A 46266-nucleotide genomic window follows, 5' to 3' on the forward strand; every position below is an offset into this window, starting at 1 on the left:
GCCGCATCCCGCAGGAGTCTTCGTGCCTTACACTCCAATCAACTATGTACAATTATTTAGTTCAATTTATATAATCCGTAAGTATAAAAAGCACTTTATTAATTATAGCCTATTTTCTGAATCTTACGAATGGATATTTTCCACTTGGCGCCTGTTTCGATATGATAGGCATTGGCAAATGAACCTTGGTTAATGGCCACACCGATTTTATCGAGTGAATTGATAAAGAGAAGTGGTTCTCCTAGATGGCTGTCAGCGAAAGAGCGTCCATATGTCATGATATTTTTATACACTTGACGGATATCATTTTGGATGATTACTTCAAAAGAATCGCCGTGTCTAACATCCAATTGGTTGAAAAACCTTCGGTCAATATTAGTCCAAAGGTTACCGAAGCGAACATCAAGAATATCAATATTTCCGGTAAGGGTTCCGTCTTCAAGAGATGGTTCCAATTTAACAAGCTGAGTAATGGAATCTACAGAAATCTCTGGGCCTATTTCTTCAAAACCAATTACTCCTGAAGCAAGTCTGGCTGCCGTATAAGCGTACACATCACGGCCATGGAATGTATACGATTCACCCGAGTTTGGCAAACGATTAACCGTTTCATCAATAATTCTTGCTTCTAAAAGACCGATTTCCGCTTTAATATGGGTAAGTGTTCCATTATCAGGCGTAACAACATATTGGTTATCGGCTGTTTTGACAACAATGCTGCGGCGGTCCGTTCCTACCCCTGGATCGACCACGGAAACAAATACGGTTTCTTCAGGCCAATATGATATGGTCTGGTATAACCGGTAGGACGCCTCCCAAATATTGTATTGTGGAATATCATGGGTGAGGTCAAAAATTCTTAGTGTCGGGTTCACTGAAATCGCCACCCCATACATTGCACTTACCGCCCCATCGCTAATACCAAAATCCGTCTGCAAAACTACATTTGCTGTTATCATTTTAAATCGCTCCCTCATTTAAAATTGGCATTTTGGACATAAAAAAACCACGCCCTTATCGAATACATACGATAAGGACGTGGTTGAATTCACGTGGTACCACCTTATTTCGCCGCTTGCTCACGCAACCCGGCCTCTGCAAGTACGAGAGATCCAAAAACTTCTCTTTATACTGTGGTTTTGATAACGAGTACCAATTCTCGTCGTGTCCTACTTATTATAATAATAACGTTCAGCACGAGACTCCGAGGCCATTGTTCAGATTATTATTTTTGCTTCTTTTCAGCTACCGAAGCTCTCTGTGTAAAATAAGTAATCCTACTTTTTCTCATCATTGTCGTTAAAGGATATTCGGTTTTTAATATTATCTGAATTATACAGCAACTATTAATAAATGCAACATTTTTCACTTTGAAATAGTAAAAATTAAGATGAAGCAATATATATTCCATCCATGGGAAGGCTCGCCTTCAAAAACCTTATTTACTTATGATACGGTTCACAACGATTGATCCGAAAAGCCCGATACACTTGTTCAACGAGAATTAATCGCATCAACTGGTGGGGAAAGGTCATTTTTGAAAAAGAAAGCTTTTCATTCGCCCGGCTTAGCACTTCCTTGCTCAAGCCAAGCGATCCCCCTATAACAAAAGCTATTTTGCTTTTGCCATGAAGGGCCAGCTTGTCAAGGTCGGCAGCAAGTTCCTCCGAAGATTGCATTTTTCCCTCAATGGCCAGTGCGATGACATGTGCATCAGTGTGAATCTTCGCCAGGATTCGCTCTCCTTCTTTCTTCTTGACCTGCTCCATTTCCGCTTGGCTCATTTCTTCTGGAGCTTTTTCGTCTGCAACCTCAATGATTTCAATTTTGGCATAGGCCGAGAGTCTCTTCGTATATTCCTCAATTCCCTGTTTCAAGTATTTTTCTTTCAATTTGCCAACCGTTACGATAGAGATATTCACAATCCACAACCCTTTACAATTTGGTTACAAACAGTTTACAAACAAGTTATCCACAGAACTTATCCACATGTCCACATTATCTATCCACATCTTGTATGCGATCATTCGTTCGCCACAACATATACTGCGCTATTTTGACAAAATTCACAGCCTGTTGATAAGTTGTCCACATCAACTTTTTCCAAAATCGGAAAGGTTTCATGCTCGTCTACCACCATGTCTAGAGCGAGATCTACGTGTTCTTCGCAGCAATAAATCAAGATTTTCACCTCTTCTTAATCGTAAAAATTGTCTTTTAAGACTCATTTTTTGTTTTTATTTATCTTTCCACAACCGATATCCAGTTATCCACACTATACTATACCGCACTTGCATGCGAATGAACAATCCACAATAAAAACGGGGAAGCCATCCTTGGCTCCCCCGCTCATTTCTTAAATATCCCCTTCACCAAGCACCAGGGTCGTCTTCATTTGCTTACCTTCCCTGTAATACGTAATCTTCATTTCCTCGCCAATTTTCTTTTTATTATAAAGGTGCTTCCGTAAATCAATCGCATCCTCAATTTTTTCGCCATCCATTGAAACAATGACATCCAGTTCCTTCAGGCCGGCCTTTTCGGCTGGCGAATTCGGAACAATATGCCTTAAGGCGACTCCGTAATTCACGCTTTTTGGGAGCTGCAGTTCACTTTGCTGGAAGGATGCCGGCAGTTCGGCAACAGAGCGCAGGTCTACCCCCATATATGGCCTTCTTACCTCACCATACTTCTCTAAATCGTCAATGACCGGCTCGGCATAATTAATCGGGATGGATAATCCGATTCCTTCAACCGCATTCTGGGCAATCTTCATTGAATTGATTCCGATGACTTGCCCAGCGATATTGATTAGTGCGCCGCCACTGTTTCCTGGGTTGATGGCAGCATCTGTCTGGATGACTTCTGCCTGCCAATCTGCGATGCCGTCCTGATTGATATCAACCGGAATGGACCGTTCAAGCCCCGAAATAATTCCTTTTGTCACCGAGCCCGAAAAAGTCAGTCCAAGCGGATTGCCAATGGCTATAACCGGTTCGCCAGGCTTAAGATTATCCGAATCACCGAACTCCGCAACGGTCTTAATCACTTTTGAGTCCACTTCGACCACCGCCAAATCGGTCCATACATCGCTGCCTTTCAGCTTTCCAGGGATCTTGCTCCCGTTAGAGAGCGTAACCTCCAGTTCGGTCGCTCCGTCAACGACGTGAGCGTTTGTTGCTATATACGCTTTGTTCCCTTTAACTTTATAAATGACTCCGGATCCGGTGCCTGCCGCTCTTTCCTGTTCTTCACTGAACCAGAAACCTTTCGAAGCTTGGATATTGCTTATCCCGACAACGGCATCCGCAGCTTTGTCTACGGCTTTTGTTACATCGGTTTCTACATCAACCGCTATCTTCTTTTGCCCGTCTGATGTGATTTTGCCACCGACGGCAGTTGTTTCTTCTGCCTTGTTCGTAGGCTCGACTTTATAAGGTAATAAACCTGCATTTGAAAGGTATGGAATTGTGAATATGACGAGGAAGGCACCAATGATTGCACCAAGAAGGCTTGCAAAAAAGGTTCCCTTTTTGCTCTTTTTAGGCTCAGGTTCTCTATATCTCGTTTGAACATCCTGATCATAATATCCCATGAATCGTTCCTCCTCCATTACAGCCCATTCAACCGCACTGCTACATTCATTATACTCCCTGCACTCTATAAATCTAAGAAAAAGGCATGCTCGGGAAGTCCTTTTTTTACATGAGTCACCAATTTGACCTATATGAAGAAAAGAGCAAACATCCTCCCATAAAGGAAGGACATTCGCTCTCTTTTTTTAAAGGCTGTAATAAATGGCTGTTGATTTCCGCTACGGGCACACGCTTTCCGCGGGGCGTCAGTGGGGCCTCCTCGGCGCCATGGCGCCTGTGGGGTCTCTACCTTGCCGCTGCATCCCGCCGGAGTCGGTGCCCTTCGCTCCAATCCACGGAGTTAAAAATCAACATACTTCTTTAACATAGCCTTTTTAAAACTATTACACCGCGGTCAATACCGTCGGAACACGCGGGTCGGTATCATACAAATCAAATTGCTCACCAATCCGGATGCCCCTTGTCTCTAGTGTCTGGGCAACAGACATCCTCGCCAGATCCTTCATATTATTATCAAGACTCAAGTGAGCCAGATAAATTCGTTTCGTCCTTTCACCAGCAACTTCGCTCATCGCGATGGCCGCATCTTCATTCGATACATGGCCGACATCGCTCAAAATCCGGCGCTTTACATTCCACGGATATCTTCCCATCCTGAGCATCTGGACATCATGGTTACTTTCGAATACATATGCATCCGCATTGGAAATCGTGCCTTTCATTCGGTCACTCACATAACCCGTATCAGTAATCACGACAAGTTTCTTCCCGCCTGAATGAAAGACATAGAACATCGGCTCAGCGGCATCATGAGAAACACCAAACGATTCAATATCAAGTGAGCCGAAGCTTTTGACCGTTTCCATTCCGAAGACAAATTTTTGTTCGGTCGGGACTTCCCCGATGCTATGCTCCATCGCCTGCCATGTTTTTTCATTCGCATAGATTGGAAGCTTGTACTTCCTTGCGGCGACCCCCAGGCCTTTTATATGGTCGCTGTGCTCATGCGTAACGAGAATTCCGGACAAATTGCGCATTTCCCGGCCGATTTTTTGAAATAGGCCTTCCATTTGCTTTCCGCTTAGGCCAGCATCGACAAGGAAGGAATACTCCCCTGATTCCACATAAATCGCATTACCGGTACTCCCGCTCGCCAGCACACTAAACTGCAACGTCATTCCGTTCACTCCGTTACTTCATTTTCTTCGCTAGTAAAATCAATCACTTGTCCCTCGAATGCATTCACAAACAAGCTTCGCTTATCATTGACAACAAACCGCCACGTAGGTGCAAAAACTTGCGAGGAGGCAAGCGGGACGATCGTAGAATAACCAAGCTCCACTTTCGTGATTGTGCTCTTTGTCTCGAGCAGCCCTTTTTGGCGAAGGACCCCCAACGCTTTTAATGGCTGTATGACTTCCTCTTTTGCACTGAGCTTTTCAATTTCTTCAAGGTAAGTCTGTTCATAACCAACAATTTGGTTGTTTTTGTTCAAGTGAAAAACAAGCATGCCATTTTTGTTTTTATAAAAAAACTTGTTCTGGAATTGCTGAAAATACGTTATCGTCTTCTCTTTATCGTCTTTGTCCCAATAAAGGTAGTCGCTGCCATTGAGGACATATTCAGAAATGAACCCAGAAAGCGATACTGGTTCGAAATTTGAGTCAAGCTGGTAAGGTTTCTCAAGCGTTGATGACAAAATCGTCTTTTGAACAATCGTAACCGTTTGGCCTTTGAGTTTTTCTGTTTCCTCTTCCGTAAATTCTTTAATTCTCGCACTTAAATACTGGTCCTTGATCGTAGTCTTCGGCATCTCATTATACGTTATTTCATCCGTCTTTAATTGTTCTTCGACAGTTGCATCCTTTTTAACCTCAAACTGGTTCGCATCATGCTTTACCATGAACTGATAAAGAAGGTAAACGTCCAGGATCAGGAAGGTAATAATGAAAATCGTTTTAATTCTACTCCAATCCACGTTTCAGCCCTCCCAATTCTTCCGAGGATATTTCCATCCAACGTTTATTGTAGAGGTAGAACCACGCGGGCTTCAACGTGATGAGCCTATTGGATTGCTGGTCTCTTTCCAGCCTGTAGCCAAGGACAAGATTTTCGAGCAGTTCAGGCCTGAAGTTCCCATTACTTTGCAAAAATTCAAGAGCTTCTCTCCCTGATGGCCGGGTTACCATTTTATATTCATATGCAAGTTCCATTGCAAAAGTAGGCCTAGTAAATCGGGTAATTTCATTCCTTCCCCAAATCTCTGTAATTTCCGACAGGCCCCATTCATTAAAAACCGGATAGCCATCCATGCTATACAGCCTGAACGTAACCCTCTGCTTGGATTCATCAAGAAACGCGTACCGATATGGATCAGTCCAACCGCCGTGTTCATTAATGAAATCAATACTCCGTTTCAGCAAATTCGTGGAGCCTGATAAGTAATCCGTTTCCTCTGATGGATTTACAAACACAAGCCGATTTTCATCCGTATAAATATTTAATTTGCTCGTGTCATTCGCATATTCTACCCCATTGCCGACAATGCTTTTTTGCACGAAGCTTGGGTTCTTGAACAAGGCTTCCTTAAATAGCTCTGAGTCAATGTCCATAGGCAGATACGTGTACTCTAACATTTCCGTCTCTTCTGCAGGCAAGAAAATCGTCCGCTTACCTGTCGCATCAAAGGCGAAATAAGGAGGATGCTGGTTCGCTTTTGCAAAAAAAGAACGATTGAATTGAGACAAGAACGATTGGGAGATGTAACTGACATAAATCTCCTGATTTCTTACATTTGCAAAATAAACGGCTCCCCTGTCCTTTTGCAGAGTTTTCATGTCAATGACCAATCTATCAAAACGGAAGGAAGGTATTTTCTTTTGTTCGAATTGAATGATATTCCGGAAAACTTCAATCGGGACTTCATGAGGAAACACAATTTCCACCTTGCCATCCCCATGGACTGACTGCTTGAAGGTACCTGCCTGCTCGGTATAATTTTTTACATCAAGAAACTCCCAGCTGGCCATTTCCTTCATCAGCTTATCAATATCGCCCACCTTGGAGGAACCATAATGATTATCATCTATATGATAAATAATGCGATCAGGCTTAATGATCCTGGCCTCTTCTTTTTTCTCACCAATTTTCACTTCTTCAATGAGGGGTCCACTTTGAAGCGGGTCATAATTCGGCTGGTATGTCCACAGAGCCCAGGTCAGCCACATACTGAGGGTGACCAATATCGTCAGCACCACGGATTTGATTGTTTCATATTTCATGACCATTCACCCTCTTCAGACGGCTCATAAGGGAGGGTGAGAATGATCTGTGTTCCTTTTCCTTCCTCACTTGTTGCCCAGATATTGCCTCCATGCGCATTGACCATTTCTTTTGCGATGGCAAGACCAAGCCCCGTCCCCCCGAGCTTTCGGGTTCTGGCTTTATCAACCCGGTAAAAGCGGTCAAATATTTTTTCAAGATTTTCTTTCGGTATGCCAATTCCTTCATCTTTTATGCTGACAGTTATTTTCCCATTTTCCTCGAAAAGTGTAAAAATAACTTCCCCGCCTTCAGGCGAGTATTTCAGAGCGTTGGAAATGATGTTATCAATTACCTGTGTCATCTTGTCCCCATCAATTTCGACAAACAAAGATTTCCGTGGGAGAATTCGGGTAAAGCGGACATTTTCACGCTTTGTCATTTCAAAACGGTCAATAATCCTACTTAAAAAATCAGTAAAATCGACCCATTCCTTCGAGAGGCGATAATCTCTGCTGTCCATTTTCGATAGCTGAAGCAGGGCGTTGACGAGACGGATCATTCGCTCTGTTTCCGTTTGGGCAACATTTAAAAACTGGGGCCCAACCACTGGATCATGCATTACTCCATCCGCCAATGCCTCGAGGTAGCTCCGCATCGTTGTTAGAGGCGTTCTCAACTCATGTGATACATTGGCAACAAACTCCCGTCGCTCCGCATCAATTTTTTCCTGCTCGGTAATGTCGTGGAGGACAACAATCAGGCCGTTCACAAAGCCGGTTTCTTTTTGGATAACGGACAAATTCGCCCGCAAAATATAAGGATCGTGTTTTGTACTATAGTCAAGGATGATGGAATCCTTAACTTCGAGCAATTCATCGAACGTATACGTATCGTCAAAATCCAGGAGGGAGACAATTGGCTGCGATAAGACTGTTTCACGTGAAACGCCCAGCATGTTGGCGGCTGGTTCATTAATGACAATGACGCGGCCTCTGCGATCAGTGGCAATTACACCGTCAGTCATATAAGCAAGAACCGAGGAAAGCTTCCTGCGTTCGCCTTCAGTCGTAGCCTGTGCTTCCTGGAGTTTTTTTGTTAGGTTATTAAAAGTCATCGCTAACGTACCAATTTCATCGTAGCCATAAACCTTTACTTTACGCGAAAAATTTCCTTTTGCCATGGCAATCGCCTGTTTTTTCATATCGGTGATCGGCCTTGTAATTGTCTGGGCCAAAAGAATGCCGAGCAGAGCCGTTATGGAGAGTGCAATCGCAGTACCAGTCGCGAGAATCTTGTTGATCGTCTTCATCTGCTCAAACACGCTCTCGATATTTGCGACGATGTAAATGGCTCCAATCGTTTTTCTTTCTGACTTAATTGGCGTTGCTAGAGCCCAGATCCGATGGCCGTTTTTCTCGTCAATCAGAATATCGCTTTGCTCCTCTTCCAGCACAAGCGCCCGTTTAATCCTCAGCTCAGGCGTCCTCTGTCCGACGACTCCCTGATCATTCTCCTCTGATGTTCCGATGATTTTTAACGAAGGCGCTTCAATCAGCCTTACCTCAGTGATATCTGCGATGGCAAAATCACGGAGGATTTTTCGGATATCTTCCTCGCGAGTGTCTTCCGGACCCTTCTCTTTGGTCATTTGTTCGACAAGGTTATAGCTTAGCATCGTAACTTGTCGCTTTAAGGACGTCTGGAAATTTGTTATAAGTGTCTCTTCCAGCTGCCTGACAAAATAAACCCCGATAATTTGCATGGCAACGAGGATTAATAGTACATAAACAAGGACAAATTTTAAATGGATTGATTTAAAAAAGCCGACTCTTCTCATGAAGATACTTACTCCTGATCAGGATTTCGCAAATAATAGCCGACTCCTCTTCTTGTCACAATCCAGGCTGGATGGCTTGGGTTATCTTCAATCTTCTCGCGGAGCCGTCTTACCGTTACATCCACAGTGCGGACGTCACCAAAATAATCATAACCCCAGACGGTTTGTAGAAGATGTTCCCTTGTCATAACCTGCCCAATGTGTTTAGCAAGATAGTGGAGAAGCTCAAACTCACGGTGTGTTAATTCAATTGTTTCGCCCCGTTTGGATACAACATAGGCATCCGGATGGATGGTCAAGGACCCTACTTCAATTTCATTGGATGAATCCTCTGCGCCTTGTCCTACCGGAAGCTGATGGCGGCGGAGGTTAGCCTTAACCCTGGCAATTAGTTCCCTTGTGCTGAATGGCTTCGTTACATAGTCATCTGCCCCCAGCTCAAGGCCGAGAACCTTATCGATTTCCGAATCCTTCGCAGTGAGCATGATAATTGGCATTTCGTATTTTTTCCTAACTTCACGGCACACTTCCATTCCATCGCGGAGTGGCAGCATAATATCAAGAAGGATCAGGTCAGGCTGTACTTCTTCAACCATGGAGATAGCCTCGTTCCCATCGTATGCGCAATAAACTGTGTAGCCCTCTTTCTTGAGATTGAACTGGAGTATATCCGCAATCGGCTTCTCATCGTCTACAACTAATATTTTCTTTTCCATCCCCATACTCCTTCCTCTATACCGTTTCCCTTACTTTTACACGTTAATTTACTATTTTACTTTACCATTTTACAGCCCATAAATCATCTATTAGAAACATTTGCTAGCTAGTGGAAAAGCCCCCAGCATCTGGCTGGAGGCTAATAAATCGTATTATTTACGCAGGTACTTCATCGGATTCTGAAGGCTGCCGTTCTTATATACTTCAAAGTGGAGATGTACGCCGGTAGAATTACCGGTGGAACCCATATTGCCAATCTTGGAACCTTTTGCAACTGTTTGGCCCGCTCTTACGTCTATTGAAGAAAGATGGGCATAGACTGTGCGGAAACCATTCTGGTGGTCAATGACAATTTTGTTCCCATACCCGCCATCCCAGCCTGCTGATACAACTGTACCGTTGTCTGCAGCTTTTATCGTCAGATTTGATGGACGTGCAATGTCAATTCCTTTATGCATTTTGCCCCAGCGGTGTCCTACCTGACTGGAAACATACCCGCCGGATGCAGGCCAAGCGAATGAGCCTTCACCACGGGATGGAACGACTTTTGTTCCTCTAACAATGATATGGTTAACCGGCTTCTGGGTGACCTGTTCCTTCACCACCGCATTCTTAATCACTTTACCGTTTTTCTCGGATACGGCGTAGGTCACTTCGCGCTCGCCGTTCTTACCCTCTTGCTTAACTTTTTTGTCCCCTTTAAACATGGACGCATTATCTTCAACTTCTGTCTGGAAGGAAACTGTTTCTTTTTTGAACATTTCTTTGTCGACGATTATTTCAAGGTATGGCTTTGGAACCGTAATATTCAACTCTTGGCCGATTTTAAGAAGTGAATCTTCTTTCATTCCCGGATTCAGGGCTAGCAGCTCGGATGTTGAAAGATTAGCTCCAACTGCGATTGAACCAAGGACATCGCCATCTTTTACAGTGTATTTCTGTTCTTCAAGTGTCCCTTTCAGTAGGAAATTAACTGCCTCATCCGGAGTAAGGATGTTTTGTGGCTCTGTAGTTGTTTCTTTTACCTCTGCCTCATTCGTTAAACGAACATCAAGAATACGAGTTTCATTTTCCTTGAGTGCGGGTAATGCAGTAGAAGGATGTTCTTTCCTAGCTTCAAATTCTTTGAGCTGTTCTTCTGTTACATATTTAAGCTTCAGCTTTTTAAGCGTTTCTTCGGCAGCTTCTTTGCTCCCCAGTTGCACAACCGGTTGACCATCAATGACAATTGCCGCTGATTCAACTTCAAGCGTTATTTCCTCAGCAAGCTTCTCTGCAGCTTTTTGGTTGTTTGCTGTAGAGCGGAAAACCTGCTCAGAAATGTATGTAAGCTTCGATCCAAGCTTAAAGTCAATTCCTTTGTTGGCCTGCTTCATTTCCTGAAGTTCTCTATCAATAATTGATTCAACTACACTCTTATCAGAAACAGTGCCTATGTATGTATCATTCAAATAAACATAATAAACAGTCGTCAGGCTATTTGCTGAACCAATTGCTTGGCCTGATCCAAATACAAGCGCTGAAGCCGCAATCGCAGTCACCATCATCTTTTTAAGCGGATGTAATACTTTATTCGGTTTTTTCGTTAGCACGGTACTTTCCTTTGAAATGAATTCCATTGTTATCCTCCCTGAGCGACAGAAACAAAACCTCTTAATTACTCAAAAATAATTCTATTATCTTATTGGGAAATACTTGATTCTCATAACACGTCTATACTTTACCATAAAATGATTTAAATAGATTATAAGTCCTTATAATGTAACAAAAATGTATAATAGATGACATTTAAAGGAAACAACAACTGTGGTTTTAACCCCTTTTTCATAAAGTGGTTCCATTTTTTCACTATAAAACGGGTCGAAAAGCCTACAAAACCTGGGTTTTAAAAAGTTTTTTCTACTTTCATAGTGAAAACGACAGAGAATAACAAAGTTCGAGTGCATATTGTATATTTTTGGGTTTTTTATTACGAAGAGGTTACAATTGTTAATGGATGTTGGGAAATAACAAAAGAGGGCAGAATCATCTGCCCTCTTTTGTTCATGGCTCAGGACGGAATCGAACCGCCGACACAAGGATTTTCAGTCCTTTGCTCTACCGACTGAGCTACTGAGCCGTATTAAGTTTTGTTTCCTACTATAATGTTTACAATCGCCTTTGTCCCCGCCTCAGGAAATAACGCAAGAAGCGGCTCGGCGGGTACAACTCGAAGATTAATCATGGAAGCTTTGCTCGTTGCTCTACCGACTGAGCTACTGCCTTATTAAGTTTAGTTCAATTCAATAACCGATCTTATATATGTATAGCACTTATTATAAGTGGCGGTCTGGACGGGACTCGAACCCGCGACCTCCTGCGTGACAGGCAGGCATTCTAACCAACTGAACTACCAGACCAAAAAAAATAATGACCCCTACGGGATTCGAACCCGTGTTACCGCCGTGAAAGGGCGGTGTCTTAACCGCTTGACCAAGGGGCCATTTATAAAGAATAAATGGTGAGCCATGAAGGACTCGAACCTTCGACCCTCTGATTAAAAGTCAGATGCTCTACCGACTGAGCTAATGGCTCGTAATGGGATAGTTCCCTAAAATAAATTACACTCAGACAGATGCTCCGTAAAACTTTCGTTTTACTCCGCAACTCGCGGATTATTCATGAAGCTTTGCTCGTTGCTCTACCGACTGAGCTAATGGCTCTTAACTTAAGTAAACTACTAACTGTTTTCTCTTTTTTCAGTAGCAACGTTTTTTATAATAACAAATAGAGAAACCAAGTGCAAGCAGTTTGATAGATTTTTTTTCAAAACGAGAAATTTTTGTTCGTTTTATTTCATTCCCCTCGGTTCAATCTTTAAACATTTATCTCTTTATCAACAAGGCTAGCCTATATTAACTATGTAAAGACCGCAAATTGACTAGTTCTCTCTTGCAAAAAAATATAAAATAACTAGCCATTTTTGCAAAAGTCCAAAAAAATAACTAGTCGGCGTCAGACGCTAACTATAAAGTAATAGTTATTTCGGGTACAAACGCATTTAGATTTATAGTCATATAGCTAATTTTCACTAGCTATCACTCAATATTTAGTAGTTAATTTCCACCAGCAATAACTTTCAACTCAATATTTAATCGTTAATGTTTACTAGTCAACTCCTTCGTACTTCTTGGAGCCTCTCCTTAAATCCTCATTCACCTTTCGTATTACAACTAATTTTCACTATTCACCTCATTCGTACTTGATTGCCCTTCCCTTCAAACCACCGTTCACCTTCACCCCCCCTTCAAAAATAACCGAATTCCATAAAAAAACCCTCTCCAACAGGAAAGGGTCTAACACCATCACTTATAATCTTGTCCTCCACGGGCTTCGAACAACATTCGTCTGGGAGCGGTCTGGACCGACGGAGAAAATGGATAATGGAATGCCAGTTAACTGCGAAATTCTTTCCAGGTAATGTCGGGCATTTTCCGGAAGCTCATCCAGTGATTTGCAGCCGGTAATATCCTCCGTCCAGCCTGGGAATTCTTCATAAACCGGTTCGCATTCAGCCAGTACTTTCAGGCTTGCCGGGAACTCTTCAATGATTTCGCCTTTGTACCGGTATGCCGCACAAATTTTAACGGTCTCAAGGCCGGAAAGTACATCGATCGAGTTGAGTGACAGATCTGTGATCCCACTGACTCTACGGGCATGGCGGACAACGACGCTATCAAACCAGCCAACCCGGCGCGGGCGGCCGGTAGTCGTGCCATACTCACGGCCAACTTCACGAATCCTGTCGCCAATTTCATTATTAAGCTCAGTCGGGAACGGACCATCCCCCACCCTTGTTGTATACGCTTTTGAAACGCCGACGATGTTTGTAATCTTGGTTGGACCTACTCCCGACCCAATCGTCACTCCGCCTGCCACAGGATTGGAAGATGTAACGAAGGGATAGGTTCCCTGGTCAATGTCGAGCATGACTCCCTGCGCGCCTTCAAACAGGACACGGCGCCCTTCATCCAACGCATCATTGAGCACAACGGATGTGTCACACACATATTTTTTAATTTGCTGGCCGTATTCATAATACTCATCCAGTATTTCTTGAGCTGTAAAACCCTTTGTCTCATAAATCTTTTCAAAAAGGCGGTTTTTCTCCTCAAGGTTCCTGGCAAGCTTCTCTTCAAACTCTTCCCGATCTAGCAAATCAGCGATCCTGATACCCACTCTGGCTGCTTTATCCATATAGGCCGGGCCAATCCCCTTTTTGGTCGTACCGATCTTATTGGCTCCCTTACGCTCTTCCTCGACTTCATCCAGCTTCAAGTGATATGGAAGAATGACGTGCGCACGGTTACTAATGCGCAAGTTGTCTGTCGAAACACCTTCACCTTGTAAATAGGCAAGTTCCTTTATTAGTGCCTTCGGGTCGACAACCATGCCGTTTCCGATTACACAAGTTTTATCCTTATAAAAGATCCCAGAAGGAATTAAATGCAGTTTATATGTAACACCGTTAAATTTAATAGTATGGCCAGCGTTATTTCCTCCCTGGTAACGGGCAATAACCTCGGCATTTTCCGAAAGGAAGTCGGTAATCTTTCCTTTTCCTTCATCGCCCCATTGTGTACCTACTACAACAACAGATGACATACGAGCACCTCCACGTGTGGCTACTTTTTATTTTTAAGCAACAAACCATTCCAATCTTACCAACTTTGCATATAAAAATCAACTAAACACGAACATTAAATTAATAATATCCCTTATTCGTTCGTTATAATGTTTTCCTTCTAGTAGACTCGCTATAGTTTACCCCCTTTTGCAAAATTAAAGCAAAAAACCGCCCTATTAAAGGACGGCTGGCTTTAACATTATATATTTATGCCCCCGGCGGGACTGCGGAATCACCAAAACGAGTATCTAAATTGACGAATTTATTGTATTCCTTCACAAATGCGAGCTGAACGGTTCCTGTTGGGCCATTCCTTTGCTTGGCAATGATAATTTCAATAATATTCTTATTCTCAGACTCTTTGTCATAATAGTCATCCCTGTATAGGAAGGCTACGATATCGGCATCCTGCTCGATACTTCCGGATTCACGGATATCCGACATCATCGGACGCTTGTCTTGGCGCTGCTCAACGCCACGGGATAACTGGGAAAGCGCAATGACCGGGACTTCCAGTTCACGGGCAAGCTGTTTAAGAGAACGGGAGATTTCAGAAACCTCCTGCTGGCGGTTCTCGCCGCTCCGGCCGCTTCCCAAAATCAACTGAAGGTAGTCGATCATAATCATGCCAAGCCCCTGCTCTTGCTTCAGGCGCCGACACTTGGATCGAATATCTGCAACACGGACCCCTGGGGTATCATCAATAAAAATACCCGCGCGAGACAAGCTTCCCATTGCCATCGTCAGCTTTCCCCAATCCTCATCCGTCAAGGAGCCGGTTCTTAATCTTTGGGCATCGATATTCCCTTCCGCACAGAGCATCCTCATGACGAGTTGCTCAGCGCCCATTTCGAGACTGAAAATCGCGACATTCTCACCCGTTTTGACGGCAACATTTTGAGCAATGTTCAAGGCAAATGCCGTTTTACCAACAGATGGCCGCGCACCGACGATAATTAGGTCATTGCGCTGAAAGCCGGCAGTCATCCTGTCAAGCTCTTGGAAACCGGTAGCAATTCCCGTAATATCGCCTTTCCGGTTATGCATGGATTCAATATTGTCATACGTCCGTACTAATACGTCTTTAATATTATGAAAAGCCCCGGCATTTTTACGCTGGGCAACCTCCATAATACTTTTTTCCGCTTCTGAAAGAAGGAGTTCCACTTCATCCTCGCGGGAGTATCCCTCCTGGGCAATGGTGGTTGCTGTTCGGATCAGGCGCCGCAGCAATGATTTCTCTTCCACGATTTTTGCATAATACTCCATGTTGGCAGCTGTTGGAACAGAGCCTGCGAGTTCACTTAAATAGCTGACTCCTCCTGTATCCTCGAGCAATTTGGCAGCCGCCAATTCCTCTGTGACAGTAACAAGGTCGACTGCTTTTCCTTCATCATTCAGTTTAAGCATCATATTAAAAATCTTTTGGTGGGCCGCACGGTAAAAATCTTCGGGAATCAATATTTCGGTAGCCAGTGTCAATGAAGCCGGTTCTAGGAAAATAGCTCCAAGCACGGCCTGTTCTGCTTCTATATTCTGAGGCGGCATCCGATCCGCAAACACATCGTTCATTAAAATAACCCCCTGTCCCTAGAGGTACTCATTTATATACACGGCGAAAAAAAAGTGACCAGCTGAGCCGATCACAATTTCGTGTTGCTACTCTATTATCTTATCATGTTCCTAAGTGAACTACATTAAAAATTAGTTTCCTTCTTTTACATGTACGTTCAGCACAGCAGTAACTTCGTGATGGAGCTTTACTGGCACCTTTGTCATTCCTAGTGAGCGGATGGCATCCTCAAGTTCCATTTTCCGCCTGTCAAGTTTAATTCCTTGCTTCTTTTGAAGCTCTTCAGCAATCTGCTTCGTTGTTATGGAGCCGAATAACCTGCCGCCTTCACCGGATTTTGCAGTTAATTCCACAGTGATTTTTTCAAGTTTTGCTTTAAGGTCTTTCGCCTCAGCAAGCTCTTGGGTAGCCATCTTTTCCTCTTTTTTCTTTTGGGCGTTTAAATTGCTCATATTCGCAGAAGTTGCCTCAACGGCGAGCCCCTGCTTGAATAAAAAATTGTGTGCGTAACCATCAGCGACGTTTTTGACTTCGCCTTTCTTGCCTTTTCCTTTTACATCTTTCAAAAAAATAACCTTCATTCCTAATTCCCTCCTTCAAAATATTCATCGATGGCCTGTCTGAGCCTTTGCTCTGCTTCTTCTGTCTCTATATCGGCCATCTGGGTTGCGGCATTGGTTAAATGTCCTCCCCCCCCGAGACTTTCCATTATGACTTGGACGTTGATATCTCCAAGCGACCTGGCACTGATGCCTATCAGGCCGTCGTCCCGCTTCGACAGAACAAAAGAGGCCTGGATGCTATCCATTGCCAAAAGAGTGTCGGCTGCCTGTGCCAGCATAACCTGGTCATATACTTGGTCATCTGTCCCTTTTGCAATCGCGACTCCATCTTTGTAAAAATAAACGGATTCTATCAATTTTGACCGTTTAATATACGTATCAACGTCTTCTTTTAGCAGCTTTTGCACAAGGATGGTGTCAGCTCCCAAGGTCCTGAGATAGGAGGCCGCATCAAAAGTGCGCGCACCAGTCCTCAGTGTGAAGCTCTTTGTATCAACCGTTATCCCTGCCAGTAAGGCTGTTGCTTCAACCATACTGAATTTCCCATGGTTTGGCTGGTATTCCAGAAGTTCGGTAATTAGTTCTGCTGTCGAAGATGCATATGGCTCCATATAGACAAGTAAAGGATGACTGATAAAATCCTCCCCGCGCCGGTGATGGTCAATAACGACAACATCACTGATACGGGCTAGAACCCTTTCATCAATGACAAGTGATGGTTTATGGGTATCGACGATGACCAGTAGTGTATCCGGTGTAGCTAGCTCCAGCGCCTGTTCAGGCGTTATGAACCGCTCAAACAAATCCGGATGCTGTTTGACTACTTCCATAAGCCTTTGGATGCTTGTATCTATTTCATCAGAATTTAAGACAATATACCCTTCACGCTTATTCATTTGGGCAACCTTGCTTATCCCCATAGCTGAACCGATGGAGTCCATATCAGGGTATTTATGCCCCATAACGATGACTTTATCACTTTCTGCTATCAGCTCTCTTAACGCATGGGCAATCACACGCGCTCTGACTCTTGTGCGCTTTTCAATAGGATTTGTTTTGCCCCCGAAAAATTTAACCTTTCCATTCGACTGCTTAATGGCAACCTGGTCTCCCCCTCTGCCTAACGCAAGGTCCAGGCTTGATTGGGCAAGAGTCCCCAATTCTGGGAGGGAAGAAACTCCAGTGCCAACCCCTACTGAGAGAGTCAAGGAAAGATTATGTTTTATCGTCATCTCCCTTACCTCATCCAGAATGGTGAAATTGGCTTTTTCCAGCTTTTGCAGGATGCTTTCGTTGAAAACGGCAATAAATCGCTCTGAAGTAATTCGTTTTAGGAATATACCATTGTCGTTCGCCCATTTATTCAACAAGGAAGTCACAAGACTATTAATGCTGCTGCGCATCTGATCATCGAGTCCCTGCGTCAGTTCCTCGTAATTATCAAGAAAAATAATAGCAATAACGGTTCTTTCATCCCGATACATTTTTTCAATTTCTGTCTGCTCGGTGACATCGAAAAAGTAAAGCAGCTTTTCGTCCATTTTATGGACAACCCGGAACTTTCTATTATGCAATGTAATTAATTCCGTTTCAACTTCCTGCCTAATAAGCGGAATAAGCGCTTCTGCAACATCGTAAAGAGATCTTCCGGTTAAAGTATCTTCATCAAAACAGGAAGCAAGGTAGGGATTTGTCCATTGGATGCAATAATCATCATTGATTAGCATGATTCCAATCGGCATTTCCATCAGGGCTTCCTCTCCAACCTTTTTTACCCGGTAAGAAAGAGTGGAGATATACTCCTCCAATTCCACGCGCTGGCCCTTTTCCACTTTTATTAAATAATAAAGGGTGATACCCGCCAAAATTAAGCCCGCTATGCTGACAGCAGGATTGTATTTTGTAAGGATGCCTAAAAGCACCGTTGTTAGGCAAAGTAATCCATAAAAGGGATAACGTATCGACCGCTTTTCCAAAAATGACGGCATTCTTTCAGCTCCCTGACAGTATTGTCCCTCTAGTTTCTTTGCTCATGCCAGGATCGCTCAGGCACAGCTCTGTTCATTCGCAAACAGGACAGCAATTTATCCCACTCTTAACGGAAAGTCAAGACCCCCACCTCAAGATTCAGAGGAAACGAATAAGATAGGAGGGCGGTCAACTGACCGTAAAGGTCCGATTAGTGAATTACAGTGAAACTTGCCGCTGTGCTCTTCAGCGGCTTAGTCGCGCAAAGCCCGATTGATTTTTCTAAGGGCTGAAGCCCTAAGAAAAATCTTATCTCACCAATCGGGCTCAGCGCGGCTAACCATCGGTGGGGGATGATCCCCCCACTGATGGAAGATTCACATTATCACTATTAATTATACCCAATATCCCGGTCAAGAAAAGGGATTTGACTGAATCGCCCGCTCGTTCTATTTAAAGAACGAAGCCTTTGTTCTTTTTTATTCAAACATGTGAAAAGGTCCCCTTTTTGAAGGGAATAGACATATGTACTTTTCCTCGTTAATGCCCTAAAATCCTATTAAAAGATTAAACCTTCTTCAGGCAGCAAAAAAATGATAAAAAAACAGCAAGGAGTAGGTCCCTGCTGCTAAAAATAGTTTTGTAAAATTATTCTCCCGATACGTACGGAAGCAATGCCATTAAACGCGCGCGTTTAATCGCAACTGTCAGTTTACGCTGATATTTTGCATTCGTGCCGGTTACACGGCGTGGCAGAATTTTTCCGCGCTCTGAGATGAACTTTTTGAGCAGGTCCACATCTTTATAGTCGATGTGGGTAATGCCGTTTGCAGTAAAGTAACACACTTTACGGCGTTTTGCACGTCCGCCTCTACGTCCCATTGCCATATGATTTTCACTCCTTCAATTCGTTTTTATATCACGTTTCACTCATTGACTAAAATGGCAGGTCATCGTCTGAAATATCAATCTGTCCGCTGCCAGCGAACGGATCATCATCCACACGTGTGTAGCCCTGCTGTTTTGCTGGTGCAGGTCGTTGATTCTGATTGCTGCCCCCAAAAGGATTTCCCTGTTCTCTTGGAGCACCGCCATAATTATCGTTGCTGTCGCTTCTCCCCGCAGAACTCCTTGGTTCAAGAAATTGAACACTATCTGCTACAACTTCAGTAAAAAACATTCTTTTACCATCTTGTTCATAAGTACGTGTTTGAATACGGCCATCTACACCTGCCAGACTGCCTTTCTTAAGGTAGTTGGCAACATTTTCAGCCGCTTTTCGCCAAACAACACAATTGATGAAGTCTGCTTCTCTTTCTCCCTGTTGGTTAGAAAAATTCCGATTGACAGCAAGAGTAAAAGTGGCAACCGGAAGCCCGTTAGGCGTATATCGAAGCTCGGGATCCTTTGTTAAACGGCCAACCAGAACGACACGATTCATCATCAGAATCAACTCCTTTTCCGAAACAGGAATGTTTCACGTGGAACATTCCTACGGGTCCATTTATCTTCTAGGATTATTCTTCTTCTTTAATTACAATGTGGCGAATGATATCTTCGCTGATCTTAGCAAGACGGGAGAATTCTTCTACCGCTGCAGGTTCAGCATTCACCTTTAGGATTTGGTAGTATCCATCGCGCAAATCATTGATTTCATATGCAAGACGGCGTTTACCCCAGTCCTTTGTTTCAGCTACTTCCGCGCCATTGTCAGCCAGAATGGTGTTAAAGCGCTCAATAAGAGCTTTCTTGGCCTCATCTTCAATGTTTGGGCGGATGATGTACATAATTTCGTACTTTCTCATCACTGTCACCTCCTTTTGGTCTAAGCGGCCCGAATGGGCAAGGAGCAATTTAATAATTACTCGCAAGGTAAAAGTATACCATAGTTTTGCCATCTGTGCAACTGTTGTTCGAGTCCTTGCTCCCGACTGAAAAAGCGTTCATCCTTTATGATGGATGAACGCCTAAACGGCCTCAATTATACAAGACTACACATTAAAGCGGAAGTGGATGACGTCTCCATCTTTCACTTCATATTCTTTACCCTCAAGCCTGACTTTTCCTGCCTCTTTTGCGGCTGTCATTGAACCATTGGCAAGCAAATCGTCATAATGGACCGTTTCAGCACGGATAAACCCTCTTTCAAAATCGGAATGGATGATTCCCGCACATTGCGGCGCCTTCATTCCTTTTCTGAACGTCCATGCGCGTACTTCCTGAACGCCCGCAGTAAAATAAGTGGCAAGCCCTAGAAGGCTGTAAGCTTTCCGGATCAATTGATCAAGACCGGATTCCTGAATCCCGAGCTCCGATAGGAACATTTCCTTTTCTTCTCCATCGAGCTCTGCAATCTCAGATTCAATTTTTGCACAAATAACAATCACTTCGGCATTTTCTTTCGAAGCATAGTCACGGACAAGCTGAACATATTCATTGGAGGAAGGATCTGCAACATCATCCTCACCGACATTCGCTACATAAAGGACTGGCTTTATTGTCAAAAGATGAAGCTGCCTGGCAATTTTGATTTGCTCTTCAGTAAAGTCAACAGATCTTGCCGGCTTTTCAGCTTCAAATGCATCTCGAAGCATGGCAAGTACTTCAAATTCCGCAGCAGCATCCTTGTCTTTTTGCTTTGCAAGCTTCTCAACGCGGCTAATCCTCTTTTCAACTGACTCCATATCAGCAAGAATCAGTTCGAGGTTGATTGTTTCGATATCGGAAATCGGGTCTACTTTTCCCGCGACATGTGTAATGTTGTCATCAGCAAAGCATCTAACTACCTGGCAGATGGCATCTACTTCGCGAATATGAGATAAGAACTTGTTCCCAAGCCCCTCCCCTTTGCTCGCACCCTTTACAATACCGGCGATATCTGTAAATTCAAATGTTGTTGGAACGGTTTTCTTCGGTTTTACAAGTTCTGTCAGTTTGTTTAGGCGATGGTCCGGAACCTCTACAATCCCAACGTTCGGATCAATCGTACAGAACGGATAGTTGGCTGATTCTGCTCCGGCCTGGGTTATAGCATTAAAAAGTGTAGACTTTCCGACGTTCGGAAGACCCACTATACCTGCTGTCAATGCCATTTCTTCGGTCACTCCTCTGTAGTTAACATAATCTATTCAAAAACGTGCAATTAAGATGTAAAATCAATAAAAGCCCTACACAATTATAGGCATTGATGCCTAAAAAGACAAGGACGGCTTTACTGGATAACAAATGAAAGCTGCCGGAAAACCGGCAGCTGAATATGTTTATACTTTCTCAATGGCAACAAGACAATCATATAGCGTGCTGCCGAGGCGATTGTCCGATTCCAAGCTTGAGGTGAGGCTGTTAACAGGACCTCCAAACCGCTTCCAAATGCCTTCGTCAATATTGATTGTTCCAGGATGCATTTTTGGCAAAATGGATATCGTTCCTTTTACTTCACCGCGACTGTTCCAAACCCTTGCTTCGTCCCCTTCTGCCAAGCCATGACTGTTTGCAATATCAGCGGCGATTTGGATAACGACCCGGGGCTCTTTTTCAAATAAGTGGTAGTGCTGAGAATGGTTTGAACGTAAAGGATGAATCGTCAGCAGCGTATAAGGGTATGTTTCCGCAAGGCTATTATTGACCCATTTGGACTCAGCAGGCAACGAAAGTTTCAGCCTTCCATCCATTCCTTTCTCATCGGCAAGAAGGGATGAAAATTCAAATTTTCCTGAAGGTGTTTTAAATTTCCTGTCAGCCCAAGGAACTTTTATGACGGGAAGCTCAACCGTATGATTTTTTCTAAGCACATCGAGAGTAATGCCATCTTTATTCATCGGTTCAAGGTACATTTCAAGCCACTCTTCCGAGGTATAAGCAAAATCTTCCCCAAACCCAAGGCGTTTTGCAAGCTCCGTCCAAATCCATAAATCGGACTTTGCCTCCCCAGGAGGATCCATCAGCTTAGGGGCATAATTGGCATAATGGTGGTACATAGAACCATAATAAATATCTTCCTCCTCAAAAACGGCTGCTGAAGGAAGGACATACTCTGCTAAAAGCGCGGTATCGGTCATAAAATGGTCAATGACGACCAATGTATCCACCTTAGAAAATGCTTTTTCCACTACATTGGAATCCGGCACCTGAGTAGCAGGGTTGCCGCATGTTACAATGACCATTTTAATTTCCGGGTTTTTCCCGGAAAGAATCATCTCAGCCTGCTTCATGATTGGAAATTGGCGAGTTTCCTTCCTTCGTTCACTAAGAGAAAGCCGACCTGCCTGGAAACTGCGGCCGACTTGCAGGTTTGCATAATTGGCTCCGCCGCCAGGTATACCTATATTTCCACTCACTGCAACTAATGCATCCAAAAAGCGAATGGTATTACCCCCGTTGCGGTATCTTTGCATGCCAAGACCCATATAAGTAGAGACAGGCCGGTCGGCATAGATGGCAGACAGCATGGTAATTGTTTCTCTAGGAACTTCGGTCATTTCACTGATTTCATCGAGAGTGATTGTTTCCAAAAGGTGGACAACGTCCTCAAAACCAACAGTATACTCTTGAATAAAAGTTCGGTCTTCAAGGCCCATTCGGAGCATTTCTTTTATTATTCCAGCGGCCAAAAGCCCATCCATACCGGGTTTTATCGATATATGTTCATCTGCGAGCTTTGCAGTGGCATTAAAAATTGGATCAATGACATAAATTTTGATACCCTTTTTCTTCGCATCAAGCAAGTCTTGGTAAAAGTGCAGATTTGTTCTCGCTGCGTTCCTGCCCCAGACGACAATATGCCTGCTGTTAAGCAAGTCTCCCGGCGCATGGCTGAGCACATCACCAAAGTCCCAGAGCTGTGCTTCAATGCCTGCTCCCCAACACAGTGAGCCTACAAGCTCCGTCACGCCGCCATACGCGTTAAAAAACCGCTGGTCCAGGTTCGTCAATACGCCGCTATTGGCATAGTCATGGCTGTGCAGAACAGCGGTAGATCCGTACTCTTTTCTAATCTCATCCATTTTTCTGGCTATTTCATCAAGTGCCTGATCCCATGATATCCGGATAAATTCCCCATTTATTTTCTTTAATGGGGTAAGGAGCCGGTCTTCAGCTTCAATTCTTTTTACTAATGAACGGCCGCGCCCACAAATTTTCCCTTTCGTGATTGGATGGGCGGGATCGCCATCTATTTGAACGACCTTATTATTCTCCATTGTTACCTGAAATCCGCAGCTGTCCCAGCAGTTTAAAGGGCAAGCTGATTTAACAATTTTTTGCAACTCCTTCACCCCCAAAGCCTATATTCTCTATAACTATTAGATTAATCTATTTTGACAAAAAAAAGAAGCATGGGATTATGCTTCATGCTTCACTAGGATCTTTTTCATCTTTTTGGTGAATTCCCTGCGAGGGATGAGGACGCTATGGGAACAGCCTTCACATTTGATTCTAATATCCATCCCTAAACGAATGATTTTCCATCGATTCACACCGCATGGGTGAGGTTTTTTCATTTCGACTACATCATTCAATCCGAACTCTGTTTGTTCCATCAGTTTTCCCCCTTGTCATTTACCTTCCCATCTTTATTCTCCCTAGAGTACATTACAACCCTCGGGAATGGAACATCAATTCCATGTTCGTCCAGCCCCAGCTTGATTTCTTTTCGAAGCATTCTTGCAATGCCATAGTGTGTCATCGGTTTTGTTTCCGCAACAACTCTTACCGTAATTTCTGTCGGGCCAAAGTTTTGGATCCCTACAAATTCCGGTGGACTGACTATATCCTCATTGTCCAGGGGAATGTTCTCAATAATTTCCCGAATGACTTGTTCTGCTTTTTCAATATCTTCTTCATAAGCAATCCCAACATCCACTACAGCCATGCTGTTATTCAGTGAATAATTGGTTACCTGAGTAATGCTTCCGTTAGGCAAAATATGAACTTCACCCGTCCATGTTTTAATCTTTGTTGTCCTTAATCCAATTGAATCGACCGTTCCTTCGAACTGATCGATTTTTATATGATCACCTACAGAAAACTGATCCTCAAAAATAATAAAAAAGCCGGAAATAACATCTTTTACGAGGTTTTGCGCTCCAAAACCGACTGCCAGCCCGACAATCCCAGCCCCCGCCAGCATTGCTTTTACATCAATTGTCAGCTCAGTAAGGATCATCATTAAGGCAATAAAATAAATCACATAGGATAGAATGTTATCTAGGAGTTTAACAAGTGTTGCTTCCCGTCGTTCCTTCACACGAAGCGGCATTTTCATTCTGATTTCAAATGTTTTATGTATAGCTGCCTTCCCTATTTTAATCAAAATCCCTGTTAGGATGAGAATTAAGATAATCTTGATGGCACCCTCACCAATTGCTGCCCATTTATCTTCATCCATTAACCTGCTATGTATCTTGTTCATAACTCTGTTATATGAATCCACCATTTCACCGCCATTTATACTCAATCAACCTTATTCTATTGAGAACCATGAATTTTTTCAACTTTCCAGATAGTTTTCTAGTTCTTTCCTCCTGTTAGCATGCGATTCATCCTTCTTTCTACCCTGTTTAGCAAAAACCTATTACAGGTATGTATAGATAACGAAATATATTCGTATAATGATACTATTCCTCAATTCTGCACGGTTCCCACCTATCGCTTTCAAACCAGATTTCCATGATAAATTAATCAAAAAATCAGCGTCAAATTTAATTGGGCTTTACGCTTTCCATGAAGGAGTGGGCTTTATGAATAGTAAATCACGCATATTTGATACGTTGCAAAATAGCCGTATTCATCATGAGGATCCTAAGGCAGATGCAAAGCTTGCGGCTGGACTTGTATTAAATCTGCCCCTATCAGCCAGCCGGCCGATCGTTGTCGTCTGCATTGGAACTGATCGGTCGACAGGAGATTCCTTAGGCCCTCTCGTTGGTACATTTTTGGAAGAAATGAGATCCCCATCGTTCCATATATATGGAACATTGGACGATCCAATTCATGCCGTCAATTTGGAAGATAAGTTGAAGGAGATTTCAAAAAAGCACTTTCATCCCTTTATCATTGCAATTGATGCTTGTTTAGGTCGTTTCAAAAGTGTCGGGATTATCCAGGTGTGTGATGGCCCTGTGAAGCCTGGCGCAGGAGTAAATAAGGAATTGCCGGAAGTTGGCGACATGCATATTACTGGAATCGTAAACGTCAGCGGCTTTATGGAGTTTTTTGTTCTTCAAAATACAAGATTGAGCCTGGTTGTGAAAATGGCAAAAATGATTGCCAATGGCATTCATCTTGCCTCCAAGTATCAATCAAGCCAGATTGGCTGGTCAGAACTACGCTGGAATCGAGAACAGGAAACAGTAAATGAACAGACCAATTAAAAAAACAGGAAAAGGTCTCTATCTTTTCCTGTTTTTTATCACATCAGGCCATTTGATGATAAAAGTAAATGGCAGCAACCGCAGCAGCCGTAACAAGAATGCCAGGCAGAAGATTAGCTACCTTAATTTTTGTCAAACCGGCAAGATTCAAGCCGATTGAAAAGATCATCACTCCGCCTGTCGCTGTCATTTCAACAATAAACTGATCCATCAATAGTGTTGGGACAATCCTATCTATTTGTGTCGCAAACAAAGCAATAGTTCCTTGATAGAGCATCACTGGGATGGCAGAGAAGATGACCCCTATTCCAAGAGTAGTTGTCAGAATAATAGCAGTAAAGCCGTCAATGATTGCTTTGGTATAGAGGACATCATGATCGCCCCGTATGCCGCTGTCCAGGGCACCGATAATGGCCATCGCCCCAATAACAAATATAAGTGTCGCTGTCACAAACCCCTGTGAAATGCTTCCTTTGCCATTCGAACCAATTTTCCTTTCCAGCCACAATCCAAGCCTGTTCAATTTATCATCCAGTGCCCACCATTCTCCAAGCACACCGCCCAGGACAAGGCTTACAATGACAATTAGAAAGTTTTCGCTTTTTAGCCCCATTTGCAGGCCAAGTACGATGACAGATAAGCCGATTCCATGCATAACGGTCGTTTTCATTCCTTCTGGGATACGGTGCAGCAATTTACCAAGGAATGTACCAAGAATGATTAACAGGCCGTTTACAATTGTACCCCATAAAAACATATCCTTTTCCCCTGTCTGTTATAGCTTCTAAACTGAATGATTAAAAAAAGAAACCATCAATTGATGGCTTATTCGTTGGATTCCGGTTCTAAAAGCTCAAGAAGCCTTTCCAAATCCTCTTTTGAAAAAAACTCAATTTCTATCTTCCCTTTGTTCTTTGTCTGTTTGATATGTACCGTTGTCCCGAATCTTTCCCTAAGTTGATGCTCCCGTTCTTGTAGAAACAAGTCTTTTTTCTTTTCCGGCTTTTTTGTTTCACGTGAAACATTTTCATTCAGCTGTTGAATTAGTTTTTCCAACTGGCGGACATTCAGGTTTTCTTTCACAATTTTTTCTACGAGAAGCTGGAGCTTCGCCTTTTGCCGTAAACCAAGCAATGCACGGCCATGCCCCATGGTAATCGTTCCTTTTGAAATGAGGTCTTGGATTTGCTTTGGAAGAGAAAGAAGGCGAATATGGTTGGCTATATGCGGCCTGCTTTTCCCTAACCGCTTGGCTACTTCTTCCTGAGTCAGCTTTAACTTTTCCATTAGCGTCTGATAGGCCGCCCCTTCCTCAATCGGGTTTAAATCTTCCCGCTGAAGGTTTTCAAGGACAGCAAGTTCCATCATCTGTTGTTCGGATAATTCGCGCACGACAGCGGGAACTGTTTCAAATCCAGCTGCTTTTGCAGCTCGGTATCTTCGTTCACCGACAACAATTTCATAACCTCTTATGCTTTTCCGGATAACAAGAGGTTGGAGAATACCATGTTCAATAATTGATTCCTTTAATTCTTCAATTGCTTCAGGCTCAAAATGCTTTCGGGGTTGATAAGGGTTCGGGCGCAATTCCTTAATCTTTATTTCCTGGACAGACTCTTCATTGCCAGCTTCCATGTTGGCAAAAAAAGCATCCAGCCCCTTTCCAAGACCTTTAGCCATTAGAAACCACTTCCTTTGCAAGATCTAAATAAACTTCAGCCCCGCGTGATTTCGGATCATATATGATTATTGGTTCTCCATGGCTCGGAGCCTCGCTTAAACGCACATTCCTTGGAATAATCGTCTTATAGACTTTGTCCTGGAAGTATTTCTTCACTTCTTCTATCACTTGAATTCCTAGATTCGTCCTGGCATCCAGCATCGTGAGGAGGACACCCTCTATTTTCAAATTCTGGTTCAAGTGTTTTTGGACAAGCCTGACTGTATTCAACAGCTGGCTCAACCCTTCAAGTGCATAATATTCACACTGGACAGGGATCAAGACAGCGTCCGAAGCGGTCAGGGCATTGATGGTCAATAGGCCTAGAGATGGCGGGCAATCAATGATGATATAATCATAATCGTCTTTTACCTCTTCAAGCGCACGTTTCAGCCTGACCTCCCGGGAAATCGTTGGAACGAGCTCAATTTCCGCTCCGGCAAGCTGAATTGTAGCAGGTATGGCTGATAAATTTTCAACCGATGTCGGCCTGATGACTTCCTTTGCTTCAATGTCATCCACGAGCACATCATAAATGCAATGCTCAACATCGGCTTTTTCTACGCCTATTCCGCTCGTCGCATTCCCCTGCGGGTCAATATCGACCATTAAGACTTTTTTCCCTATGTATGCTAAGCAGGCGCCCAGATTGACAGAAGTCGTCGTTTTTCCGACTCCTCCTTTTTGATTCGCGATTGCAAGTATTTTGCCCACGATGTCACCTACCTTTTTTGCAAAAAATAACGGCTATACCATTAGGCACTGCCAAAAATAAGTTTTATAGAGCTATGCATCCTATTTTAACATGAAAAGTAACTAGTGGAGTTTTTTTTATTAAATTATTGAATTAGCACCTTTCATACAGGCATGCACCTATTCAAACTGCTTCGATTCAGGGGTGTCCGCCAATGAGGGGAACGTATGTTTCTGTTTTGGGTGTGGTTATGGGGAAGTTTTGCAAAAAACGAGTAGAAAGCCGGAATGAAACTTCATCCGGCTTACTTGTTGTCTATGGATTATTTCTTTTTAGGAATTTTAATCGTAAATTGATAGTATTCTTCCGTTTCCTCTTCCTCAGAATTGAGCTTAATCCCGCTGTCGGAAACCATGGAGAGGGATTGTCTGATCGTGTTGACTGCAATTCGCATATCCTTGCTGAAGGCTTTTCGTCTTGGCTTTGGTTTTTGGACAGACTGCTCCAAAAGTTTTATGACTCTTTCCTCAGTCTGTTTAACATTCAGGTTTTTCATCATAATTTCTTCGAGAACAGCCACTTGCTTTTCTGGATCCTTCAATGGAATAAGTGCCCTTGCATGTCTTTCAGAAATTTGTTTATTTAACAAGGATTCCTGTACTTCCTGTGGAAGCTTCAAGAGCCTAAGTTTATTGGCTACTGTTGACTGGCCTTTGCCAAGACGCTGGGCAAGCGCTTCCTGCGTCAAGTTATGAAGTGTCAGGAGCTTACCATAAGCCATTGCTTCCTCTATAGGTGACAACTCTTCCCGCTGCAGGTTTTCAATCAAAGCAACGGAAGCAGTTTCTGTGTCAGACATATTTTTAATAATCGCAGGAACCTCATCCCAGCCCAGCTTTTTCATCGCTCGCCATCTTCGTTCTCCGGCAATGAGCTCATAGCGTCCGTCTTCAAGCTCCCGGACGACAATCGGCTGGATGATGCCATGCATATGGATTGTACGTGATAGTTCATCTATTTTCTCGTCATCAAACACCGTTCTTGGCTGAAACCGGTTAGGTATAATCAATTCAATGGCGATTTTTTTAATTTCTTCATGATTAACTTCTGTCTCTATTTCTATCTCATTCTCAATTTCTATCTGTTCTTTATCACCACGGCCGAAAAAGCGTGAAAAAGAATTCTTCATTTCCAGCACCCCTTTTAAATACGCCCTGTTAACTAATTCTCTATCCAGTAGTCAATTCCTGCTGAAATAGTTGGTTGTTTTAGCAAAACTGGCCTAGTTAAAAACCGATTTACTCAATCGGCAGTTTATTCGGTGTTCCAGGCTTGCGAGGGTATTTCTTAGGTGTCGTCTTTTCCTTATTGATTACGATGATGGTCCGTTCACTTTCTTCAATTGGCAAGGAAAAGGTGTGGATCTCCTTTGTCTTTCCACCAAGTACCGAAATAGCCTTTTTTGCATCCGCAAGCTCCTCTTTTGCGTTAGCGGCTTTAAGAGCAACGAAACTTCCTCCCTGCTTCACCAAAGGAAGGCAGAGCTCACTTAAAACCGACAACCGCGCAACCGCTCTTGCCGTTACAATGTCATAGCTTTCCCGATGGGCGGGATTTTTCCCGAAGGTTTCTGCCCGGTCATGAATGAAGTGGACATTTTCCAATTCAAGCGCCTTTGAGAGTTGATTCAAAAAAGTGATTCTTTTATTAAGCGAATCGACAATCGTTACCTTTAATTCGGGAAAGGCTATTTTAAGCGGTATGCTTGGGAAGCCTGCTCCCGCGCCGACATCACAAAGAGAGGGAGAGCCGGTAAAGTCAAAGTAAAATGCAGCCGAGAGTGAGTCGAAGAAATGCTTTAAATAAACCTCCTCCCGGTCAGTAATAGCCGTTAGGTTCATCTTTTCATTCCATTCAACTAGGGTTTCGAAATAGGTTTCGAACTGGCTCAGCTGGGCAGAGGAAAGTGAAATGCCCCTTTCCTCCAGCAACCCGGCAAATTGTTCTGCTTTCATCATCGTTGTTCCAACTCCGCTCTTATTCTGCTTTTACCCTTGCAACGCGTCCTTGCTCCAAATAGACAAGGAGGATGGAAATGTCGGCTGGGTTCACTCCTGATATACGTGATGCCTGGGCAAGGGAGAGCGGCCTTACCTCTTTCAGGTTATGGCGCGCCTCATTCGCAATTCCCGGTATGGCATCGTAATCGATATTTTCAGGGATTTTTTTATTCTCCATCTTCTTCAGCCGGTCAACCTGCTGAAGAGATTTCTCAATATATCCTTCATATTTGATGTGAATCTCAACTTGCTCTTTCACTTCGTCATCAAGGCTCATTTCCGGGGGAATGATGGATTCAATATGGCCGTAGTTCATCTCAGGCCGCTTCAGGAAATCAGCAGCCCTGATGCCGTCCTTCAACTCGCTTCCACCGAGTGAACGGATCAGTTCCTGGACCTCCGAAGACGGCTTTATAATGGTAGTTTTGAGCCTTTTAATTTCTGCCTCGATCGCCGCATGTTTCTCTTCGAACTTTTCATACCGTTCTTTTGTGATCAAGCCCATCTTATAGCCAATTTCGGTCAACCTGAGGTCGGCATTATCATGGCGCAAAAGCAGGCGGTACTCGGCTCGTGATGTAAGTAATCGGTATGGCTCAGCCGTTCCTTTTGTCACTAGGTCATCAATCATGACACCGATATATGCCTCCGAACGGCTCAAGATGAGTTCTTCTTTTCCAAGTGCCTTCAATGCGGCATTCATTCCCGCCATCAAGCCTTGTCCCGCGGCTTCTTCATAACCGGAAGTACCGTTAATTTGGCCCGCTGTATAAAGATTTTTTATTTTCTTCGTTTCCAAAGTAGGCCATAGCTGGGTTGGAACAATTGCATCATACTCAATCGCGTATCCCGGCCTCATCATTTGGGCATCTTTTAGGGCGGGAATAGATTTTACAAGTCGGTGCTGCACATCCTCAGGAAGACTTGTTGACAATCCTTGGACGTATACCTCTTCAGTGTTCCGCCCTTCAGGTTCCAGAAAAATCTGGTGGCGCGGCTTATCATTAAACCGTACGACCTTATCCTCAATCGATGGGCAGTAGCGCGGCCCAGAACCTTTGATCATTCCCGAAAACATCGGTGACCGATGAAGGTTTTCATCAATGATCCGGTGTGTATGTTCATTTGTATACGTTAGCCAACATGGCAGCTGATCTGTAATATATTTTGTCGTTTCATATGAAAAAGCCCTCGGGGTATCATCCCCCGGCTGGATTTCCGTTAGGGAATAGTCGATTGTGCCGCTATGCACCCTCGGTGGGGTACCCGTTTTGAAACGGACAAGATCAAAACCCAATTCTTCCAGGTGCTCGGACAGTTTTATTGAAGGCTGCTGGTTATTCGGACCGCTCGAATACTTCAGTTCCCCAAGGATGATTTCACCACGAAGGAAGGTTCCTGTTGTGATAATGACTGATTTTGCCCGAAAAACTGCACCGGTTTGCGTCACTACACCCGTACATACGCCATCTTCTACAATGAGCTTTTCAACCATCCCTTGAATGAGGGTCAGATTTTTCTCACTCTCAAGTGTCTTCTTCATTTCATGCTGGTAGGCAAACTTGTCAGCCTGTGCCCGGAGTGCCCGGACGGCAGGTCCTTTGCCGGTATTTAACATCCTCATTTGAATATAAGTTTTATCAATATTTCTTCCCATCTCGCCGCCAAGAGCATCAATTTCCCTGACTACGATTCCTTTTGCCGGCCCTCCTATCGAAGGATTGCACGGCATAAAAGCGACCATGTCGAGATTGATTGTGATCATCAATGTTTTCGCACCGATACGGGGAGCTGCCAATCCGGCCTCACTGCCTGCATGTCCAGCGCCAATTACAATTACATCATAATTTCCGGCCTCGTATTGCATCACGCTGCCTCCTTTATTTAAAAATAACTTAATTTCTTTAGGTGTAAGGCTTTATTTCCCCAGGCAAAATTGTGAAAAGAGCTGGTCGATCAGGCTTTCATGGACACTTTCTCCAATCACTTCACCTAATAGCTCCCACGACCTTGTTAAATCAATTTGGACAATATCGATTGGTACGCCCATTTCCACACCGTTGAGTGCTTCTTCAATTGCATGTAAAGCCTGTCCTAATAAGGCAATATGACGGCTGTTCGATACATACGTCATATCACCGGCTTCCAGTGAACCGGCAAAAAACAATTCGGCAATCGCATTTTCCAGTTCATCGATGCCTTCGTCTTCTAGAAGGGAAGTCGTGACGACCCTTCTCTTTCCAGCAAGTTTTTGAACCTCTTCCATATCGACTTTCTGCGGAAGGTCTGTCTTGTTGACGATAATAATGGCATCCATGCCTTCAACAGCCTTGAAAATATTCCGGTCTTCATCTGTCAGCTTGTCTGAATAATTCAGCACAAGCAGAATGAGATCCGCCTCTTTCAATACCTGACGCGATCTTTCCACACCTATTTTTTCTACGATATCCTCTGTTTCCCTGATCCCAGCTGTATCAAGCAAACGCAGCGGAACACCGCGGACATTGACATATTCTTCAATAACATCCCTTGTTGTACCAGGGATATCCGTTACAATCGCCTTATTTTCCTGGGCAAGGCTGTTCAGCAAGGAAGATTTCCCTACATTCGGCCTCCCGACAATAACAGTCGAAAGCCCTTCCCTTAATATCTTACCCTGTTGGGATGTTTGCAAAAGCTTTCTGATTTCATCACGGACATAGCCAGCCTTCTCCAGCAGCATATGATGCGTCATTTCTTCTACATCATCATATTCAGGATAATCAATATTTACTTCCACATGCGCAAGCGTTTCAAGAATCTGCTGGCGAAGCTTTCGGATCAGGCGTGATAGCCTCCCTTCCATCTGGCCCAATGCAACATTCATGGCCCTGTCCGTTTTTGCCCGGATTAAATCCATCACCGCTTCGGCCTGCGACAAGTCTATCCTCCCATTTAAGAACGCCCGCTTTGTAAATTCACCAGGCTCAGCAAGCCTCGCGCCGTTGTTTAAAACAAGTTGGAGGACACGGTTTACGGAAACGAGCCCACCATGGCAGTTAATTTCAACTACATCCTCCCTCGTAAATGTCCTTGGTCCCCTCATAGCAGACACCATGACTTCCTCAACGATTTCCCCTGTTAACGGATCAGTGAGGTGGCCGTAATGGATTGTATGGGACGGTACATTCATTAACTTCTTTCCACCTGGGCTTTTAAAAATGTTATCAGCAATCGCGAAAGCTCCCTCACCGCTCAGACGGACAATCGCAATCGCTCCCTCACCCATTGGCGTTGAAATTGCCGTTATTGTATCAAACTCCACTTTTTCCACCTCTTCTCTTTCTAAAAATCCATCTATTTAGTTTGGCCATTAAAGTTTATCCCCAAAACACTAGAATACCATATGATTCATTTTCAAAAAAAGGATTATCCACAGCTGCATCGATTGAACATGTTTCATTTTAACTTATCCACATGTGAATAACAATAAAGCAATCGGAACCTTAAAGCAGGTAGAGTGAATCATGAAAGGATGATGAAGGAACAAAAAAACATCCCGCCTTCAAATGAAAGGCAGGATGTTGGAATCTTACTTATGATTATTGTCTGGCTGGAGCAATAACAATATGACGATGTGGTTCTGTTCCATCAGAAAAAGTCTTAACGCGATTATTCTCTGAAAGCGCCGTATGAATGACTTTCCTTTCGTAGGAAGGCATGGGCTCTAGTGTGACAGGCTTGCCTGTTTTTACTGCTTTCTGCGCAAGACGCTGGGCCAGCTGAATCAAAGTCTCATTTCGACGGCTCCGATAATCTTCTGCATCAAGAATGACAGTTAAATACTGATCTGAGAATCGGTTTATGACCAGTTGGGTAAGGTATTGCAATGAATTAAGGGTCTGTCCCCTTTTTCCAATTAACAAAGCAATTTTGTCACCTGACAAAATAAACGTGACATGCTTGCCCTCTTTTGACGCCTCTATTTCTATAGAAGCTCCCATTTGTTCACTGACCTGGAAAAGAAATTTCTTTGCTTCTTCAATCGGGTCGGGTTTAACGGTCACCTTAACAACTGCAGGTTTTGACCCAAACAGGCCAAAAATCCCCTTTTTCCCTTCATCAACAATCTCTACTTCTGTGCGGTCTCTGGTTGTGTTTAATTGAGCGAGTGCTGATTTTACTGCTTCTTCAACGGTTTGTCCGCTGGCAGTTATCTGTTTCACTTTTTTGCTCCCCCCGCGCTGCCGGTAGCTGATGCTTTTCTCAGATCCGGCCCTTTAATGAAATACGTCTGGACAATCATGAACAAGTTCCCCACTACCCAGTATAGTGAAAGGGCTGCTGGGAAATTGATGGCAAAAACAAGAATCATAATCGGCATCATATAAAGCATCATTTGCATTTGTGGGTTTGCGTCTGATCCCGCCATCATCATTTTTTGTTGGATGAAGGTGGTGATCCCTGCAATGATAGGCAAAATATAATAGGGATCCTTATCTCCCAGGTCGAACCAAAGAAATTCATGGTCAGCAATAGCTCTTGTCCGGGAAATTGCATGGTAGAAACCAATCAGAACCGGCATTTGAATAATAAGCGGGAAGCAACCGGCTAACGGATTGACTCCATGCTTCTGGAACAATGCCATCGTTTCCTGCTGAAGTTTTTGCTGTGTTTTCTGGTCTTTTGAGCTGTATTTTTCACGCAGCTTTTGCATTTCTGGCTGAAGCGCCTGCATTGCTTTTGAACTTTTCGTCTGCTTGATCATCAGCGGCAGCATGGCCAGGCGGATGATAATTGTCACAAAAATAATCGAGAGTCCGAAGCTCCCCCATAAAACATGCGCCCCCTCGGTAATCAGCCAGGAAAGCGGATAAACAATGTACTCATTCCAAAAACCAGTGCTTTCTGCTGTGATTGGCTGTTTTATATCGGTACAGCCAGCTAATAGAAAGACAAATAAAAACAATCCGATAAGCTTTACTAATCGTTTACTCAACCGAAATTTCCTCCTTAAACGGATGGGTGTCAAAATTTTATAAGTTATTCCCCTAACCAATTGCCAAGGGAAATACTATCTGAATCATTCTATCATTTTTTTAGGGGAAGTGCTTTCAAAATCTTCTACTGTTTCGAAAAAAAGTTCTAGTTTTTTTCCTTTTATTGAATTGGAAAATCCCTTTTTAAACTTTTCGCGAGTTTTAGGACATGAGCAAGACTCTTTTTCACCTCAAAAAAATCCATCTCTGCGGCTGGCTTTCTAGCAATTATTACATAATCCCTGCCGCCCGCCAGCCCGTCCTTCATTTCAAATACCGATTGCCGTATGTATCTCTTGATCCTGTTGCGGACAACGGCATTTCCAATTTTTTTGCTGACCGATAATCCAATCCGGAATAGAGGCTGTTCCTCTTTTTTCAAAACATACACAATGAATTGCCGGTTTGCCGTAGATTGCCCTTTTTTAAAAACAGCTTGGAACTCTTTATTTTTTTTAATCCTGAATTCTTTTTTCACGACTTCACCTACATTCTGTGCAGCTTCAAGTCCATACCTGTCCATAGTCATCCTATCCGTTCTGCTAGACCGTTATTCGCTCAGAAACGAACCGATATTTAAGACAAATTCCGGATAATGATAGAAAAAAGACCACTGAGACGGTCAGTGGCCTAAGCTGATAATACTTTTCTTCCTTTTTGGCGACGGCGAGCAATTATTTTGCGTCCAGTCACTGAGCTCATACGGCTACGGAAACCGTGAACTCTGCTGTGCTTCTTTTTCTTTGGTTGATAAGTCCTTTTCATTCTATTGACACCTCCCTGAGGAATTACTTATATGGACAGTCTGCTATCATACAATTTTCGCTTGGTAAAGACAGTCTTAATTATTATAGGGAAGCAATTGCTTAAATGTCAACTACTGTTTCAATATTTCATACTTCTTCCAGCTAAAAAACCAAGACAGCTGCCAAAGATCTCTTTCTGATTCTTGCCCCGTAATAATATGCTAAAATCCTTCTTATCTGCTTGTGGATAATTTCCGACAGATTTTTCACTTTGTCCATCACTTATTGACAAGTTTCTCACAAACTCAAGTATTGTGGATAAACTAAACAGCGTCAGGTGTGGTTCTTGTGGATAATTCTTAATAACCATTGCAGAGCTTACTTTTATTTGATATTATAGTTGTGTTTTCACTTCTAATAAGTCAATGTGGATAATTCGGATATCCACAGACTGTGGATAACTTGTGGACAGCTTATCCAGCTGTGTTGTAAAAGATTGTCCACAAGCAGTGGATATTGTCGAAACCTCTTATTCTTTCCTTATATTATGTTTTTCCACAAATCCATCACCTTGAATATTTATACAACGGGGTTGTACAAGCTGTATAACCGCCTGGCACATTATTCAAACTCTTATTTAGTAAGAAAACTGTATGATGCACTATTTATGTTTAAGAAAGATAGAAAGAAAAAAGGGAGGGGAAGTAGTTGGAAAACATTGCAGACCTTTGGAATGCGGCGTTAGCTACCATCGAAACCAAGATCAGTAAACCAAGTTTTGATACATGGCTAAAGTCAACCAAGGCGCATTCGCTGCAAGGCAACACTCTTGTTGTAACAGCTCCGAATGAATTTGCACGGGATTGGCTCGAGGAACGGTATTCTCAATTAATTGCCGGGATCCTTTACGAAATCACCGGTGAGGGACTGGAAGTCAAATTCATCATTCCGCAGGTAAAAAGCGATGATGAACAGGACTTGCCTCTGCCAAAAAAGAAACAGAAAAAAGAGGAAGAAAATAATGATATTCCGCGAACGATGCTGAATCCAAAGTATACGTTCGATACGTTCGTCATTGGTTCAGGCAACCGCTTTGCACACGCTGCTTCGCTGGCCGTTGCCGAAGCTCCGGCGAAAGCATATAATCCCCTGTTTATTTATGGGGGCGTTGGATTAGGTAAAACCCACCTTATGCATGCAATCGGACATTATGTGCTGGAACATAATCCATCTGCAAAGGTCGTTTATCTTTCCTCAGAAAAATTCACCAATGAATTTATCAATTCCATTCGTGATAACAAAGCGATTGAATTCCGGAACAAATACAGGAAGGTTGATGTCCTGCTAATTGATGATATTCAATTTTTGGCAGGGAAAGAATCGACACAAGAGGAATTTTTCCATACTTTTAATACGCTGCACGAGGAAAGCAAACAAATTATTATTTCAAGTGACCGGCCGCCAAAGGAAATTCCGACGCTTGAAGACCGTCTTCGTTCCAGATTTGAATGGGGCCTGATTACAGATATTACCCCGCCTGATCTGGAAACAAGAATAGCCATCCTCCGAAAAAAGGCAAAAGCGGAAGGCCTGGATATTCCGAACGAAGCCATGCTCTATATTGCTAACCAAATTGATTCGAATATCCGTGAATTAGAAGGTGCACTTATACGGGTAGTTGCTTATTCTTCACTTATCAACAAGGATATCAATGCCGACCTTGCCGCAGAAGCACTAAAAGATATCATTCCTAGCTCAAAGCCAAAAATTGTCACGATCCTTGATATCCAAAAAGCGGTCGGCCAGCAATTCAACATTAAGCTTGAGGATTTTAAAGCAAAGAAAAGGACAAAATCTATAGCCTTTCCAAGGCAGGTGGCTATGTATCTGTCAAGGGAGCTGACAGACTTTTCCCTCCCGAAAATCGGCGAGGAGTTTGGCGGAAGGGACCATACCACTGTTATTCATGCCCATGAAAAGATTTCAAGGCTGTTAACTACGGACGCGCAGCTCCAACAGCAAGTGAAGGAATTAAATGAGCTGTTGAAAGTTTAGCCTTAATGTGAATAACTCCGTACAGGTTGCACACAGTCTGTCCACATGTGGATAGACTGTCTTTCCTTTTAAAATCGGAGTTATCCACAAATCAACAGGGCCTACTAGTACTTCTACGAATCTTTTAAAGAACTTATTATTATATTTATAAATAAAAAAATTATGCATGAAGCGGAGGAAGTTTGATGAAATTCAGTATCCAGCGTGACGATCTGGTTCAAAGTGTGAACGATGTAATGAAAGCAGTTCCGTCCAGGACAACGATCCCAATTTTGACCGGAATTAAAATCGTTGCAGGAACAGATGGCGTAACATTAACAGGAAGTGACTCAGATATCTCTATCGAATCGTTCATACCTAAAGAGGCAAATGGGGATGAAATTGTAGAAATCAAGCAAACAGGAGCAATTGTTCTCCAAGCAAAGTTTTTTAGTGAAATTATCAGGAAACTTCCAACCGATACGGTAGAAATAGAGGTCCATAATCATCTGCAGACAGTCATCCGTTCCGGAAAATCAGAGTTTAACCTAAATGGGATTGAGGCAGAGGAGTACCCACACCTTCCACAGATTGAGGAAGAAAGTAAATTCCGAATCCCCGCCGATCTTTTGAAAGCAATGATCAGGCAAACAGTATTTGCTGTGTCAGTATCAGAAACGCGGCCTATCTTGACAGGTGTAAACTGGAGAGCGGAAAATAACGAGTTAATCTGTATTGCAACAGATTCGCATCGCTTAGCTTTAAGGAAGGCAAGAGTCGAAACTGAAAACAATGAAACGTACAATGTAGTCATTCCGGGCAAGAGTCTAAATGAATTGAGTAAAATCATTGCGGATACAAATGAGCCGATTGATATTGTCATCACAGAAAACCAGGTTCTTTTCAAGGCAAAAAATCTTCTGTTCTTTTCGAGGCTGCTTGAAGGAAACTATCCAGATACATCCAGGCTGATCCCACAGGAAAGCAAGACAGATATAGTCGTTCATACAAAAGATTTCCTCCATGCGATTGACCGTGCCTCCCTCCTTGCAAAAGAGGGAAGAAACAATGTGGTAAAATTCTCAACTTTGACAGATGGGGTCGTTGAAGTTTCCTCCAATACTCCGGAAATCGGAAATGTTGTGGAAGAAATTCAAAGCCAAGCTGTTGAAGGGGAAGAATTGAAAATATCTTTTAGCGCGAAATACATGATGGATGCATTAAAAGCACTTGAGGGAACAGATATTAAGGTAAGCTTTACTGGAGCCATGAGGCCGTTTGTCATTCGCCCGCTTCATGATGAATCAACACTCCAGTTGATTTTGCCGGTAAGAACTTATTAATTGGGATAGAATCATATGGATAGACAGCAGGCTGCCGGGGGAACTGGCAGCTTTCTTTTCTAATCGGAGTGGAGTATAGGTTTACTCAGCTTGGCAAATGTGCGTTATTTCGCTCAGGGTTACCATATAATGGGATATTTGTGTAATTTTTTTGTAATCTTTGTATCTTCGCTGCTTTTTTAGTAAAATAAAGTATTGATACTTAAATGAGAAATGAGTGGACAAGATGCCTGAAGAGATAAAAATCGACACTGACTACATCACGATGGGCCAATTTTTGAAGCTGGCTGAAGTCATTCAGACTGGTGGAATGGCCAAATGGTTTCTTGAGGAACATGAAGTGTTTGTCAATGGGGAGCAAGATCAAAGGAGAGGCCGGAAATTAAGGGCTGGGGACAAAGTGTCCATCCCGGGCTTTGGTGAGTTCATCATTGAACAAGTTTAAAGGATGTTGTTATGCATATTGAGCAGCTTGCTTTAAAAAACTACCGCAATTATGAAAATCTTGAGATTACATTTGAGAATAAAGTAAATGTCATTCTTGGGCAAAATGCCCAGGGAAAGACGAATCTAATGGAATCTATTTATGTCCTCGCCATGGCTAAATCCCACCGAACTTCGAATGATAAAGATCTTATTCGCTGGGATACCGATTATGCTAAAATAGAAGGACGGATTAATCGGAAGCATGGCACAGTCCCGATGCAGCTCGTTATCTCAAAAAAGGGAAAAAAAGCTTGGTGCAACCATATTGAACAGCAAAGGCTGAGTCAATATGTTGGGAACATGAACGTCGTCATGTTTGCACCCGAGGATCTGAACCTTGTCAAGGGCAGTCCGCAGGTCCGTCGCCGATTTATTGATATGGAAATTGGACAGGTCTCACCTGTTTATTTGCATGGAGTCAGCCAATATCTGAAAATTCTCCAGCAGCGGAACCATTATTTGAAAATGCTGCAAATAAAGAAAACAAGTGATGAAACCATGCTTGATATTTTGACAGAGCAATTTATCCAGGCTGCGGTGAAAATTACAGCAAAACGGTTTGAATTTCTCAGGATCCTTGAAAAATGGGCGCAGCCTCTCCATAGAGGAATTTCCCGTGGGATTGAAACGCTGGAAATACGCTACTCCCCTTCTGTCAATGTATTAGAAGACCAGGATTTGTCGAAAATGATAGACGTATTCGAAGAAAAGTTTTCCAAGGTAAAAGTAAGGGAAATTGAACGCGGTACGACCCTATTCGGCCCGCATCGCGATGATGTTTTTTTCCTTGTGAATGGACGCGATGTTCAGACCTTTGGTTCCCAAGGCCAGCAGCGGACAACGGCATTATCCGTAAAACTGGCAGAAATTGATTTAATCCATTCGGAAATAGGCGAATATCCAATCCTCCTTTTGGATGATGTCCTTTCGGAGCTTGACGATTACCGCCAATCCCATCTCTTGAATACAATTCTTGGAAAAGTCCAGACGTTTGTGACAACAACAAGTGTAGAAGGAATTGATCATCAGACAATTAAAGAGGCCTCGACGTACATTGTCAATTCGGGGGAGATTATACACGAGAATTGAGGGGGAAGTATGTACATTCATATCGGGGAAGACCACATGGTAAGGGTGAAAGATATTATCGCCATCATCGATAAGGACAGTGTGGCTGCTTCAGGGATCCGGAACACAGGCGACAGCATCAATTTGTCCAAAGGCCCGATTAAGTCTGTTGTCATTACCGAAAAAAACATATACTTTTCACCCCTTTCCTCAAATACGTTAAAAAAACGTTCAGCCCAAACGGGTATACAGGTTTTATAAAGTAATCTTCCATGGGATAAATGGACTTGATATAGATGAGCAAGGCAAATGCAATGAAAGAGCAGGTGAACGGTTTGGCAATGGATCAAGATATGATGAAGGAACAATCTTATGATGCGAGTCAAATCCAGGTACTTGAAGGCCTGGAGGCTGTTAGGAAGAGACCGGGGATGTATATCGGCTCAACAGCCAGCAAAGGACTGCACCATCTTGTATGGGAGATTGTCGATAATAGTATAGATGAAGCATTGGCTGGTTACTGCGATAAGATAAAAGTGGCAATTGAAGAAGACAACAGCATTACGGTCTCTGATAATGGGCGCGGCATACCTGTTGGGATTCAGGAGAAAATGGGCAGGCCTGCCGTTGAAGTCATTCTGACAGTCCTCCACGCTGGTGGTAAATTCGGCGGCGGGGGCTACAAGGTTTCAGGAGGGCTGCATGGCGTCGGCGCTTCGGTTGTAAACGCGCTATCAGAGTTTCTTGAAGTTTATATCCACCTTGACGGAAAGGTGCACTACCAAAAATATGAACGGGGTGCTCCGGTTACCGACTTGAAAGTGATTGGCGAAACAGATCGGACAGGAACAACAATCCATTTCAAACCGGATCCGACAATTTTTACAGAAACCCTTGAATATGAATACGATGTGCTGTCCAACAGGCTTCGTGAACTGGCATTCCTCAACCGGGGACTCACGATCTCGATTGAAGATAAACGTCCTGAAGGGAAGTCGACTGACTATTATTATGAAGGCGGCATCAAGTCATATGTGGAACACTTGAACCGAACGAAAGAGGTTCTCCATGAGGAGCCAATCTATATGGAGGGCAACAGAGATGGAATTTCGGTTGAAGTGGCCATGCAGTACAATGATGGCTTTACTAGCAATCTTTATTCTTTTGCGAATAATATTCATACCTATGAGGGCGGCACGCATGAAGTTGGATTTAAGACCGCGCTGACTAGGGTTATCAATGATTATGCCCGAAGAGGCGGCATCTTTAAGGATGCGGATTCGAACCTTTCAGGTGAGGACGTGCGTGAAGGTTTGACGGCCATCGTATCGATTAAGCATCCCGACCCGCAATTTGAAGGGCAGACAAAAACGAAACTCGGAAACTCTGAAGTTCGGGCTGTGACTGATTCTGTTTTTGCAGATCAATTGGAGAAATTCATGCTTGAAAACCCTATTGTTGCGAGGAAAATCGTTGAAAAAGGCCTAATGGCAGCCCGGGCGAGGCTTGCTGCTAAAAAGGCACGTGAGTTGACACGCAGGAAGAGTGCCCTGGAAGTTTCAAGTCTTCCCGGGAAGCTTGCTGACTGTACGTCCAAGGATCCCGCGGAAAGTGAAATCTATATCGTAGAAGGTGACTCTGCTGGCGGATCGGCAAAACAGGGCCGAGATCGCTTTTACCAGGCAATTCTCCCTTTGCGAGGCAAGATTTTGAACGTAGAGAAGGCCCGGCTTGATAGAATCCTGTCCAATAATGAGGTCAGGGCGATTATTACGGCAGTAGGAACAGGGATTGGCGAAGATTTTGACATCAGCAAGGCCCGCTATCACAAAATTGTGATCATGACAGATGCGGATGTTGACGGCGCACATATCCGAACTTTATTATTAACGTTCTTTTTCCGTTATATGCGGCAAATTATCGAGTCAGGCTATATCTATATCGCACAGCCGCCATTGTATAAAATACAGCAGGGTAAACGTATAGAATATGCTTACAACGATCAGCAGATGGAAGAAATCATGGCTGGATTGCCTGCAACGCCAAGACCGAACATTCAGCGTTATAAGGGGCTTGGGGAAATGAATCCCGAGCAGCTGTGGGAGACAACAATGAATCCGGAAACGAGGACCTTGTTGCAGGTTAACCTTAGTGATGCGATTGAAGCGGACGAGACATTTGAAATCTTAATGGGTGACAAAGTGGAGCCGCGCCGAAACTTCATTGAGGAAAACGCCATTTATGTAAAAAATCTGGATATATAGGCCGCTGAAATTGGCGGATCAATAGATTTTACGATCGGAAGCCAGGATAGATAGGCATCTATCCTGCTTTTCCAATTAATTTAGGGATGAAAATCCGGCAGATTGACTGCTGTGGACATCTCTAATGGAGGTAATCAGATGGCTGATTTTGAAAACTCCCGAGTAAGGGAAATAAATATTAGCCAGGAAATGAAATCTTCCTTCCTGGACTATGCTATGAGTGTAATTGTTTCACGTGCCCTACCTGATGTCCGGGATGGCCTGAAGCCGGTACACCGCCGCATCCTGTATGCTATGCATGATTTGGGGATGCATTCGGACAAACCATATAAAAAGTCCGCGCGTATTGTTGGCGATGTAATCGGTAAATACCATCCACACGGAGACTCGGCGGTTTACGAGACGATGGTTAGGATGGCGCAGGACTTTAACTACCGGTATATGCTCGTAGACGGCCACGGGAATTTCGGGTCTGTTGACGGGGATGCGGCGGCCGCGATGCGTTACACCGAATCACGGATGTCAAAAATTTCAATGGAACTGCTTCGCGATATAAACAAAGATACAATTGATTATCAGGATAACTATGATGGTGAAGAAAGAGAGCCAGTTGTCCTTCCTGCCCGTTTTCCAAACCTTTTGGTAAACGGTACGACAGGTATTGCGGTCGGAATGGCGACGAACATTCCTCCTCATCAGCTTGGAGAGGTGATTGATGGGGTTTTGGCTGTCAGCAAGGACCCTGATATTACGATACAAGAGCTGATGGAGACAATTCCTGGCCCGGACTTCCCGACAGGCGGAATGATCCTTGGCCGGACCGGCATTCGAAGAGCGTTCGAAACCGGACGAGGCTCGATTACGCTTCGTGCAAAGGTTGAAATCGAACAGCTAAAAAATGGCCGGGAAATTATTATCGTGAAAGAATTACCTTACCAGGTCAACAAGGCAAAGCTAATTGAAAAAATTGCTGAGCTAGTCCGGGATAAGCGGATTGATGGGATAACTGATCTGCGTGATGAATCTGACCGGAACGGCATGAGAATTTTTATCGAAGTCCGAAGAGATGCAAATGCAAATGTCCTTTTGAATAATTTATACAAGCAGACAGCCCTTCAAACATCCTTTGGGATTAATATGCTAGCTCTCGTAGACGGCCAGCCAAAAGTACTAAACCTGAAGCAATGCCTGGTTTACTATTTGAACCATCAGCAGGTTGTTATCAGGCGCAGGACTGAATTTGAACTTCGGAAGGCTGAAGCAAGAGCCCATATCCTTGAGGGCCTAAGGATTGCACTTGATAATCTTGATGCAGTCATTACACTAATTCGTGGTTCCAGGACGACAGATATCGCCAAGGAAGGCTTGATGTCCACTTTCAGCCTGTCTGAGAAGCAGGCACAGGCAATTCTGGACATGCGTCTTCAGCGCTTGACAGGACTGGAAAGGGAGAAAATCGAGGAAGAGTTTCAAAGCCTGATGGCGTTGATTGCCGAATTGAATGCAATTCTTGCAGATGAGGAGAAAATCCTTGAAATTATCCGTGAAGAGTTGCTTGAAATCAAAGAACGCTTTAACGACACAAGGCGGACTGAAATCGTAGCAGGCGGGATTGAGAATATTGAGGATGAGGATTTGATCCCACGTGAAACGGTTGTTCTCACCCTTACTCATAACGGTTATATTAAACGTCTTCCGGTTTCGACCTACCGCGCGCAAAGACGCGGCGGGAGGGGAGTCCAAGGGATGGGCACAAATGAGGATGACTTCGTGGAGCACCTCATTACAACATCCACCCACGATACAATTCTCTTCTTTACAAACAAAGGGAAGGTTTATCGTTCCAAAGGGTATGAAATCCCTGAATTTAGCCGTACTGCAAAAGGGATTCCAATCATCAATTTACTCGGAATTGAAAAAGATGAATGGGTAAATGCCATTATTCGAGTTGAAGAATTTGTCGATGACTGGTTCCTTTTCTTCACAACAAGAGAAGGCGTTTCAAAACGTTCGCCACTTACATCTTTTGCGAATATCCGAAACAATGGATTGATAGCCCTCAACCTGCGTGAGGGAGATGAATTGATCTCTGTCAGAATGACTGATGGTAATAAGGAAATCGTCATTGCCACTAAAAAGGGAATGCAAATCCGTTTCCGTGAAACAGATGTCAGGACGATGGGCAGAACAGCCACTGGAGTAAAAGGAATCACTCTTGACCAGGATGATGAAGTAATAGGAATGGAAGTTCTCGAAGAAGGAACAGACGTCCTTGTCGTTACAAGCAAAGGGTACGGTAAGAGGACCGCAGCGTCTGAGTATCGAATTCAGGGCCGTGGCGGTAAAGGCATTATTACGGCGAATGTAATTGAAGATAGGAACGGGCATCTTGTTTCGATGAAGACTGTTACAGGTGAAGAGGATCTGATGCTGATCACGACTGGCGGTGTCTTGATTAGAATTCCTATAGATAGCATTTCAAAACTCGGCCGGAATACCATGGGCGTCAAACTGATTAATGTGAAAGACAACGAAAGTGTCGCAACCGTTGCAAAAGTAGAACGGGAAGATGATCAGTCTGAAGAAGATGGATTGGACGGGACTGTGATCGAAGCAGACCATACGGAAGAACCAATTGAAATAACTGAAGTTATTGAATTGGACGAACCTGTCGAAGCTTCGGAGCCTTCGGAACCAGATTCAGATGAGGAAACTGGGGAAGATGGCGAGGAGTAAGCAAAGCTTTTAAAAACATATTATGATGTTTCAGTCAGGAGCCGGAAAAAACGGCTCCTGTTTTTTTGCAGGCGCATGCAGGGCGTTGTTCATTGTTGCAAGAAAGTATAAGTAGATAAAAAACTATCAAGAAGTCGTCTTTTTAATCATGGTTGAATTTATTGTCTGAATTTCCATTTGGATTTTGCAAAATAAGGGTTGCAAGTAAGGAAGTAAGTTGCTATAATCACAAAGGCCGATAAGTTGAACCTATCAACACGATGGAAATTAAATAAAAAGTGTTGACGGTCAAAAGTTAGTATGGTATATTAATAAAGTCGCCATTGAGCGATGTTGCTTCTGCACCGCAGAGCTTTTGAGGAATTGATCCTCAGGACAATGCAGACCGCAAGGAGTGGCACTAGCAGATTGATTGTTCTTTGAAAACTAAACAAACAAGCGTCAACAAACAATAATATAGTGATCTTCGGATCACTAGCCAACGTAACTTTATGAGCTAAACTCATACTCTTTCTTGGAGAGTTTGATCCTGGCTCAGGACGA

At 43.4% G+C, this 46266-nt stretch carries 41 protein-coding genes, 4 tRNA genes and 1 other annotated feature; of the genes, 8 read left to right on the top strand and 37 right to left on the bottom strand.

From position 1 onward, the window contains the following. Nucleotides 1–98 precede the first annotated feature (98 nt). The 25 genes from D1B31_RS12700 to D1B31_RS12820 all read right to left on the bottom strand — a co-directional run bounded on the left by D1B31_RS12700 (nucleotide 99) and on the right by D1B31_RS12820 (nucleotide 24593). Nucleotides 99–959, bottom strand: a complete 861-nt coding sequence (locus D1B31_RS12700; protein WP_420846103.1) for an SAM hydrolase/SAM-dependent halogenase family protein — start codon at nucleotides 957–959, stop codon at nucleotides 99–101. A gap of 70 nt (nucleotides 960–1029) precedes the next feature. After that, nucleotides 1030–1303: a binding site (T-box leader), on the bottom strand. Between the two features lie 139 nt (nucleotides 1304–1442). Beyond that, nucleotides 1443–1922 carry a 23S rRNA (pseudouridine(1915)-N(3))-methyltransferase RlmH gene (gene rlmH / locus D1B31_RS12705; RefSeq protein WP_118921163.1) on the bottom strand — a complete coding sequence of 160 codons (480 nt, stop codon included), beginning with the start codon at nucleotides 1920–1922 and terminating at the stop codon, nucleotides 1443–1445. Between the two features lie 101 nt (nucleotides 1923–2023). Continuing rightward, entirely contained in the window at nucleotides 2024–2191 is a 168-nt protein-coding gene (locus D1B31_RS12710) for a CxxH/CxxC protein (protein WP_420846104.1), read from the bottom strand. A 165-nt stretch (nucleotides 2192–2356) separates the two neighbouring features. Continuing rightward, nucleotides 2357–3595, bottom strand: coding sequence for a S1C family serine protease (locus D1B31_RS12715; protein WP_118921165.1), 1239 nt, complete (start codon nucleotides 3593–3595; stop codon nucleotides 2357–2359). 384 nt (nucleotides 3596–3979) lie between these two features. Then, complete coding sequence (locus D1B31_RS12720) at nucleotides 3980–4774, bottom strand: MBL fold metallo-hydrolase (RefSeq protein WP_118921166.1); 795 nt, start codon at nucleotides 4772–4774, stop codon at nucleotides 3980–3982. Nucleotides 4775–4779: 5 nt separating this feature from the next. After that, nucleotides 4780–5574, bottom strand: a complete 795-nt coding sequence (locus tag D1B31_RS12725) for a two-component system regulatory protein YycI (protein WP_118921167.1) — start codon at nucleotides 5572–5574, stop codon at nucleotides 4780–4782. After that, nucleotides 5561–6877: a YycH family regulatory protein gene (locus D1B31_RS12730; protein ID WP_118921168.1), complete on the bottom strand. Its 1317-nt coding sequence runs from the start codon at nucleotides 6875–6877 to the stop codon at nucleotides 5561–5563. The genes D1B31_RS12725 and D1B31_RS12730 overlap by 14 nt, the downstream gene beginning before the upstream one ends. After that, nucleotides 6874–8697, bottom strand: a complete 1824-nt coding sequence (gene walK, locus D1B31_RS12735) for a cell wall metabolism sensor histidine kinase WalK (RefSeq protein WP_118921169.1) — start codon at nucleotides 8695–8697, stop codon at nucleotides 6874–6876. Before walK ends, D1B31_RS12730 begins: the two co-directional genes overlap by 4 nt. A gap of 8 nt (nucleotides 8698–8705) precedes the next feature. Beyond that, the gene (gene yycF, locus D1B31_RS12740; RefSeq protein WP_118921170.1) at nucleotides 8706–9413 is read right to left on the bottom strand and encodes a response regulator YycF; all 708 of its coding nucleotides are present in this window, start codon (nucleotides 9411–9413) and stop codon (nucleotides 8706–8708) included. Nucleotides 9414–9566: 153 nt separating this feature from the next. Then, nucleotides 9567–11033, bottom strand: coding sequence for a M23 family metallopeptidase (locus D1B31_RS12745; RefSeq protein ID WP_118921171.1), 1467 nt, complete (start codon nucleotides 11031–11033; stop codon nucleotides 9567–9569). A 427-nt stretch (nucleotides 11034–11460) separates the two neighbouring features. Beyond that, nucleotides 11461–11533, bottom strand: a tRNA-Phe gene (locus D1B31_RS12750). A gap of 203 nt (nucleotides 11534–11736) precedes the next feature. Next, nucleotides 11737–11813: transfer RNA gene (locus D1B31_RS12755), tRNA-Asp, on the bottom strand. A gap of 11 nt (nucleotides 11814–11824) precedes the next feature. Then, nucleotides 11825–11896 (bottom strand) — tRNA-Glu (locus D1B31_RS12760). A 16-nt stretch (nucleotides 11897–11912) separates the two neighbouring features. Further along, nucleotides 11913–11988: transfer RNA gene (locus D1B31_RS12765), tRNA-Lys, on the bottom strand. A gap of 774 nt (nucleotides 11989–12762) precedes the next feature. Continuing rightward, entirely contained in the window at nucleotides 12763–14058 is a 1296-nt protein-coding gene (locus tag D1B31_RS12770) for an adenylosuccinate synthase (RefSeq protein ID WP_118921172.1), read from the bottom strand. A gap of 229 nt (nucleotides 14059–14287) precedes the next feature. Then, nucleotides 14288–15652: a replicative DNA helicase gene (gene dnaB / locus D1B31_RS12775; RefSeq protein WP_118921173.1), complete on the bottom strand. Its 1365-nt coding sequence runs from the start codon at nucleotides 15650–15652 to the stop codon at nucleotides 14288–14290. Nucleotides 15653–15784: 132 nt separating this feature from the next. After that, the gene (gene rplI / locus D1B31_RS12780) at nucleotides 15785–16234 is read right to left on the bottom strand and encodes a 50S ribosomal protein L9 (RefSeq protein WP_118921174.1); all 450 of its coding nucleotides are present in this window, start codon (nucleotides 16232–16234) and stop codon (nucleotides 15785–15787) included. A 2-nt stretch (nucleotides 16235–16236) separates the two neighbouring features. Then, nucleotides 16237–18204: a DHH family phosphoesterase gene (locus D1B31_RS12785; protein ID WP_118921175.1), complete on the bottom strand. Its 1968-nt coding sequence runs from the start codon at nucleotides 18202–18204 to the stop codon at nucleotides 16237–16239. Between the two features lie 628 nt (nucleotides 18205–18832). After that, complete coding sequence (gene rpsR / locus D1B31_RS12790) at nucleotides 18833–19072, bottom strand: 30S ribosomal protein S18 (RefSeq protein ID WP_118921176.1); 240 nt, start codon at nucleotides 19070–19072, stop codon at nucleotides 18833–18835. A 49-nt stretch (nucleotides 19073–19121) separates the two neighbouring features. Further along, the gene (ssb, locus tag D1B31_RS12795; RefSeq protein WP_118921177.1) at nucleotides 19122–19628 is read right to left on the bottom strand and encodes a single-stranded DNA-binding protein; all 507 of its coding nucleotides are present in this window, start codon (nucleotides 19626–19628) and stop codon (nucleotides 19122–19124) included. A gap of 73 nt (nucleotides 19629–19701) precedes the next feature. Beyond that, entirely contained in the window at nucleotides 19702–19989 is a 288-nt protein-coding gene (gene rpsF, locus D1B31_RS12800) for a 30S ribosomal protein S6 (protein ID WP_118921178.1), read from the bottom strand. Nucleotides 19990–20175: 186 nt separating this feature from the next. Next, entirely contained in the window at nucleotides 20176–21276 is a 1101-nt protein-coding gene (ychF, locus tag D1B31_RS12805; RefSeq protein WP_118921179.1) for a redox-regulated ATPase YchF, read from the bottom strand. Nucleotides 21277–21444: 168 nt separating this feature from the next. After that, entirely contained in the window at nucleotides 21445–23448 is a 2004-nt protein-coding gene (locus D1B31_RS12810; protein ID WP_118921180.1) for a molybdopterin-dependent oxidoreductase, read from the bottom strand. A 75-nt stretch (nucleotides 23449–23523) separates the two neighbouring features. Next, nucleotides 23524–23721 (bottom strand): DUF951 domain-containing protein, encoded by a 198-nt coding sequence (locus D1B31_RS12815; protein WP_118921181.1) that lies wholly within the window; start codon nucleotides 23719–23721, stop codon nucleotides 23524–23526. Then, complete coding sequence (locus D1B31_RS12820) at nucleotides 23721–24593, bottom strand: mechanosensitive ion channel family protein (protein WP_118921213.1); 873 nt, start codon at nucleotides 24591–24593, stop codon at nucleotides 23721–23723. Before D1B31_RS12820 ends, D1B31_RS12815 begins: the two co-directional genes overlap by 1 nt. Before the next feature lie 328 nt (nucleotides 24594–24921). On the opposite strand from D1B31_RS12820, the gene yyaC reads away from it, so the two are divergent. Continuing rightward, nucleotides 24922–25554 carry a spore protease YyaC gene (yyaC, locus tag D1B31_RS12825; RefSeq protein ID WP_118921182.1) on the top strand — a complete coding sequence of 211 codons (633 nt, stop codon included), beginning with the start codon at nucleotides 24922–24924 and terminating at the stop codon, nucleotides 25552–25554. 43 nt (nucleotides 25555–25597) lie between these two features. Here yyaC and D1B31_RS12830 read toward each other — a convergent pair whose 3' ends face one another. From D1B31_RS12830 to D1B31_RS24280, 12 genes are all read right to left on the bottom strand, one after another. Then, nucleotides 25598–26311 (bottom strand): DUF554 domain-containing protein, encoded by a 714-nt coding sequence (locus D1B31_RS12830; RefSeq protein WP_118921183.1) that lies wholly within the window; start codon nucleotides 26309–26311, stop codon nucleotides 25598–25600. A 68-nt stretch (nucleotides 26312–26379) separates the two neighbouring features. Continuing rightward, complete coding sequence (locus D1B31_RS12835; protein ID WP_118921184.1) at nucleotides 26380–27234, bottom strand: ParB/RepB/Spo0J family partition protein; 855 nt, start codon at nucleotides 27232–27234, stop codon at nucleotides 26380–26382. After that, nucleotides 27227–27988 carry a ParA family protein gene (locus D1B31_RS12840; RefSeq protein ID WP_118921185.1) on the bottom strand — a complete coding sequence of 254 codons (762 nt, stop codon included), beginning with the start codon at nucleotides 27986–27988 and terminating at the stop codon, nucleotides 27227–27229. The genes D1B31_RS12835 and D1B31_RS12840 overlap by 8 nt, the downstream gene beginning before the upstream one ends. A 302-nt stretch (nucleotides 27989–28290) precedes the next feature. Beyond that, on the bottom strand, nucleotides 28291–29157 hold the full coding sequence (gene noc, locus D1B31_RS12845) for a nucleoid occlusion protein (protein ID WP_118921186.1): 867 nt from the start codon (nucleotides 29155–29157) through the stop codon (nucleotides 28291–28293). A gap of 109 nt (nucleotides 29158–29266) precedes the next feature. After that, nucleotides 29267–29983: a 16S rRNA (guanine(527)-N(7))-methyltransferase RsmG gene (gene rsmG / locus D1B31_RS12850; protein WP_118921214.1), complete on the bottom strand. Its 717-nt coding sequence runs from the start codon at nucleotides 29981–29983 to the stop codon at nucleotides 29267–29269. A gap of 22 nt (nucleotides 29984–30005) precedes the next feature. Continuing rightward, nucleotides 30006–31895 (bottom strand): tRNA uridine-5-carboxymethylaminomethyl(34) synthesis enzyme MnmG, encoded by a 1890-nt coding sequence (gene mnmG, locus D1B31_RS12855; protein WP_118921187.1) that lies wholly within the window; start codon nucleotides 31893–31895, stop codon nucleotides 30006–30008. Between the two features lie 51 nt (nucleotides 31896–31946). Next, complete coding sequence (gene mnmE, locus D1B31_RS12860) at nucleotides 31947–33332, bottom strand: tRNA uridine-5-carboxymethylaminomethyl(34) synthesis GTPase MnmE (protein WP_118921188.1); 1386 nt, start codon at nucleotides 33330–33332, stop codon at nucleotides 31947–31949. Between the two features lie 277 nt (nucleotides 33333–33609). Continuing rightward, the gene (jag, locus tag D1B31_RS12865; protein ID WP_118921189.1) at nucleotides 33610–34233 is read right to left on the bottom strand and encodes an RNA-binding cell elongation regulator Jag/EloR; all 624 of its coding nucleotides are present in this window, start codon (nucleotides 34231–34233) and stop codon (nucleotides 33610–33612) included. Beyond that, entirely contained in the window at nucleotides 34230–35030 is an 801-nt protein-coding gene (gene spoIIIJ, locus D1B31_RS12870) for a YidC family membrane integrase SpoIIIJ (RefSeq protein ID WP_204563013.1), read from the bottom strand. The genes jag and spoIIIJ overlap by 4 nt, the downstream gene beginning before the upstream one ends. Before the next feature lie 137 nt (nucleotides 35031–35167). Further along, entirely contained in the window at nucleotides 35168–35524 is a 357-nt protein-coding gene (gene rnpA, locus D1B31_RS12875; protein ID WP_118921215.1) for a ribonuclease P protein component, read from the bottom strand. 152 nt (nucleotides 35525–35676) lie between these two features. Next, nucleotides 35677–35811: a 50S ribosomal protein L34 gene (gene rpmH / locus D1B31_RS12880; protein ID WP_118921191.1), complete on the bottom strand. Its 135-nt coding sequence runs from the start codon at nucleotides 35809–35811 to the stop codon at nucleotides 35677–35679. A 120-nt stretch (nucleotides 35812–35931) separates the two neighbouring features. Further along, nucleotides 35932–36162: a hypothetical protein gene (locus D1B31_RS24280; protein ID WP_158587536.1), complete on the bottom strand. Its 231-nt coding sequence runs from the start codon at nucleotides 36160–36162 to the stop codon at nucleotides 35932–35934. Nucleotides 36163–36500: 338 nt separating this feature from the next. Between D1B31_RS24280 and dnaA the strand changes: the two genes are divergently transcribed. The 7 genes from dnaA to gyrA all read left to right on the top strand — a co-directional run bounded on the left by dnaA (nucleotide 36501) and on the right by gyrA (nucleotide 45723). Further along, nucleotides 36501–37847 carry a chromosomal replication initiator protein DnaA gene (gene dnaA / locus D1B31_RS12885; RefSeq protein WP_118921192.1) on the top strand — a complete coding sequence of 449 codons (1347 nt, stop codon included), beginning with the start codon at nucleotides 36501–36503 and terminating at the stop codon, nucleotides 37845–37847. A gap of 185 nt (nucleotides 37848–38032) precedes the next feature. Then, complete coding sequence (gene dnaN / locus D1B31_RS12890; protein ID WP_118921193.1) at nucleotides 38033–39169, top strand: DNA polymerase III subunit beta; 1137 nt, start codon at nucleotides 38033–38035, stop codon at nucleotides 39167–39169. A 226-nt stretch (nucleotides 39170–39395) separates the two neighbouring features. Further along, the gene (yaaA, locus tag D1B31_RS12895) at nucleotides 39396–39614 is read left to right on the top strand and encodes a S4 domain-containing protein YaaA (RefSeq protein ID WP_118921194.1); all 219 of its coding nucleotides are present in this window, start codon (nucleotides 39396–39398) and stop codon (nucleotides 39612–39614) included. An 11-nt stretch (nucleotides 39615–39625) separates the two neighbouring features. Continuing rightward, nucleotides 39626–40744 carry a DNA replication/repair protein RecF gene (recF, locus tag D1B31_RS12900; RefSeq protein ID WP_118921195.1) on the top strand — a complete coding sequence of 373 codons (1119 nt, stop codon included), beginning with the start codon at nucleotides 39626–39628 and terminating at the stop codon, nucleotides 40742–40744. Between the two features lie 9 nt (nucleotides 40745–40753). After that, nucleotides 40754–40984: an extracellular matrix regulator RemB gene (remB, locus tag D1B31_RS12905; RefSeq protein WP_118921196.1), complete on the top strand. Its 231-nt coding sequence runs from the start codon at nucleotides 40754–40756 to the stop codon at nucleotides 40982–40984. A gap of 92 nt (nucleotides 40985–41076) precedes the next feature. Next, a complete protein-coding gene (gene gyrB / locus D1B31_RS12910) occupies nucleotides 41077–42987 on the top strand; it encodes a DNA topoisomerase (ATP-hydrolyzing) subunit B (RefSeq protein WP_420846106.1) in 1911 nt (636 codons plus the stop codon). 138 nt (nucleotides 42988–43125) lie between these two features. After that, nucleotides 43126–45723 (top strand): DNA gyrase subunit A, encoded by a 2598-nt coding sequence (gene gyrA / locus D1B31_RS12915; RefSeq protein ID WP_118921197.1) that lies wholly within the window; start codon nucleotides 43126–43128, stop codon nucleotides 45721–45723. Nucleotides 45724–46266 lie beyond the last annotated feature (543 nt).

This window comes from Neobacillus notoginsengisoli (assembly GCF_003515685.1).
Classification (GTDB): domain Bacteria; phylum Bacillota; class Bacilli; order Bacillales; family Cytobacillaceae; genus Bacillus_D; species Bacillus_D notoginsengisoli.

Excerpts from the sequence above, each read along its gene's own strand:
- D1B31_RS12700 (WP_420846103.1), bottom strand. The coding sequence starts at position 959 with ATGATAACAGCAAATGTAGTTTTGCAGACGGATTTTGGTATTAGCGAT.
- D1B31_RS12715 (WP_118921165.1), bottom strand. The coding sequence starts at position 3,595 with ATGGGATATTATGATCAGGATGTTCAAACGAGATATAGAGAACCTGAG.
- D1B31_RS12720 (WP_118921166.1), bottom strand. The coding sequence starts at position 4,774 with ATGACGTTGCAGTTTAGTGTGCTGGCGAGCGGGAGTACCGGTAATGCG.
- D1B31_RS12730 (WP_118921168.1), bottom strand. The coding sequence starts at position 6,877 with ATGAAATATGAAACAATCAAATCCGTGGTGCTGACGATATTGGTCACC.
- walK (WP_118921169.1), bottom strand. The coding sequence starts at position 8,697 with ATGAGAAGAGTCGGCTTTTTTAAATCAATCCATTTAAAATTTGTCCTT.
- yycF (WP_118921170.1), bottom strand. The coding sequence starts at position 9,413 with ATGGAAAAGAAAATATTAGTTGTAGACGATGAGAAGCCGATTGCGGAT.
- D1B31_RS12745 (WP_118921171.1), bottom strand. The coding sequence starts at position 11,033 with ATGGAATTCATTTCAAAGGAAAGTACCGTGCTAACGAAAAAACCGAAT.
- D1B31_RS12770 (WP_118921172.1), bottom strand. The coding sequence starts at position 14,058 with ATGTCATCTGTTGTTGTAGTAGGTACACAATGGGGCGATGAAGGAAAA.
- dnaB (WP_118921173.1), bottom strand. The coding sequence starts at position 15,652 with ATGAACGATGTGTTTGCGGATCGGATGCCGCCTCAGAATATAGAAGCA.
- rplI (WP_118921174.1), bottom strand. The coding sequence starts at position 16,234 with ATGAAGGTTATTTTTTTGAAAGATGTAAAAGGAAAAGGCAAGAAAGGC.
- D1B31_RS12785 (WP_118921175.1), bottom strand. The coding sequence starts at position 18,204 with ATGCCGTCATTTTTGGAAAAGCGGTCGATACGTTATCCCTTTTATGGA.
- rpsR (WP_118921176.1), bottom strand. The coding sequence starts at position 19,072 with ATGGCAATGGGACGTAGAGGCGGACGTGCAAAACGCCGTAAAGTGTGT.
- ssb (WP_118921177.1), bottom strand. The coding sequence starts at position 19,628 with ATGATGAATCGTGTCGTTCTGGTTGGCCGTTTAACAAAGGATCCCGAG.
- rpsF (WP_118921178.1), bottom strand. The coding sequence starts at position 19,989 with ATGAGAAAGTACGAAATTATGTACATCATCCGCCCAAACATTGAAGAT.
- ychF (WP_118921179.1), bottom strand. The coding sequence starts at position 21,276 with ATGGCATTGACAGCAGGTATAGTGGGTCTTCCGAACGTCGGAAAGTCT.
- D1B31_RS12815 (WP_118921181.1), bottom strand. The coding sequence starts at position 23,721 with ATGGAACAAACAGAGTTCGGATTGAATGATGTAGTCGAAATGAAAAAA.
- D1B31_RS12820 (WP_118921213.1), bottom strand. The coding sequence starts at position 24,593 with ATGAACAAGATACATAGCAGGTTAATGGATGAAGATAAATGGGCAGCA.
- yyaC (WP_118921182.1), top strand. The coding sequence starts at position 24,922 with ATGAATAGTAAATCACGCATATTTGATACGTTGCAAAATAGCCGTATT.
- D1B31_RS12830 (WP_118921183.1), bottom strand. The coding sequence starts at position 26,311 with ATGTTTTTATGGGGTACAATTGTAAACGGCCTGTTAATCATTCTTGGT.
- D1B31_RS12835 (WP_118921184.1), bottom strand. The coding sequence starts at position 27,234 with ATGGCTAAAGGTCTTGGAAAGGGGCTGGATGCTTTTTTTGCCAACATG.
- noc (WP_118921186.1), bottom strand. The coding sequence starts at position 29,157 with ATGAAGAATTCTTTTTCACGCTTTTTCGGCCGTGGTGATAAAGAACAG.
- rsmG (WP_118921214.1), bottom strand. The coding sequence starts at position 29,983 with ATGAAAGCAGAACAATTTGCCGGGTTGCTGGAGGAAAGGGGCATTTCA.
- mnmG (WP_118921187.1), bottom strand. The coding sequence starts at position 31,895 with ATGCAATACGAGGCCGGAAATTATGATGTAATTGTAATTGGCGCTGGA.
- rpmH (WP_118921191.1), bottom strand. The coding sequence starts at position 35,811 with ATGAAAAGGACTTATCAACCAAAGAAAAAGAAGCACAGCAGAGTTCAC.
- D1B31_RS24280 (WP_158587536.1), bottom strand. The coding sequence starts at position 36,162 with ATGGTTATTAAGAATTATCCACAAGAACCACACCTGACGCTGTTTAGT.
- dnaN (WP_118921193.1), top strand. The coding sequence starts at position 38,033 with ATGAAATTCAGTATCCAGCGTGACGATCTGGTTCAAAGTGTGAACGAT.
- yaaA (WP_118921194.1), top strand. The coding sequence starts at position 39,396 with ATGCCTGAAGAGATAAAAATCGACACTGACTACATCACGATGGGCCAA.
- recF (WP_118921195.1), top strand. The coding sequence starts at position 39,626 with ATGCATATTGAGCAGCTTGCTTTAAAAAACTACCGCAATTATGAAAAT.
- remB (WP_118921196.1), top strand. The coding sequence starts at position 40,754 with ATGTACATTCATATCGGGGAAGACCACATGGTAAGGGTGAAAGATATT.
- gyrB (WP_420846106.1), top strand. The coding sequence starts at position 41,077 with ATGATGAAGGAACAATCTTATGATGCGAGTCAAATCCAGGTACTTGAA.
- gyrA (WP_118921197.1), top strand. The coding sequence starts at position 43,126 with ATGGCTGATTTTGAAAACTCCCGAGTAAGGGAAATAAATATTAGCCAG.